This is a genomic window from Neoroseomonas terrae, assembly GCF_018129025.1.
GTDB lineage: Bacteria > Pseudomonadota > Alphaproteobacteria > Acetobacterales > Acetobacteraceae > Neoroseomonas > Neoroseomonas terrae.
The window spans coordinates 54731-110535 of the sequence record NZ_JAAEDI010000020.1 but is presented as its reverse complement, the minus strand read 5'-3'; the positions used below and the strand labels follow the sequence as shown (position 1 = coordinate 110535).

54 protein-coding genes (2 of these 54 running past the window's edge) are annotated in these 55805 nt (G+C 70.8%); 26 read left to right on the top strand and 28 right to left on the bottom strand.

Translation table 11 applies throughout. The annotated features are described in order from the left end of the window. Together GXW78_RS18860 and GXW78_RS18855 are read right to left on the bottom strand one after the other, a co-directional pair. Window positions 1-4127, bottom strand: the 5' portion of a protein-coding gene (locus GXW78_RS18860; RefSeq protein ID WP_211870427.1) for a DUF4011 domain-containing protein. Its footprint begins 412 nt before the window's first position; only the first 4127 of its 4539 coding nucleotides appear in the window; the start codon lies at window positions 4125-4127; the stop codon falls past the left edge of the window. An 84-nt stretch (window positions 4128-4211) separates the two neighbouring features. Next, window positions 4212-5780 (bottom strand): Na+/H+ antiporter, encoded by a 1569-nt coding sequence (locus GXW78_RS18855; protein WP_211870425.1) that lies wholly within the window; start codon window positions 5778-5780, stop codon window positions 4212-4214. 90 nt (window positions 5781-5870) lie between these two features. Here GXW78_RS18855 and GXW78_RS18850 point away from each other — a divergent pair, with 90 nt between their 5' ends. After that, entirely contained in the window at window positions 5871-6833 is a 963-nt protein-coding gene (locus tag GXW78_RS18850) for a S1C family serine protease (RefSeq protein ID WP_211870424.1), read from the top strand. A gap of 15 nt (window positions 6834-6848) precedes the next feature. Here GXW78_RS18850 and GXW78_RS18845 read toward each other — a convergent pair whose 3' ends face one another. From GXW78_RS18845 to GXW78_RS18825, 5 genes are all read right to left on the bottom strand, one after another. Then, complete coding sequence (locus GXW78_RS18845; protein WP_211870422.1) at window positions 6849-7019, bottom strand: hypothetical protein; 171 nt, start codon at window positions 7017-7019, stop codon at window positions 6849-6851. Continuing rightward, on the bottom strand, window positions 7016-7549 hold the full coding sequence (locus GXW78_RS18840; RefSeq protein WP_211870420.1) for a DUF1003 domain-containing protein: 534 nt from the start codon (window positions 7547-7549) through the stop codon (window positions 7016-7018). Before GXW78_RS18840 ends, GXW78_RS18845 begins: the two co-directional genes overlap by 4 nt. A 54-nt stretch (window positions 7550-7603) precedes the next feature. Continuing rightward, complete coding sequence (locus tag GXW78_RS18835) at window positions 7604-8356, bottom strand: SDR family NAD(P)-dependent oxidoreductase (RefSeq protein WP_211870418.1); 753 nt, start codon at window positions 8354-8356, stop codon at window positions 7604-7606. 266 nt (window positions 8357-8622) lie between these two features. Beyond that, window positions 8623-9054, bottom strand: a complete 432-nt coding sequence (locus GXW78_RS18830; protein ID WP_211870416.1) for a CBS domain-containing protein — start codon at window positions 9052-9054, stop codon at window positions 8623-8625. Between the two features lie 175 nt (window positions 9055-9229). Further along, window positions 9230-10999: a glucan ABC transporter ATP-binding protein/ permease gene (locus tag GXW78_RS18825; RefSeq protein ID WP_211870414.1), complete on the bottom strand. Its 1770-nt coding sequence runs from the start codon at window positions 10997-10999 to the stop codon at window positions 9230-9232. Window positions 11000-11169: 170 nt separating this feature from the next. On the opposite strand from GXW78_RS18825, the gene GXW78_RS18820 reads away from it, so the two are divergent. From GXW78_RS18820 to GXW78_RS18810, 3 genes are all read left to right on the top strand, one after another. Next, window positions 11170-12138 (top strand): Bug family tripartite tricarboxylate transporter substrate binding protein, encoded by a 969-nt coding sequence (locus GXW78_RS18820; protein WP_211870412.1) that lies wholly within the window; start codon window positions 11170-11172, stop codon window positions 12136-12138. A 96-nt stretch (window positions 12139-12234) separates the two neighbouring features. Beyond that, on the top strand, window positions 12235-13224 hold the full coding sequence (locus tag GXW78_RS18815; RefSeq protein ID WP_211870411.1) for a Bug family tripartite tricarboxylate transporter substrate binding protein: 990 nt from the start codon (window positions 12235-12237) through the stop codon (window positions 13222-13224). A gap of 335 nt (window positions 13225-13559) precedes the next feature. Next, complete coding sequence (locus GXW78_RS18810; protein ID WP_211870409.1) at window positions 13560-14543, top strand: Bug family tripartite tricarboxylate transporter substrate binding protein; 984 nt, start codon at window positions 13560-13562, stop codon at window positions 14541-14543. A gap of 6 nt (window positions 14544-14549) precedes the next feature. Here GXW78_RS18810 and GXW78_RS18805 read toward each other — a convergent pair whose 3' ends face one another. After that, window positions 14550-14897: a hypothetical protein gene (locus GXW78_RS18805; protein ID WP_211870407.1), complete on the bottom strand. Its 348-nt coding sequence runs from the start codon at window positions 14895-14897 to the stop codon at window positions 14550-14552. A gap of 93 nt (window positions 14898-14990) precedes the next feature. Here GXW78_RS18805 and GXW78_RS18800 point away from each other — a divergent pair, with 93 nt between their 5' ends. Next, a complete protein-coding gene (locus GXW78_RS18800) occupies window positions 14991-15980 on the top strand; it encodes a Bug family tripartite tricarboxylate transporter substrate binding protein (protein ID WP_211870405.1) in 990 nt (329 codons plus the stop codon). Between the two features lie 72 nt (window positions 15981-16052). Here the strand turns inward: GXW78_RS18800 and GXW78_RS18795 are convergent, their stop codons facing one another. Then, window positions 16053-16886 (bottom strand): sterol desaturase family protein, encoded by an 834-nt coding sequence (locus GXW78_RS18795; RefSeq protein WP_211870403.1) that lies wholly within the window; start codon window positions 16884-16886, stop codon window positions 16053-16055. Window positions 16887-17006: 120 nt separating this feature from the next. Here GXW78_RS18795 and GXW78_RS18790 point away from each other — a divergent pair, with 120 nt between their 5' ends. After that, window positions 17007-17669, top strand: coding sequence for a TetR/AcrR family transcriptional regulator (locus GXW78_RS18790; protein ID WP_211870401.1), 663 nt, complete (start codon window positions 17007-17009; stop codon window positions 17667-17669). Here GXW78_RS18790 and GXW78_RS18785 read toward each other — a convergent pair. The 6 genes from GXW78_RS18785 to GXW78_RS18760 form a co-directional block, all read right to left on the bottom strand. After that, window positions 17648-18241 carry an SRPBCC family protein gene (locus GXW78_RS18785; RefSeq protein WP_211870400.1) on the bottom strand — a complete coding sequence of 198 codons (594 nt, stop codon included), beginning with the start codon at window positions 18239-18241 and terminating at the stop codon, window positions 17648-17650. The genes GXW78_RS18790 and GXW78_RS18785 overlap by 22 nt on opposite strands. A gap of 53 nt (window positions 18242-18294) precedes the next feature. Further along, entirely contained in the window at window positions 18295-19269 is a 975-nt protein-coding gene (locus GXW78_RS18780) for a Bug family tripartite tricarboxylate transporter substrate binding protein (protein ID WP_211870399.1), read from the bottom strand. Between the two features lie 84 nt (window positions 19270-19353). Beyond that, window positions 19354-20808 (bottom strand): M81 family metallopeptidase, encoded by a 1455-nt coding sequence (locus GXW78_RS18775; RefSeq protein WP_211870397.1) that lies wholly within the window; start codon window positions 20806-20808, stop codon window positions 19354-19356. Window positions 20809-20827: 19 nt separating this feature from the next. Next, window positions 20828-21673: a KPN_02809 family neutral zinc metallopeptidase gene (gene ypfJ, locus GXW78_RS18770; protein ID WP_211870396.1), complete on the bottom strand. Its 846-nt coding sequence runs from the start codon at window positions 21671-21673 to the stop codon at window positions 20828-20830. Between the two features lie 15 nt (window positions 21674-21688). Then, window positions 21689-22420 (bottom strand): aspartate/glutamate racemase family protein, encoded by a 732-nt coding sequence (locus GXW78_RS18765; protein WP_211870394.1) that lies wholly within the window; start codon window positions 22418-22420, stop codon window positions 21689-21691. Further along, window positions 22420-23307 carry a TauD/TfdA family dioxygenase gene (locus GXW78_RS18760; protein WP_211870393.1) on the bottom strand — a complete coding sequence of 296 codons (888 nt, stop codon included), beginning with the start codon at window positions 23305-23307 and terminating at the stop codon, window positions 22420-22422. Before GXW78_RS18760 ends, GXW78_RS18765 begins: the two co-directional genes overlap by 1 nt. 139 nt (window positions 23308-23446) lie before the next feature. On the opposite strand from GXW78_RS18760, the gene GXW78_RS18755 reads away from it, so the two are divergent. Beyond that, window positions 23447-24589, top strand: coding sequence for a M20/M25/M40 family metallo-hydrolase (locus GXW78_RS18755; RefSeq protein WP_211870391.1), 1143 nt, complete (start codon window positions 23447-23449; stop codon window positions 24587-24589). A 176-nt stretch (window positions 24590-24765) separates the two neighbouring features. Beyond that, a complete protein-coding gene (locus tag GXW78_RS18750; protein ID WP_211870389.1) occupies window positions 24766-25047 on the top strand; it encodes a hypothetical protein in 282 nt (93 codons plus the stop codon). On the opposite strand, the gene GXW78_RS18745 is transcribed toward GXW78_RS18750, so the two are convergent. Beyond that, complete coding sequence (locus tag GXW78_RS18745) at window positions 25038-26288, bottom strand: MFS transporter (protein WP_211870387.1); 1251 nt, start codon at window positions 26286-26288, stop codon at window positions 25038-25040. The two genes, GXW78_RS18750 and GXW78_RS18745, sit on opposite strands and share 10 nt — an antisense overlap. A gap of 156 nt (window positions 26289-26444) precedes the next feature. Between GXW78_RS18745 and GXW78_RS18740 the strand changes: the two genes are divergently transcribed. The 11 genes from GXW78_RS18740 to GXW78_RS18690 all read left to right on the top strand — a co-directional run bounded on the left by GXW78_RS18740 (window position 26445) and on the right by GXW78_RS18690 (window position 37526). Next, entirely contained in the window at window positions 26445-27428 is a 984-nt protein-coding gene (locus GXW78_RS18740) for an MBL fold metallo-hydrolase (protein ID WP_211870386.1), read from the top strand. Further along, entirely contained in the window at window positions 27425-28828 is a 1404-nt protein-coding gene (locus GXW78_RS28510) for an L-lactate permease (RefSeq protein WP_211870384.1), read from the top strand. Before GXW78_RS18740 ends, GXW78_RS28510 begins: the two co-directional genes overlap by 4 nt. Before the next feature lie 72 nt (window positions 28829-28900). After that, the gene (locus GXW78_RS18730; protein WP_211870382.1) at window positions 28901-29881 is read left to right on the top strand and encodes a Bug family tripartite tricarboxylate transporter substrate binding protein; all 981 of its coding nucleotides are present in this window, start codon (window positions 28901-28903) and stop codon (window positions 29879-29881) included. Window positions 29882-29997: 116 nt separating this feature from the next. Continuing rightward, complete coding sequence (locus tag GXW78_RS18725; protein WP_211870379.1) at window positions 29998-30639, top strand: YjbE family putative metal transport protein; 642 nt, start codon at window positions 29998-30000, stop codon at window positions 30637-30639. Between the two features lie 78 nt (window positions 30640-30717). Then, window positions 30718-31692, top strand: a complete 975-nt coding sequence (gene dctP, locus GXW78_RS18720) for a TRAP transporter substrate-binding protein DctP (RefSeq protein ID WP_211870377.1) — start codon at window positions 30718-30720, stop codon at window positions 31690-31692. A 116-nt stretch (window positions 31693-31808) separates the two neighbouring features. Then, window positions 31809-32786, top strand: coding sequence for a DctP family TRAP transporter solute-binding subunit (locus tag GXW78_RS18715; RefSeq protein ID WP_211870375.1), 978 nt, complete (start codon window positions 31809-31811; stop codon window positions 32784-32786). A 33-nt stretch (window positions 32787-32819) separates the two neighbouring features. Continuing rightward, window positions 32820-33416: a TRAP transporter small permease gene (locus tag GXW78_RS18710; protein WP_246522378.1), complete on the top strand. Its 597-nt coding sequence runs from the start codon at window positions 32820-32822 to the stop codon at window positions 33414-33416. Between the two features lie 37 nt (window positions 33417-33453). Continuing rightward, a complete protein-coding gene (locus GXW78_RS18705) occupies window positions 33454-34731 on the top strand; it encodes a TRAP transporter large permease (RefSeq protein WP_211870374.1) in 1278 nt (425 codons plus the stop codon). Continuing rightward, on the top strand, window positions 34728-35375 hold the full coding sequence (locus GXW78_RS18700) for a DNA-3-methyladenine glycosylase family protein (protein WP_408904199.1): 648 nt from the start codon (window positions 34728-34730) through the stop codon (window positions 35373-35375). Before GXW78_RS18705 ends, GXW78_RS18700 begins: the two co-directional genes overlap by 4 nt. A gap of 64 nt (window positions 35376-35439) precedes the next feature. Further along, window positions 35440-36312: a metallophosphoesterase gene (locus GXW78_RS18695; protein WP_211870370.1), complete on the top strand. Its 873-nt coding sequence runs from the start codon at window positions 35440-35442 to the stop codon at window positions 36310-36312. Window positions 36313-36368: 56 nt separating this feature from the next. Continuing rightward, complete coding sequence (locus tag GXW78_RS18690; protein ID WP_246522376.1) at window positions 36369-37526, top strand: acyl-CoA dehydrogenase family protein; 1158 nt, start codon at window positions 36369-36371, stop codon at window positions 37524-37526. Here the strand turns inward: GXW78_RS18690 and GXW78_RS18685 are convergent. From GXW78_RS18685 to GXW78_RS18675, 3 genes are read right to left on the bottom strand one after another with little or no spacing between them, the layout of a single operon-like run. Next, window positions 37501-37965, bottom strand: a complete 465-nt coding sequence (locus GXW78_RS18685; RefSeq protein WP_211870369.1) for a MaoC family dehydratase — start codon at window positions 37963-37965, stop codon at window positions 37501-37503. The genes GXW78_RS18690 and GXW78_RS18685 overlap by 26 nt on opposite strands. Further along, the gene (locus tag GXW78_RS18680; protein WP_211870368.1) at window positions 37962-38762 is read right to left on the bottom strand and encodes a shikimate dehydrogenase family protein; all 801 of its coding nucleotides are present in this window, start codon (window positions 38760-38762) and stop codon (window positions 37962-37964) included. The genes GXW78_RS18685 and GXW78_RS18680 overlap by 4 nt, the downstream gene beginning before the upstream one ends. Next, the gene (locus GXW78_RS18675; RefSeq protein ID WP_211870367.1) at window positions 38759-39760 is read right to left on the bottom strand and encodes a Gfo/Idh/MocA family protein; all 1002 of its coding nucleotides are present in this window, start codon (window positions 39758-39760) and stop codon (window positions 38759-38761) included. Before GXW78_RS18675 ends, GXW78_RS18680 begins: the two co-directional genes overlap by 4 nt. Window positions 39761-39866: 106 nt before the next feature. Here GXW78_RS18675 and GXW78_RS18670 point away from each other — a divergent pair, with 106 nt between their 5' ends. Beyond that, the gene (locus tag GXW78_RS18670; protein WP_211870365.1) at window positions 39867-41477 is read left to right on the top strand and encodes an ABC transporter substrate-binding protein; all 1611 of its coding nucleotides are present in this window, start codon (window positions 39867-39869) and stop codon (window positions 41475-41477) included. On the opposite strand, the gene GXW78_RS18665 is transcribed toward GXW78_RS18670, so the two are convergent. Continuing rightward, window positions 41474-42229, bottom strand: a complete 756-nt coding sequence (locus GXW78_RS18665; RefSeq protein ID WP_338147785.1) for an enoyl-CoA hydratase/isomerase family protein — start codon at window positions 42227-42229, stop codon at window positions 41474-41476. The two genes, GXW78_RS18670 and GXW78_RS18665, sit on opposite strands and share 4 nt — an antisense overlap. Before the next feature lie 85 nt (window positions 42230-42314). On the opposite strand from GXW78_RS18665, the gene GXW78_RS18660 reads away from it, so the two are divergent. The 5 genes from GXW78_RS18660 to GXW78_RS18640 are packed head-to-tail and all read left to right on the top strand — an operon-like array spanning window position 42315 to window position 48133. After that, complete coding sequence (locus GXW78_RS18660) at window positions 42315-43325, top strand: ABC transporter permease (protein ID WP_211870363.1); 1011 nt, start codon at window positions 42315-42317, stop codon at window positions 43323-43325. Then, window positions 43322-44176: an ABC transporter permease gene (locus GXW78_RS18655; RefSeq protein ID WP_246522374.1), complete on the top strand. Its 855-nt coding sequence runs from the start codon at window positions 43322-43324 to the stop codon at window positions 44174-44176. The genes GXW78_RS18660 and GXW78_RS18655 overlap by 4 nt, the downstream gene beginning before the upstream one ends. Then, window positions 44173-46173, top strand: coding sequence for an ABC transporter ATP-binding protein (locus GXW78_RS28060; RefSeq protein ID WP_338147784.1), 2001 nt, complete (start codon window positions 44173-44175; stop codon window positions 46171-46173). Before GXW78_RS18655 ends, GXW78_RS28060 begins: the two co-directional genes overlap by 4 nt. Next, window positions 46170-47702 (top strand): acyl CoA:acetate/3-ketoacid CoA transferase, encoded by a 1533-nt coding sequence (locus GXW78_RS18645; protein ID WP_211870362.1) that lies wholly within the window; start codon window positions 46170-46172, stop codon window positions 47700-47702. The genes GXW78_RS28060 and GXW78_RS18645 overlap by 4 nt, the downstream gene beginning before the upstream one ends. Then, window positions 47699-48133 carry a MaoC family dehydratase gene (locus tag GXW78_RS18640; protein ID WP_211870360.1) on the top strand — a complete coding sequence of 145 codons (435 nt, stop codon included), beginning with the start codon at window positions 47699-47701 and terminating at the stop codon, window positions 48131-48133. Before GXW78_RS18645 ends, GXW78_RS18640 begins: the two co-directional genes overlap by 4 nt. Window positions 48134-48223: 90 nt before the next feature. Here the strand turns inward: GXW78_RS18640 and GXW78_RS18635 are convergent, their stop codons facing one another. From GXW78_RS18635 to GXW78_RS18615, 5 genes are all read right to left on the bottom strand, one after another. Next, on the bottom strand, window positions 48224-48988 hold the full coding sequence (locus tag GXW78_RS18635) for an alpha/beta fold hydrolase (protein WP_211870358.1): 765 nt from the start codon (window positions 48986-48988) through the stop codon (window positions 48224-48226). Further along, window positions 48985-49842: a DMT family transporter gene (locus GXW78_RS18630; protein WP_211870354.1), complete on the bottom strand. Its 858-nt coding sequence runs from the start codon at window positions 49840-49842 to the stop codon at window positions 48985-48987. Before GXW78_RS18630 ends, GXW78_RS18635 begins: the two co-directional genes overlap by 4 nt. Before the next feature lie 115 nt (window positions 49843-49957). Further along, window positions 49958-50143: a hypothetical protein gene (locus GXW78_RS18625; RefSeq protein WP_211870353.1), complete on the bottom strand. Its 186-nt coding sequence runs from the start codon at window positions 50141-50143 to the stop codon at window positions 49958-49960. 3 nt (window positions 50144-50146) lie between these two features. Beyond that, window positions 50147-50887 carry an SDR family NAD(P)-dependent oxidoreductase gene (locus GXW78_RS18620; RefSeq protein WP_211870352.1) on the bottom strand — a complete coding sequence of 247 codons (741 nt, stop codon included), beginning with the start codon at window positions 50885-50887 and terminating at the stop codon, window positions 50147-50149. Window positions 50888-50904: 17 nt separating this feature from the next. After that, a complete protein-coding gene (locus tag GXW78_RS18615) occupies window positions 50905-51912 on the bottom strand; it encodes an NAD(P)H-quinone oxidoreductase (RefSeq protein ID WP_211870351.1) in 1008 nt (335 codons plus the stop codon). A 133-nt stretch (window positions 51913-52045) separates the two neighbouring features. Between GXW78_RS18615 and GXW78_RS18610 the strand changes: the two genes are divergently transcribed. After that, window positions 52046-53281 (top strand): ABC transporter substrate-binding protein, encoded by a 1236-nt coding sequence (locus tag GXW78_RS18610; protein ID WP_211870350.1) that lies wholly within the window; start codon window positions 52046-52048, stop codon window positions 53279-53281. Window positions 53282-53300: 19 nt separating this feature from the next. Here the strand turns inward: GXW78_RS18610 and GXW78_RS18605 are convergent, their stop codons facing one another. From GXW78_RS18605 to GXW78_RS18595, 3 genes are all read right to left on the bottom strand, one after another. Beyond that, window positions 53301-54275, bottom strand: coding sequence for a Bug family tripartite tricarboxylate transporter substrate binding protein (locus GXW78_RS18605; protein ID WP_211870349.1), 975 nt, complete (start codon window positions 54273-54275; stop codon window positions 53301-53303). A 91-nt stretch (window positions 54276-54366) separates the two neighbouring features. Beyond that, window positions 54367-55338 carry a Bug family tripartite tricarboxylate transporter substrate binding protein gene (locus GXW78_RS18600; protein WP_211870348.1) on the bottom strand — a complete coding sequence of 324 codons (972 nt, stop codon included), beginning with the start codon at window positions 55336-55338 and terminating at the stop codon, window positions 54367-54369. Window positions 55339-55407: 69 nt separating this feature from the next. Then, window positions 55408-55805: the 3' end of an ABC transporter ATP-binding protein gene (locus GXW78_RS18595; protein ID WP_211870347.1), read on the bottom strand. It continues 667 nt past the right edge of the window; the window shows 398 of its 1065 coding nt (coding positions 668-1065); the start codon falls outside the window, past its right edge; it ends in the stop codon at window positions 55408-55410.

Here is a 55805-nt window from a genome sequence, read left to right as displayed (position 1 = left end):
ACGATTTCGCCGATGGTGGCGCCGAGGGCCGCAGCCGGCAGGGCATCGAGTGGGCCTTGCGCGATCTGCGGCGCGGCCTCGCGATAGGGTTCGGCGAGGCCGGGGTCGGGCGGCGCCAGCGGCGCGGCCGGTTCAACTGGCGCGACGGGCGCGGCGCCGAGGGCGCTGACCAGCTTCGCGGCCTCGGCCTCCGGTCGCGCGTACCAGGCGAGCGACCAGGCGCGGGCGAGGCGCCAGCCCATCATCTCCAGCGCGCCGGGGCGGCCCCGCTCGCGGTCGCGGGCGCAGCGCAGCGCGGACCAGTCGCCGGCGTCGGCCTCGATGCCGAGTTCGTAGCCCTGCTCGCCCTTTGCCGCGACATCGAGGAACAGGCCGGCGAGGCCGACATGCGGGACGGGGTCGCGGCCGGCCTCGCGCACGGCGTCCGAGATCGCGGCGGCGATGGCGCTACCGGTGGCGTCGCCACCGCCGCGCACGGCGGCGGCCGGGGCGCCGGCGAAGGTCAGGAAGGTCTTGAGCGCGGCGACGCCGCGGCCGGAGGCGCGCTCGGTGTCGATGTCGTCGCCGGTGATGCCGGAGAAGACGATGCAGCGCTTCTTGGCGCGGGTGATGAGCACGTTCAGCCGTCGCTCGCCCCCTTCGGCCGAGAGCGGGCCGAAGCGCATGGCGAGGCGGCCGTCCTTGTCGCGGCCATAGCCGACCGAGATCATGATGGCGTCGCGCTCGTCGCCCTGCACGTTCTCGAGGTTCTTCACGAAGAAGGGCTCGTCGGCGTGGTTCGTGAAGAAGGCGTCGGCGGAGGGATCGGCACGACGCGCGGCCTCGATGGCGTCGAGGATGGCATCGCGCTGCTTGATCGAAAAAGCGGCGACGCCGAGCGTGTCGCCGGGCGTTTCTTTCGCGTGTTTCATCACCGCCTCGGCGACGGCGGCGGCCTCGGCACGGTTGACGCCCTCCCCGGTTTCCCAGGCGCCATCGACGCGAGCGAGGGACAGGCCGAGTTCGGGCGAGCGCGGGCGCGGCGAAGGCAGCACCAGCAGCCGGTTGTCGTAGAATTCCTGGTTGCTGGTGGCGATCAGGCTTTCGTGGCGGCTCCGGTAGTGCCAGCGGAGCATCGCACTCGGCACGCCGCGCGCGTTGCACAGGCCCAGGACGGACTCCACGTCGCGCGCCGCGACGGCATCGGGCGCGTCTTCCGGCAGGGTCTCGTCATCCTCGCCGGTCATGCGCTGGAAGAAGCGCGTCGGCGGCATCTGTCGGTCATCGCCGACGACGACCACCTGGCGGCAACGCGCGATCGCGCCGAGCGCATCGACGGGTTCGACCTGCGAGGCCTCGTCGATCACCAGCAGGTCGAAGGTCAGGCCTGGACGCAGCCCGTGCGGCGGGGCGAGGAACTGCGCGACCGAGAGCGGGCTCATCATGAAGATCGGCTTGGCCTGCTGCACGGCCTGGGAGGCGCGCAGCAGCAATTCGCGGACCGGGAGGTGGCCGCGCTTCTTCTCCATCTCGCCGAGGATCACGGTCATGCCGGGCGCGTTGTCGCGCACCTGCCGGACACGGTCGGCATGGGCGCGCGCGGCGTCGGCGCGGGTCAGCGCGACGCGGGCGCGGTCGGCGTCGCGGAATTCGGCGACGAGGCGGTCGTAGCCGGCGGCATCGAAGGCGGCGAGGTCCGGGTGCTGCGCCGTCGCGGCACGCAACAGCCCTTCATGCAGCGCGTAGGAAAACGCGTCCTCGGCGGCGTCGGGGGCGAGGCGGCCGGTCTGGAGGCGCTCGACGATTGGTTCGATGCCGCGGGCTTCGGCGAGGGCGCGGCGCCAGCCCTGCCAGAGCGGCAGCGCTTCCGGTGCGCCGGCCCAGGCACCGAGGCGATCGGCAAGCGCGGCGAAGGGCGGGTCCGGGGTGCCGAAGGCGGTGATGGGGTTCAGCGCCGTTGCCTGTTGCAGCTCGGTCCAGGCCGCGGCCGCGGCATCCAGCACGGCGGCGTCGCCGGAAGGCGTGTCGGCGGCGAGGGCGGCGGCGGCTTCGGGGCCGTGCTTCTGGCGCCAGAGGATCAGCGCGGACATGGCCGAGGGATCGGTGTCCTCGCCGCGCCAGAGGCGGCCGAAAGCGGCCTGGCCGAGCGCGTTGCCGCTGCGGACGCGGTCTCGCGCCGCCTGCCCGGCCAGCGCCGCGTCAAGCGCGGCGAGCGGATCGACGCCATCGCGCGCGACGCGCGCCGCGACGGCCTGCGCGGCGGAACGCTTCGAGCTGAGGAAGCCGAAGAAGCCGCCGGAACTCGCCAGCGTCTCTCGGGCGTCGGCGAGGCCCTCGACATCGAGCGCGCCGGGCTTCAGCCGCGCATCGCGCTTCGCGATGGCTAGCTTGGCGACGGCCTCGGTCAGCGAAACCAGCGGCGCGGGGTCGGCGCGCCAGGCGGCGCTGCCCATGGCGGCCTTGTCGTGGTCGGGGGCCTCGCGCAGCGCGGCGGCGCTGCGCAGGCGGGCGGCCAGCGCCGCGGGACCAGCGCCAGTGCCCGACTGGGCGCCGGCCGCGGCGAAGGAGCGGATCCAGCCGGGCAGGCGCATCATCAGCCGCTCGGCGTCGGCCGGGCCGATATCCGCAGTCACGCCGCGCCAGGGGTTGTTGGCGCCGTCCGCCTCGGTGGCGCGCGCGGCGAGGTCGCGCACCGCGTCGCGCTTGGCGGCGATGGTCGCGCCATCCCAGAGCGTGGCATCGAGGGTGAAATCGGGCACGGCGAGGCCGCGTCGGCGCAGGCCGACCAGCGTACCGACCACCTGGTGCAGCGGAATGCCGGAGGCGCCAGCCGGCGCGCGCATGGCCGCGGCGTGACGGTTCAGCCGTCCGCGCAACGTGGCCAGACGTTCGATGACCGGGTCGCGCAGCGGCTTCGGCGGCGGCGGCAGGGCGAGGGTCGCACGGAGCTCGTCCAGCACGGCGCGCTTCGACTGCTTCTCGGAATGCAGTTCGAGGCAGGCGGAACCGAGGCCGATATTCTCGAGCCGGCGCTTCACCACCTCCAGCGCGGCGAGCTTCTCCGCGACGAACAGCACGGAACGGCCGTCAAGGATCGCTTGGGCCAGGATCGTCGCGATCGTCTGCGACTTGCCGGTGCCGGGCGGGCCCTGGATGACGACATGGCCGCCGCGGCGAACAGCTTCGGCGGCCAGCGCCTGGGAGCCATCCATGTCCACGACATGGTCGAGGCGTTCGACCGGGATCGCCTCATCGACATCGGCGTCGTCGGGGAAGGTCGGCGGGGCGTCGAGCCGTTCGCCGCCGACCAGCGACCGGACCAGCGGATGGTCGGCGAGGCCCGGATTCTCCTCCGGTCCCAGGTCGCGCCACATCAGGAACTTCGCGAAGGAGAACAGGCCGAGGGCGAGCGCGTCCGCATCGACGGACCATTCGGGGCGGTCCTTGACCGCGCCGGCGACCGCCTCCGCCCAGGCGGTGGGGTTGTAGGCGGCCTCGTCGAAGGCGGGCAGCGCGGTGTTGAAATTGACCTTCAGCATCTCGCGCAGGGAGAGGTTCTCGGCGACCTCCGTCGTCCCGGCACGCAGGCGGAATGTCTGGGACACGCCCTCCCGTTCCAGTGTCACGGGGAGCAGGGCGAGCGGGGCGCGGCGTTCCGTCTCCGGCGTGCCGGGGTCGCGCCAGGTCAGCGTGCCGAGGGCGAGGTACAGCGTCGGCACGCCGGTTTCCTCGCGCGCCGTGCGGGCATCCGTCATCAGGTCGCGCAGGCGGCGGGCGAGGTCGGCGGGCGGCAGGCGGACGCGCAGCAATTCGTCGCGCTGCCAGTCCTCGCGACTGATCGTGTCGTCGGCCCGGCTGACCCCTTCGGCCTTGGCGGCGGCCTTGCTCGTCCGCTTGCGGGTGCGGCGCGGCTTGCCTTCCGCCGATGCCTCGGCATCGGGCGCGGCGGGCGCTTCCTCGCCCGCGGCCTCGAAGCCGAAGGCGCGGCCGGCGGCAAGCGCGGCCTGCACGAAATCCGCATCCTCATCGTCCAGGATGACGACGCCGCGCGACCGCCCCGGCTTCGGCAGGGACAGCAGCCGGTTGCGGGTGGAGAGGTCGAGCAGGGCGCGGCGGGCGGCTTCGAGGGCCTGGCGTAGGTCGGTCATGGCGGGGGCGGGTCTCTCCGCTGGCGCGGTTCGGAACGGTCGGCGGGCAGGACGCGGCCGCCTCCATACCAGAGGACGGGGCGGCTACCCATCCGCGGCCCCCAGCAGCCGCCGCAGGCGCAGTTCCTCGAGGTCGAGCTCGTCGACCAGCCGGTTCATCAGGTGCTCGTCCAGCCCGTCCTCCCGCCGATGGCGCAGCAGCCGGTCGCGGCCGGCGCGCAGCGCGTGCAGGCGGTGCTCCAGGCGGGAAGCGCGCTCGGCCGCGATCGGCCCCTGGTTCACCCCGTCCAGCAGCCGGACGCGGTCGCGGTATTCCGTCAGCAGGTCCTGCGCGATGGCGCCGTCCAGCACGTCCTCCGCACGGCGTTCGATCGAGCGCAGGGCGGCGTGGGCAATCAGGGTGCGCGCCGCGGCTTCCTCGACCGACATGTTGGCGCGGCGCGGTTCCTCCACCCCCAACCGCCGGATCACCCATTCCAGCGAGGTGCCCTGGACGACGAGCGTCGCGAGGATGGCGCAGAAGGACAGGAAGATGAGCAGGTCGCGTTCCGGGAACGTCACCGGCAGGGCGAGCGCCGCCGCCAGCGAGACCACACCGCGCATCCCGGCCCAGGACAGCACGGTGATGTGCCCCCAGGGCGGCATCGGGTCGTGGCGCCGGACCGAGGGGATCTGTCGCGGCAGCCAGCTGGCGGGGAACAGCCACACGAAGCGGGACACGATGAGGACCAGCGACACCGCCACCGCGAGCAGCGCCAGGTGCCAGCTCGGGTAGTCGTCCAGCCGGTCCAGGATGACGTTGAGCTGCAGGCCGATCAGGATGAAGACGAGGCTGTTCAGCACGAATTCGATGAAGGTCCAGACCGCCCGGGACTGGCTTCGCGTGTTGGCGGACAGCCGATGCTGCGCGCGGCCCAGCACCAGGCCCGTGACGACCACCGCGATGACGCCGGAAAGGTGCAGCGCCTCGGCCGCGAAGAAGGCAGCGTAGCAGGCGATGAAGGAGGCCGCGGTCTCCAGCAGCGTGTCGTGCAGCCGCGCCGACGCCCAAATGGTGGCGCGGCCGATCACCCAGCCGATCGCCGCGCCGCCGATCGAGACGGCGAGGAAGGTCTCGCCCGCTTCGGACCAGGAAAAGGTGCCGGCCATCGTCGCGACCACCGCGAAGCGGTAGAGCACCAGGGAGGTGGCGTCATTGATGAGGCTTTCGCCTTCGAGCACGGCGACGATGCGGGGCGGCAGGCGCAGCTTCCGAAGCACGGCCGCCGCGGCGACTGCGTCCGGCGGGGCGACGATGGCGCCGAAGGCGATCGCCGCCGCCCAGGGAAAGTCCGGGATCAGGAGCTTCATCGCCGCGCCGACGCAAAGCGCGGTGAACAGCACGGCGCCGACCGCCAGCAGCAGGATCGGGCGGATATTGCCCTTGAAGGCCGTCCAGTCCGTGCGGATCGCGCTGACCTGCAGCAGCGGCGGCAGGAAGAAGGCCATGGCGAATTGCGGGTCGAGCTCGATCTCCGGCATGCCCGGGATCAGCGCGAGCGCCATGCCGCCGAGCACCAGCACGACCGGATAGGGAAGCTGGGTGCGGCGCGCGAGCAGCGCGAAGACCACGCAGGCCGCCATGAGCGCGAGCAGGGCATGAAGGATCGCCATCCCCGCGAACCTGCCAAGCCGGGGCATGGCTGGGAAGCGTTCGTCGCACAGGGCTGTGAAACGGGGGCCAGGCTTCCCATTTTGGGAAGCATGCTCGACGCCCCCTTCCCCGCCTCCGACGACCTGCTGCTCGATGCCTATTCCCGCGCGGTGACTGCCGCGGTGGCCCGTGTGGGGCCTTCGGTGGTGCATGTCGCCACCCGCCGCGGCCCGGGCGGCGGAAGCGGTTCCGGCGTGGTGATCTCACCTGACGGGCTTGTGCTGACCAACGCCCATGTCGTCGCCGGCGCGGAGGCGCTGGAGGCGACCGCGCCCGATGGCCGTCGCTTCCCTGCCCGGCTGCTGGGCCAGGACCGCGCCACGGACATCGCCGTACTGCGGGCCGAGGCCCAGGGGCCGCTGCCCGCGGCGGAGCTGGGCGAATCGGCACGGCTGCGGGTGGGGCAGGTCGCCATCGCCATCGGCAACCCGCTGGGCTTCGCGAACACCGTCACGGCCGGGATCGTGAGCGCGACGGGCCGGGCCCTGCCATCCCGCGGCGGCTGGCCGGTCGAGGACCTGATCCAGACCGACGCCGCGCTGAACCCGGGCAACTCGGGCGGCGCGCTGGCGGATTCGGCCGGCCGGGTGATCGGCATCGCCACCGCCGTGATCATGGGGGCGCAGGGGCTTTGCTTCGCCGTCGCGGCCGACACGGCACGGCTGGTGCTGAGCCAGGTGCTGCGCTTCGGGCGCGTGCGACGGGCGGTGCTGGGCATCGCGGTCGAGAAGGTCGCCGTCGCTGGGCGGCTGGCGCGTGCGGCGGGGGTCGACGGGCAGGGCTTCGGTGCGCGGATCATGCGCGTGGTGCCGGACGGACCGGCCGCCGCCGCGGGTCTCGCCGAGGGAGATGTGATCCTGTCGATCGACGGGGTTGCGACGACCGGCGCGGACGCGCTGCTGCGCGCACTGGGCGGGGAGCGGGTCGGCGTGCCGTCCGACATCGTCGCGCTGCGCGGCGGCGAGGTGAAGCAGGTGCAAGTGGTCCCGGCGGAGCGAGGCGGTGCGGGGTGACCGGGGGCCCGCCCCTCACTCCCCCTTCCGCCACCGCCACAGGACGATGATTCCCACCAGGCACACCAGCACCAACGTCGCCATCATGCCCTGAATCACCCCGAAATTCGGGCTGTCGCGGGCCACGAACAGCGCGGCGAGAGTGCCGCCGAGCGCCAGCACGACGCGCACCACGAAGTTGATCATGCCGGCGCTCCCCCCTGGTCGTGCCGCGCTTCCAGCCTCGCCAGCGTGGCCTTCAGCAGCATCAGCAGCTCATCCAGTTCGCGCTGGCGCAGCAGGTCCACCTTTTCGTGCAGCAGGGCGATCTCGGCCTCGGCGCGGACGTTCACCTGATAGTCGGCGCTGGCGCGGTCACGGTCGAGGTCGGCCGAGCGGTTCTGGCTCATCATGATGATCGGCGCCGTGTAGGCGGCCTGGAACGACAGCATCAGGTTCAGCAGGATGAAGGGATAGGGGTCCCACGCCGAATGTCCGGCCACGGCATTGCCGGCGATCCAGGCGCCGAGCAGGCCGCTCTGGACCAGGATGAAGCGCCAGGACCCGACCGTGGCGGCGACGACATCCGCGAGCCGCTCTCCGAGCGAGATAGGTGTGCGGCCCCCGCGGCCGCGGCGCCGGCGGCGCGCCCGGGCGATCGCCGCACGCAGATGAGTGCCGGCGACGCCACCGCCATGGTGATCACGACGGGGCGCGGGCTGATCGGTGGCGGTCATGGGCGCTGTCCTGCCGAAGCTGCGGCGGCAGCGTGGCGCGAGGCGCGGCCGCGCTCAATGGCTGGATCGCAGCGTGCCGCCATCGACGTGGATGACCTGGCCGGTGATGTAGCGGGCGCGCGGCGAACAGAGGAAGGCGACCAGCACCGCGAGGTCGTCTGGGTCGCCGATGTAGCCCACCGGCACCTCCTTCTCCGCCCAGGCGCGGCGTGCTTCCTCGGTGGGCATGACGCGGGCGTCGATCTGCTCCGACCGCAGGCGCCCGGGGGGCACGCAGTTCACGGTGATGCCGTCCTTCCCCAGCACGCGCGACAGCGCCTTCGACCAGATGTGCACGGCGCCGTTCGGTGCGTTCGCGGGGTTGATGGAAAATGGCTCATCCGTGCCGGTCAGGCTGACGATGCGACCCCATTTGTTCGCCTGCATGGCCGGGATCAGCGCATGGGTGATGCGGCGGCCGGCCTGGAAGTTCAGCTCCATCGCCTCCTCCCACACCGCGTCGCTGCCGAGGTCGGTCTGCGGGCGGGAGCCGCCGGCATTGTTCACCAGGATGTCGCAGCGGCCGAAGTGGCCGAGCACCGCGTCGCGGATGCGCGCTGCGGCGTCCGGTGTGCAGATGTCCTGCTCGATGACGAGCGGCGTCGCGGAGGCGGGGAATTCGCCCGCCAGCTCCTCCAGCAGAGTGCGGCGGCGGGCGAGGATGGCGAGGCGACAGCCCTCGGCGGCGAGCATGCGCGCGATGGCGCGGCCGAGACCGGCGGAAGCGCCGGTAACCAAGGCGACCTTGCCGGTGAGGTGGAGATCCATGAGCGCGCTCCTGCGATGACTGGCGGGCGGGAGCATCGCATGGGCGGGCGGAAGCGGAGAGGGGCGTCGCCCCTCCCCGGACCCCACCCCACCAAAGGCCGAAAGGCCTTTGGAAACCTCGACCTGGCGCTGGGCGAGGAAGGCGTCCGGCGACGGTGACAGGATCGCGCCGGGCGCGAAACGCGCTGGTCGAGGCTTCCAGTGTCTACGTCCACGCCTTTGAGGAACGGCAGGTACTTATCGAGCCCCAGCCACGCCAGCCGGCCTCAGGCGGCGGTCACGAAGGCGCGGAGGTTCTCCGCCTCGCTCTCCGCCTCGGCGATGCGCGCCTTCACGAGGTCGCCGATCGAAACCATGCCGGCGAGACGGCCGTCCTGCATCACGGGCAGGTGGCGGCAGCGGCGATCCGTCATGATCCCGAGGCCTTCGACGACGGTCATCGCCGGCGCCGCGGTGATGAGTTCGGCCGTCATCAGGTCGCGTGCCAGCCGCGCCAGCGCAGCCGCGCCCTCCCGCGCGACGGCCCGGACGATGTCGCGTTCGCTGACGATGCCGAGCACCTTGCCGTCCTGGTCGCGCACCAGCGCGGCCCCGATGCGGTGCTGGGCCAGGGCACGGGCAATCGCCGCTACGTCCTCGCCGGGGCCGACGGAGAACACGTCCTCACCCTTGTGGTGCAGGATGTCGCTGATGTGCATCGGTGCGTTCCCTCCTGAACCGCCGGCCCGGAGGCCTGCGATGGACGCGGTCACGGAGTGCGCCGGCGACAGCAGCGAGGTGAAGGGCTCCGGCGATCCCTGTCCGCGCAACCAGGAGGCGAGTGTGCCAGGGCGCCACGGCGCGGCGCAAGCGGGAAGCGCCCCGCGTCGCGCATCAGTGAGGAGCCGGCGTTGCCCCACCGGCGAGCTGCGTGCGCACCAGCTCCGCGAAGCGGCCGTTCAGCGCGACGAGGTCGGCGAAGGGGCCACGCTCGGCGATGCGACCGCCGTCGAAGACCAGGATCTCGTCCGCTTCGCGCACGGTGGAAAGGCGGTGGGCGATGATGAAGGTGGTCCGCCCCGCCATCAGCGCGCCGAGCGCCTTCTGCACGCGCGCTTCAGTCGCGGCGTCGAGGGCGGAGGTCGCTTCGTCGAGGATCAGCACCGGCGGGTCCTTGATCAGCGCGCGCGCGATGGCGAGGCGTTGGCGCTGGCCGCCCGAGAGGTTCGAGCCGCGCTCGCCGACGACCGTCTCGTAGCCCTGCGGCTGGCGGATGATGAAGTCATGCGCCTCGGCCTGGCGGCACGCGGCCTCGATCTCCTCATCCGTCGCGTCGCGCCGGCCGACCAGCAGGTTCTCCTTGATGGTGCGGCTGAACAGCATGGATTCCTGGAACACGACACCGATGTTGCGACGCAGCGATTCCAGGCTGACCTGGCGCAGATCGTGGCCGTCCAGCGTGATGCGGCCATCCACCGGGTCCCACAGGCGTTGCAGCAGCGCCATGGCGGTGGACTTGCCGGCACCGGTCTGGCCGACCAGCGCGATGGTCTTGCCGGGTACGGCGCTGAAGGACACGTCGCGCAGGATCCTCGGGCCGCCCGGATAGGCGAAGCCGACGCCTTCGAAGGCCACATGCCCGGCGGCGCGGCCGACGTCGATGGCGTCCGGGGCCTCCGGCACGCTCGACCGGGCGTCGAGCACATCGAACAGCTCGGCGATGCGGGGGGCCACGAAGACCATGTGGGAGACAAAGCTGACCGCGCTTTCCATCCGCCCGATCAGCAGCGTCGCGAAGCCCATGAAGGAGACGATCTCACCGACGGTCGCCTGGCCGCGAACGTGCAGTACGGTGCCATAGACGAAGATCGCGATGACGCAGATGGTCGATGCGGCGCGGGTGAGCACGGCGACGATCGCCCACCAGTTCAGCACCGGAAACTGGTGGTCGAGCACCTGGCGGACGATGTCGCCAAACATCCGCGCCTCGGACGACAGGCGCGTGAAGGACTGCACCACCACGACGTTGGACAGCGCGTCCTGCGCATTGCCGGCCAGGCGGGAGTGGAAGGATTCGACCTTCGACTGTGCATCCTGCGTGCGGCGGATCACCAACGCGGCAACGATGGCGAAGACCACCACCAGCACCACCAGCAGCAGCCCGAGCCGCCAGTTCATCACGAGCGTGAGCGGCAGCAGCACCAGCAGCGAGACGAAGGTGATGATGTGCTCGCGGAAAAAGCCGAGCCACAGGCCGAACAGGTTGTCCGTGCCGACCAGCATGATCTTCATCAGCCGGCCCGACTGCGTATCCCCATGGAAGGACAGCGGCAGGGCGAGGACGTGCTGGAAGTAGTCGTGCATCACCCGCAGCCGGTTGCGGTGCGCCATGCGGTCGGCGAACAGGCCCACCGCGACATTGGCGGCGATGCTGGCAAGGCCGACCACGCCCCAGACGACGAGGAGCTGCGCCGCTTCCTGCCACAGCGTCGCCGGCGGCATGCGTTCGGACCGCGAGAGCAGGTCCACTACACGGCCGAACAGCACGGGTTCCAGGAACTGCAGCCCCGCCAGCGCAAGGGCGGCGACGCCAAGACCCCAAGCCATCGGCCTGTCGGCCCCAAGCAGCCAAAGCACGCGGCCGTAGAGCCTGACAAACCCCATCCGCAGGCGCCCCCCGTTCCTCGCCGCCGCAAACCCGGGCGGCCCAGTCGCGCATCATCTTAGTGGCATTTCATGCCGGCCGAAACGCGCCGCGGACTTGCTGGTTGCCCCTTCCCTGCGGCACCAATCGCACAAGGCCGCGCGCAAGTGGCCATGGGAATGGAAACACCATGATGCTGAGCCGACGCACCATCATTGCCGGTACTGCCGCCGCCGCCCTGTCGCGGCCCGCCCTCGCACAGGGTTGGCCAACGCGGCAGCTTCGCCTGATCGTGCCCTTCCCACCGGCCGGGGGCACCGACATCCTGGCGCGCATCATGGCGGAGCGGCTTGGCGCGCGGGTCGGGCAGGCCATCGTGATCGACAACCGGCCTGGCGCGGCGGGCAACATCGGTGCCGAGTTGGCGGCGCGCGCCGAGCCGGATGGGCACACCCTGTTCTTCGCCTCGCTCGGCACGGCCGCCATCAATCCGTCGCTGTATCGCAACAGCGCGGTAAGGCCGGAGGACCTTGCACCCGTTGCGCTGTTCGGGGACCTCCCGAACGTCGTCACAGCCAATCCGCGCGCGCCGTGGAAGACGCTGCCGGAACTGATCGCGGCGGCGAAGGCGGCACCCGGGAAACTGACCTACGGTTCGTCGGGCAGCGGGTCCTCCCTGCACCTGACAGGGGAGTTGCTGAAGCTGCGCGCGGGGATGGACCTGCTGCATGTGCCTTTCCGCGGCGGCGCGGCGATGCTGACGGAACTCGTCGCCGGGCGGATCGACATGTGCGCGGGCAACCTGCCGACCGCGATCGCGCTGATCCGCGAAGGCGCGCTGCGGCCGCTCGCTGTCACGAGCCTCGAGCGCAGCCCGGCGGTGCCGGACGTGCCGACCGTCTCGGAAGCCGCCATCCCGGGGTTCGAGGCGGTGGCGTGGTTCGGCGTGCAGGTCCCTGCCCGAACGCCGCCGGACCTGATCCGGCGCATCAACGCCGAGGTCAACGCGACGGCGGCCGACCCGGTGACGCAGGCGCGCATGCTCGACCAGGGTGCGGTCGCGCGGACCGGCACGCCCGAGGACTTCGCCGACTACATCCGCCGCGAGACGGCGAGTTGGGCGGAGGTGATCCGCGCTGCCGGCGCGACGGTCGACTGATCGCGCGCGGTTGATCCTCAGGCGCCGAGGCGCCAGTCTGCCGGGGTCAACGACAAGGACCCGCCGCCGAGCGGGCCTCGGGAGGAACAACGAACGATGATCGACCGCCGTGCCCTGCTGGGCGCCATCGCCCTGACGCCCCTTGCGCGCCCCGCCTTCGCCCAGGCCTGGCCGACGCGACCCATCCGCCTGGTCGTCGGCTTCCCGCCAGGCGGGACCACCGACCTCGCGGCACGCGTGATGCTGGAACCGCTGACGCAGCGGCTGGGCCAGTCGGTCGTGGTGGAGAACCGGCCCGGCGGGTCGGGCGGCAATGTCGGCGCCGATGTCGTCGCGAAGGCCGAGCCCGATGGCTACACGCTGCTGATGCAGACCGTTTCATCGGGCGCGATCAATTTCGGCCTCTATGGCGCGCGGATGCCGCATCGTCCCGACGACCTCGCCGGCGTCGCGCTGGTGGTAAAGGTGCCCAACGCCATCTTCGTCAACAACGACCTGCCGGTGCGAACGCTGCGCGAGCTGGTTGACCTCGCGAAGCGCCAGCCAGGCAAGCTCAATATCGGATCGTCAGGTGTCGGCACGTCCCTGCACATGACGGGCGAACTGCTGAAGCAGGCGGCCGGGATCGACCTGACGCACGTGCCCTTCCGCGGCGCGGGGCCGATGATCCAGGAGATCATCGCGGGGCGCGTCGAGGTGGGCGTGGACAACCTGCCCTCCGTCATCGGCCATCTGCGCGACGGGCGGCTGCGGCCGCTGGCGGTGACGACGGCGACGCGCACGCCCGCCCTGCCCGACGTACCGACGACCGCCGAAGCCGGCTTTCCCGCGGTGGAAGCGACCGCGTGGTTCGGCATCTGCGCGCCCGCCCGCACGCCGCGGCCGGTGGTCGACCGCGTGGCGCAGGCGGTGAACCAGAGCCTCGCGGACCCCGCGGTATGGGCGAGAATGGCGGATCTGGGCGGCATGAAGCCGGACCTGACGCCGGACGGGCTGTCCACGCCGCAGGCCTTCGACACCTTCATCCGCTCGGAGATCGCGAAGTGGGGCGAGGTGGTGCGGCGGGGGAACATCACCGTCGACTGACAGGGACCGTTGGAGGGGCCCTGCCCCTCCAAACACCCCGCCAAAGGCCGAAAGGCCTTTGGAAACCTCGACCTGGTGCTATTCGGGGCGGCTGCGCGGCGCGTGCTTTGGGCACGGTGGCTGGATAAGGACTCCTGGCGCGGGACTTGGTGCGGCTTCCGTTGTCAGCTGGCCCGGGACGCGGCTGAGGTTTCCAGGGATCCTTCGATCTCTGGCGGAGCGAGACCACTCTCCAGCACCCGCGATTGCCGACGCCGCGGCATCGTCTAGGCTGGCGTCACAACAGGGATCAGGGAGCGCACGCATCCCCGACCCGACGGGGAAGGAAGACGCCCATGAAACTCGCGCGCCGCGCTCTGCTCGCCGCACCCTTGTTCGCCCCGCGCCTTGCCAGCGCGCAGGGCTTTCCCTCCCGGCCTATCCGCCTGGTCATTCCCTTCACGCCGGCGGGCACAACCGATCTCGTCGGCCGGCTGACGGGGGAGATGCTGGGGCGGCGGCTCAATCATCAGGTGGTGGTGGACAACCGGCCCGGTGCCTCGGGCAATGTGGGCGGGGAGTTCGTCGCGCGCAGCGAGGCCGATGGCCACACGCTGCTGCTGACGACGATCGGCACGGGCGCCATCAACTACGCGGTGTTCCGTGACCGGATGCCCTACAAGCCGGAAGATCTCGCGGCTGTCGGGCTGATGACGCGCGTGCCGAACGTACTGATGGCGGCGAACAACACGACGATCCGTACGGTCGCCGACCTGGTGCGCGAGGCGAAGGCGCGGCCGGGGCGGATCAATTACGGCACGGCGGGGATCGCGACCTCCCCGCATGTCGTCGTCGAGCAGTTGCGGCTCGCGACCGACATCGACATCACGCACGTGCCCTATCGCGGCTCCGCGCCGATGCTCACCGAACTGGTGGCAGAGCGGATCGAGATCGGGATGGACAACATTCCCTCGGCACTCGGCTTCATCCGCGACGGGAAGATCCGCGCCATCGCGACGACGGGTGCGCAGCGGAATGCGTCCCTTCCGGATGTGCCGACGGTGGCCGAGCAAGGGCTGCCGGGCTTCGAGGCGACGGCGTGGTTCGGCGTGCTGGCGCCGGCGGCGACGCCCTCCCCGGTGATCCAGAAGCTGGGGGCGGAGCTGAACGCCATCGCGCTCGACGCCGATTTCCGCCAGCGCATGTCGTCCTTCGGTGCCGACCCGCCGGCGCTGACGCCGGATGGCGGCACCAGCCCGCAAAGCTTCGCGGCCTTCATCCGCGCGGAGATCGCGAAATGGGCCGATGTGGTGAACCGTGCCAATGTGCGGGTGGAGTAACGCCCGCTACCGCAGCATGTCCGGGAGGAAGACGGCGAGGATGATCGCCGCGATGCCGCAGCCGATCGTGATGAAGCCGCCGCGCCGCATGGCGTCGAGCCTGTCCCGCACGACCGCGGCTGCGACGGCGCCGGCCATGGCGCCGGTACGGCGGTTGATGATCCAGCGCAGGGCGGGATTCTTGACTCGCTCGACCACCAGCACGCCGCGGGCGCGCAGGCCGTCGTCGGATTCATCCGCGAGGGCGGCTTCCAACGCGCGATGCGCGGCGCGCGCCACGAACACCGCGAGGCACCCCGACACCAGCACCAGCAGGCCGAGCAGCCCCGCCAGCACCGCCAACACCAACGCCATCGATTCATCCTTTCCCGGCCACGCGCAGCATGCAGCCCCGCCGCGCCACGGCTACGAACAGGATCACATCGCGGCACCCGAGGAGACACGCCCATGGCCATCGCCCGCCGCCCGCTGATCGGCGCCCTTGCCACCCTTCCCGTCGCGGCGCTGGCGCAGGACGGGCCGTTTCCGTCGCGCCCGATCCGCATGATCGTCAACTTCCCGCCGGGCGGGACCACCGACATCGCCGCGCGCATCTATGCCGAGCGGCTGCAGGCGAAGCTCGGCCAGCCGGTGCCGGTCGAGAACCGCGGCGGCGCCACCGGCAACATCGGTGCCGAGGCGGTCGCGCGGGCTCCGGCGGATGGCTACACGGTTCTGAGCACGGCCGTCTCGCCCGCGGCGATCAACTATGCCTTGTTCGGGGCGCGGATGCCGTACCGGCCGGAGGACCTCGCCGCGGTCGGGCTGTATCTGCGCGTGCCGAACGTGATCATGGTGCATCCGTCCCAGCCCATCCGCACGATCCAGGAGCTGGTCGAGGCGGCGAAGGCGCAGCCGGGCAAGCTTAACTACGGCAGCGCGGGCAGCGGCGGGTCGCCGCACATGGCGATGGAGATGTTCCTGCTGCGCACGGGCACGCGCATGACGCACGTCCCCTTCCGCGGCGCTGGACCCATGCTGATCGAGGCAGTGGCCGGGCGACTGGAAGCCTCGGTGGACAACATCCCGTCCTGCATCGGGCACATCCGAGACGGCCGCCTGCGCGCGCTGGCGGTGACGGGGCATGTTCGGTCCTCCGTGCTGCCCGATGTGCCGACGCTGGCCGAGACGGTCGTGCCGGGCTTCGAGGCGACAGCCTGGTTCGGCATGCAGGCGCCGGCGCGGACGCCGAAAGCGGCGATCGATCGGCTGGGGGCGGAGATCGACGCCATCAGCAAGGAACCGATGACGCGGTCGAAGCTGGCGGAGCTCGGCGCGGAACTGCCGAATTTGACGGCCGATGGCGGCACGACGCCCGCGACCTTCGAGGCCTTCATCAAGGCCGAGATCGAGAAGTGGGCGGAGGTCGTGCGCGCTTCGGGGGCGACGCTGGAATAGCGTTGCCCCGCCTCGGGCGCCGGGCGGGGTCGCGCCTTATCACTGTCCCCGCGCCCGGGCCGTTGGTCGCGGTCAGTGTGGTTCCAATGATGCGCCCGGCGGGCCGAACAGCATGCGCAGCCTGTTTCTCCAGCCCCGCGCACGGCGCACGTCGCGCAGCATGTGGCCCCATTCGTGGAAGGCGATCGTCACCGGGTTGATGCTGTGCACGGGCGTCGTCAGGCCATACCGGCACGGTTCTTCCGGCGCTTCGGGTTCATAGGTGCCGAACAGCCGGTCGAAGACCACCAGCATCCCGCCGAAGTTGCGGTCGAGGTAGCGATCGTTGCTCGCATGATGGACGCGGTGGTTGGACGGCGTGTTCAGCACGTACTCCAACCAGCCGAGGCGGGGCACCGTCTCCGTATGGATCCAGAACTGGTAGAGCAGGTTCAGCGCGAGTGCTGCGAAGACGCCGACGGGGTGGAAGCCCAGCAGCGGCAGCACCAGGAAGGGCAGGAAGCCGCCGCTGACCTCGGACGTCCAGCCGAGCCGCACCGCGGTCAGGAAGGTCAGGTGTTTCGGCGAATGATGCACCGCATGCGTCGCCCAGAACCAACGGACGCGATGATGCAACCGATGGTGCCAGTAATAGACGAACTCGACGGCCAGGATCAGCAGCGCGACGCCCCACACCGTGTCCAGCGGGACCGTCCAGGGCCGGACCTGCCACACCGCCATGAACAGCGCGAAGACCAGGCCGCCGGCCAGCAGGCGCTTCACCGCCTGGCCGACGGCGACGCCGATCGAGGCCGCGCCCTCTCCCCACGGATAGGCGGTACCGCGCAGGCGGCGCCAGAGCAGCGCCTCCAGCAGACCGATCGTGATCAGCACCGGCAGTGCCCAGAGCAGGATGTATTGCGGCATGGCGGTTCTCCCGACCCGGCGCGGCCGCTGCGCGAAGGCTTTGCGCAGCGTCGCCGGTGGCCCCAATATCTGAGCGTTGCTCGGCTTTCTCCACTCGCATCCGGGCTGGTCGGAGGTTACATGGCGAAACAGACCAAGCCCTTGGTGACGCTGCGGAAATCGCCGACGCAAGCCCGCGCTCAGGAGACGGTGGACACCATCCTCGAAGCGAGTGCTCAGATTCTCCAGAAGGATGGCGAAGGGGCGCTGACGACCAACCGCATCGCCGAGCACGCCGGGTTCTCGATCGGCACGCTGTATCAGTATTTCCCCAATCGCGACGCGATCCTCGCCGCCATGGCCTCGCGCGAGCAGGCACATATCCTCGGCAAGCTTGAGGCGGTGCTGGCGCGGCTCGACCCGGCCGATCCGGAACCCATGGTTCGGGAGGCTGTCAGAGCACTGCTCGGTGCCTTCCGTGGACGGCATGGGGTGCGCCGCGCCGTGATCCTCAGCGTGATGCGGCGGCTGCCGGATGGGCCGCTCGCCTCGGCGGGTGTCGCGGAGCCGTTGCTGGCCGCGCTGGAGGCCCGCAACGCCGGGCGCGTCGCGCCCCTGGGAGAGGCAGGGGGCTTCGTGCTGCTGCGCGCCATCACCGGCGCCGTGCGGGCGGCGGCAATCGAACGCAGCCCGCTGCTGGGAACGCCGGCATTCGAGGACGCGCTGGTGCGTTTGGTGATGGGCATGCTGCGCCCGACCACAGGACCGGCCGTCGCGGCAGCTCAGCCCGCAGGCGGCGCGTAGAAGGCCGTCGTGCGGCCTGCCGCCTCGGCGGCCTGCGCGGCATCCTCGCCGCCCGCGATCGCCGCTCGTCGCCAGGCGTCGCTTGCCGCAGCGACGAAGGCGCTGCTCTCGTCAGGCGGCGTGCCGCCGGCGAGGAGCGCCGCCAGCCCGGCGAGCGCCAGTTCCCAACCGAGCCCCGCCGCGCCGGCGCCATAGCTCCGCCAGTGGTCGTCGAGCGGACAGGTGTGCGTCAGGGTAACCCGCGCGCCGTTCGTCGCGGCGGCGATACGCAGCGCGACCCAGCTCACGCCGCCGCCGAATTCCCATGTCACGACGAGGTGCCGGGGCGCCTCGCAGGCGGTGATGGTCCCGCCGGCATTGCCGTCGAACTGGTATCGGCCGCCGAGCCGCAACTCGCCGCTCACCGGCAGGAACCAGCGCGCCAGTTGCTGCGGGTCGGTCACCGCGCTCCACAGCTCGCCGGGCGGCGCGCCGAAGCATCGTTCCACCGTGACATCGCGCATGGCGCGCCCATCGCGTTCGCAGGCCGAGACGCTGCGCGCCACGGCCGCCACCTGTGCGTTCACATCCATCGCTGCCCTTCCGCGATAGGAGACGCGCGAGGTGGCGGCGCAGTTGCAGCGCGTCAGTCGAGCCGCGCGCCCGAGCGCCGGACGACATCCCGCCACTTCTCGTTCTCGGCCGCGATGAAGCGGTCGAACTCAGCCGGGCCGAGCGCGCGGGGCTCGTTGCCGACCTCGCGCAGCTTCGCCTGCACCTCGGGCTTCGCGACCGCCGCGATCGTCGCCTGCGAAATGCGGTCGATGATCGCGCGCGGCGTCCGGGCCGGGGCCTGCAGGCCGAACCAGGCCACGGCCTCGAAGCCCGGGAAGCCGCTTGCCGCGACGGTCGGTGCCTGCGGCACCGAGAACCAGGGCTCCGCCGACGTCACCGCCAGCAGCCGCACCGTCCCCGCCGCAATGTGCGGCAGGTAGGCCGGCAGGTTGTCGATCGCGATCTGCACGCGGCCGGCGAGGAGTTCCGGAATGACGCCGCCGGTGCCGCGGAAGGGCACATGGGTGATGTCGATGCCGGCCAGGGTCTTCAGGTACTCGGCGCAGAGATGCCCCGAAGTGCCGTTGCCGGGCGTGCCGTAGTTCAGCACGCCGGGTTCGCGCTTCGCGAGCGCGATGAGTTCCTGCAGCGTGCGCGCCGGCACCTGCGCATTCACCATCACACCGTTGGCGACCAGGCTGACCATCGCGATGGCGGCCAGATCCTCCTGCCGGAACGGCATGCGGCTGTAGAGGAAGTGGTTGATCGTGACAGTGCCGATCGTCGCCATCAGCAGCGTGTAGCCATCGGGATCGGCCTTGGCGACGGCGTCGGCACCGATGTTGCCGCCGGCACCCGCGCGGTTCTCGACCACGACGGGCTGGCCGAGGGCGATGGAGAGCTGCTCGGCGATGACGCGGCCCGTGACGTCGGTTGCGCCGCCGGCCTGGAACGGAACGATCAGGCGGATGGGCCGGTTCGGCCAGGGAGCCTGGGCCTGCAGCGTGGCGGGGGCGGCGAGCAGCGGCAGCGCGCCGAGGGCGGCGCGGCGGGTGATGCGCGTCATGTGGGCGTCCTCGTTCGTTGGTGCGGGGGCGCTAGCCCGGTCGGGCCACAGGCGCAAGCGCGGCGTGGTATCGTTTCGGCAGCGTCAGCCGAGCGAGCCGCGCGGGACGTGGCGCCAGGGCAGTGCCGTCAGGTCGAGCGCGGCGGGGCCCGGCGCGTCGCATTCCACGATGGCGGCACAGCGGTCCCTGAAGGCGGCGCGGAAGTGGTTCTTGCCCTTGTTGGCGAGCAGGCGCGTGGCCCCGAGGTCGATGCCGTGCAGCGTGAAGAAGCCTGGATCGACGGCGGATTCCTTCAGCGTCGTGCAGATGATGCGAAGATTGCCTGCCCGCAGCACGCAGGTGGGGCCGAGATCGACGGGCGCGCCGCGTTCCATCGGGCCTTCGTTGGTGAAGCGGCCATCGGTCAGGCGCTCGACCTCGACATCGATGATGACGGGGCGGCCGAAGGCTTCGGTGACGGTGGCGCCGAGGTGCCGGGTGAGTGTGGCACCGATACCGGCTTCCCGCGCGGCGGCGACCGAGGCGGGGTCATGCAGGAAGGCGAAGACTGACGGCACGGCGAGATCGGCGTCCACCAGCGTGCGCAGCATCTGCGGCGTGTCGGCGATGCCGCCGGAAAGCGGGTTGTCGGCCGGGTCGAGCAGCGCGACCAAGCCTGGCGGAGCAGCCAGCGCCTGGGTGAGCGCGGCCGCCGGGCCGGGCAGCGTGACGGCGAAGCGCGCGCGGCGGGCGGCGATGGCGTCGGCCAGGCGTTCGGCGAGGTCGCGTGCGGCGCCGGCTTGCTCGGCGAACACCATGGCCGAGGGACCGGCATGCGGACTGTCGCCCCAGGCGAAGCCGCCGAAGATCGAGGCGTCCAGGATCGGCGCGCGCTCGGCCGCCGCGGCCTCGGCCCAGACCTCGGCCATGGGGCCGGCCTCGTGGCGCATGTGGAAGCTGTGCAGCACCATCGGGCGCTTCGCGATGTGCCCATGCGCGCGCGGCGCGCCGGTCAGGCGGCGTTCGAGCTGGATCAGCGCGCGCCTCGCTGCCGCATCCATGTCGATATGCGGATAGGTGCGGTAGGCAGAGGCGCCGTCGAGCCAGTCGGCGATCTCGGGCGCCATGTTCGCGTGGAAGTCGAAGCTTGCGGTGATCGGCACGTCGCGTCCGATGATGCCGCGGATGCGGGCGATGGTGGTGGCATCCGCCTCGGGGTCGGATTCCGTGACGCAGGCGCCGTGCAGCGAGAGATACACGCCGTCGAAGCGCTGCGCCTTCAGCGCGGCCTCGACCTCGCTACGCCAGGCGCGCATCGCGTCGTCCGTCATCGGGCCGCCGGGCTGGGCGCCGGTGCAGGTGAGCACGGTCGCGCGCCAATCCGGGCGGTCGGTCAGGAAGGCGTGCACGGCGCCGAGTTCCGTGGCCGTGCCGGCATAGCGCGCGAGGTGCTCCGCCCCGCTGCCCCATTCGCGGCTCTCGAAGGCGCTGCGCGGGGTCGGGACGGGGGTGAAGGAGTTTCCTTCGAACCACAGGCGGGCGACGGCGATGTGCGGCATGTCGCCAGCTTACCCGGGATCACCCGCCCGAGAAGGTGTCGCAGGCCTCAATCCGCCCGCTCTCCAGCCCACGGCGGAACCAGCCGGCGCGCTGGGCGGAGGTGCCGTGGGTGAAGCTCTCGGGCTGGACATAGCCGCGGCCGGCACTCTGCAAGCGGTCGTCGCCCACCGCGGCGGCGGCGTTCAGCCCTTCCTCGATGTCGCCGCGTTCGAGGATGTTGCGCGTTTCATGCGCGCGGCGCGCCCAGACGCCGGCTAGGCAATCGGCCTGGAGCTCGATGCGCACCTGCATGGCGTTGCCGGCTGCCTCTCCCATGCCGCGGCGCGCCTGTTCGGCGCGGCCGAGCACGCCCATCTGGTTCTGGACATGGTGGCCGACCTCATGCGCGACGATGTAGGCGGCGGCGAAGTCGCCATTCGCGCCGAGCCTCCGCTGGAGATCGGCCATGAAGTCGAGGTCGATGTAAACGCGCCGGTCGCGCGGGCAGTAGAAGGGGCCCATCTGCGCCTGGGCGAAGCCGCAGCCGGATTCCGTGGCACCGCTGAACAGCACCACCCGGGGGTCTTCGTAGCGCGCGCCGCGGCGGGCGAATTCGGCGCGCCAGACGTCCTCGGTTTCGCCGAGCACCTGGGCGATGAAGCGGCGGCCGGGGTCGTCCCGCGGCACCTCCCGCTGCTGCGTCATCTGGGGCTGGGGGCCGCCGGGCTGACCTTGCAGGAGTTCGCCGGGGTCCACGCCGAGCAGCAGGGCGATGACCACGAGCACGATGGTGCCGAGGCCGCCACCCACCGCGACGCCGCGGCCGGAGACACGCCGGCCTCGCCGGTCCTCGACATTGCCGCTTTCCCGACCGCCCAGGCGCATGATGGCGTTCCTCCGCTATCGATCGCCCCGCAGCAACGCGCCAAGAGGCTCCGAGATGCCTGAGGCTTGCCGGCCTGCGAGCGCGGCATAGGAGCCGGCCCGTGGCTTGGGCAGCTTCAGCGCGACGAGCAGTTCGGCCATCCGCACGCCGCAGGCCATGCCATCGAGCAGCGGGACGGGCGATGCTTCCTGCAGCCGGTTGTCCAGGCTGGCCAGGGCGGCGCCGGCGAGGACGACCGAGGTCGCGCCCTCGGCCGCCAGCGCCCGGGCCGCAGCCAGCACCTTGCTGCCGATGGAATCGGCATCGGCCTCGGCCGTTGCGGCATTCACGCCGATGATGTCGGCCAGCCGGGACTCAAGCCCGTAGCGGGTCATCAGCTCACGATACAACTCGACGCCGCCAAATGTAACGAGGCCGAACCGGCCGCCCAGCATGCAGGCGGTCAGGCAGGCGGCCTCGGTCATGCCGACCACCGGGCACGGCATGATCTGCCGAGCGGCGTCGAGCGCGGTGTCGTGGCTGACCGCGAGCAGCGCCGCATCCACCGTGCCGGCATGTTCGGCCAGCAGGTCGAGCACCGCATGGCCGGCGATGACGTTCTCGGCGCGGGAGGCGATGACAGCCGGGCCGAAGCGTGCCGTGACCGCGATGATCTCGGTACCCGGCGCGGCGGCGGCGCGGGCCGCCGCCGCGCAGGCGTCGGTGATCGCGTCCGTGGTGTTCGGGTTGGCGACCAGCAGGCGCATCAGCCGGGCTCCGCCACCGTGCGGCGCGAATGCTGCATGGTGATGCGCAGGCGGCGGAATTCCTGCGCCGCCTCGGGTGCCTCGGCATCGGTCTCGACCAGGGTGCGCAGCTTCCAAACCAAATGTGGATTGAACAGCAGCAGGTCGCCCGAGCGCAGTTCGAGCTTCAGCATCAGCGAGGGCTCGGCGCAGACCTTGTCCAGCAGGTCGAAGGCGGGACGAAGGCCGGCGGCGAGCGGTGGAGCGCCGGGTTGCGGCGTGCTGGATGCCTGTTCGACCGCGTGCCGGGTGTAGCGCGCGGCGAAGGCGCCTTCGGTCAGGGTGAAGACGGCGCGCGGCACGGTCTCCCCATTCTCGATCAGCGGCGCGGGCTCGTAGAGTTCGGCGAGGGCGGCGCGGTCGCGGCGCATCACCTCATTGTGGACGGCGCCGGCCGAGACGAGGACGTGCGGCGGCGCCTCCGGCCCGTTGGCGAGGCAGAGCAGCGCGATGGCGTCGCAGGCCTCGATGTGGAACAGCGGCAGGCCGGAACGGACGGTGCTGCCGGCCGGCGCCGGCCCGGTCAGGCGATGGACCACCGGCTGCGTGCCGTTCAGCGGGCTGCCGAGATGCGTGCCGAGCGCGAGCAACGCCGCCTCCGCGGCGGCCGCGCCGTGGCGGTCGAAGGGCAGGCCGCGCAGCAGGCAGAATCCGCGGCCGGTATCGAGCCGCGTCGTAACGTCGGCGAGGATGGGCGCAAGGCGCGTCAGGGCCGGAACGGGGGCGGCGGCCTGGGCGGCGGTCAGCGCGGCTTCGAGCTCGGCGGCTTCCTCGGTGCCGACGGGCACCATCCAGTCCGCGGTGGTGAGGTCGGCGGCAGCCCAGACGGCGGCGCCGGTCTGGGGCACGGGCCTCGGGCGGGGTCGCGAGGGGGCGTTCATGCACGGATTGGTAGCATGCGCGGTGCGGCAGGTCACAATCCGGCCACCCTTGTCGTATCCCCGCATGCGGGGGAGGCTGCGCGCCGGCCACGCCAGGAGACGCGCCATGACCGACTTCCCCGCCACCGCCCTGCCCTTCGACGCCGACGAGATCCTGGCGCGGCTGATGCGCTGGTCGGCCTGCGAGAGCCCGACCTTCGACGCGGCGGCGGTGAACCGGATGATGGACATGGCGGCGCGCGACCTTGCGCTGCTTGGCGCGCGGATCGACCGCATTCCGGGACGCATGGGCCTTGGCGACTGCGTGCGGGCGCGCTTCCCGCATCCGGCGGGGGATGCCGCGCCGGGCATCCTGGTCCTCGCGCATCTCGATACCGTGCATCCGGTCGGCACGCTCGCGAAGCTGCCGATCCGGCGGGAGGGCAACAAGTGCTACGGCCCGGGCATCCAGGACATGAAGGGTGGCACGGTGCTGGCGGTGGAGGCGATGCGCCACATCATCGCGGCCGGCATGGCGACGCATCTGCCCGTCACCTTCCTGCTGACCCCGGATGAGGAAATCGGCAGCCCCTCGACGCGCGACGTCATCGAGGCCGAGGCCGCGCGCAACCGCTTCGTACTGGTGCCGGAACCCGCGCGGCCAGATGGCGGCGTGGTGACCGGCCGCTATGCCATCGCGCGCTTCAACCTGAAGACGACGGGGCGGCCCTCCCACGCCGGGGCGCGGCTCGGCGAGGGGCGCAGCGCGATCCGCGAGATGGCAAAGCAGATCGTCGCGATCGAGGAGATGACGACGGAGGACTGCACCTTCTCGGTCGGCGTCATCCATGGCGGGCAGTGGGTGAATTGCGTGTCGACCACCTGCGAGGCCGAGTCCCTGTCGATGGCTAAGCGGCAGGAGGACCTGGATGCGGGCGTGCAGCGGATGCTGGCGCTGCGCTCCGGCGCGAACGACGTGACGCTGGAAGTGACGCGCGGCGTGACGCGGCCGGTGTGGGAGCCGGATGCGAAGGGCATGGCGCTGTACGCGCAGGCGCGGACGATCGCGAACAGCATCGGCTTCGACATCGCGCACCAGTCGAGCGGCGGCGGGTCGGACGGCAACTTCACGGGTGCCATGGGCGTGACGACGCTGGATGGGCTCGGCGTACAGGGCGCGCTGGCGCACACGCTGGAGGAACACGTGCTGATCGACAGCCTGGTGCCGCGGGCGAAGCTGCTGGCGGGTCTGATGACGACGCTCGCCTGACGCGGTCGTACGGCTTCGCCGTCCGTGTGCCGCGCAGCGGTGACGCGCGGCGGAGGGGGCCTTCGGGTGTGATTCGCTTCAGACCCCGTGGCCTCGGGGTCTTGCCCCTGCCCCGCCTTTTTCCGAGGTTCGCAGGGTTCGCGGCTCCGCCGCGACCTGACAAAGGGGAGAAGGCCATGACGCCTCGAAGCCGGGATCTGATGTTGGTGGCGGGGCTGATCGTCGGCGCCGCCGCGGCCCTGACGCCGGCTGCCGCCACGGCGCAGGGCGTCACGCCGGTGCAGTACTACCAGCCGGAGATGGCGCCGAACTATCGCCCGCCGCCGCCACGCTACTACCAGCCGCCACCGCCGCGCCGCGTATGCTGGACGCAGAACCAGCGCGTGTTCGTCGGCCGTGACGACTGGGGGCGGCCGGTGTACCGCAACGTGCCGCGCCGGGTCTGCGGCTATCGCTGACGGCCCGACAGCAGCACCAGCGCTGCGGCAACCTGGAGCGCCGCGGCCGCCAGGAACAGCCAGGCGGAGTCGACCGTCCGCAACAGCCCGAAGGCCGCCGGTGCGAAAGCATAGGACGCTTGGCCGACGGCGGTGATCAGCGCGACGGCGCGGGCCGTGTCGGCCGGCGCGAAGTCCGACTGCGCGATCAGCGGCGGCAGCGACGTGGCATTGCCGAGGCCGAGACCGAACAGCGCGATGCCGAGCAGCAGCAGCGCCACATCGGTCCCGCCTGCCGCCAGCAGCACGATCGAACCGACGACCTGCAGCCCGTAGTTGCCGGCCGCGGCCGCGCGCCGGTCCATCCCCGGCCTTAGCACCCAGCCCATGCCCGTGCGGCCGATGATGGCGCAAACCGTCATCAGGCCCGCGACCAGGCCGGCCCGTTCCGCGCCCAGCGGCGCGACGAGCATCGAGAGCAGATGCGCGATCAGCCCGACCTGGGCGAAGAGCCCGAGCGTGCTGCCGGCCACCAGCGTGGCGAAGCGCCGTTCCCGCCACAGGCCCGCGGCCGGCATCGGCGCGGCTGGACGGGACGCGGCGCGGGCGGGCTCGCCCCCCGGGGCGTCGCCGTCCGGTACCTGACCGAGTGCGGCCGGGCCATGGGCGAGATAGCGCGTCGACAGCCACCACAGCACCCCCGCCATGATGAGGCCCACCAGCGCCGCCGCGGCCGGAAAGCCGACCGCGGCGATCAGCACGACCCAGAGCGGTGAAAGCACCACGCCACCGACGCTCGCGCCATTGTAGGCGGTGCTGAGCGCAGCGGGGCGCCGCCGGATGAACCAGGGGGAGACGATGGCGTTGATCGCCGCCGCTCCGGTCATCGCCCAGCCCGCGCCGCTGATCGCGGTGGCGAGGAAGAGTTGCCATGGTGCGACGGCGAGCGCCCAGCCGAGCACGCCGAGCGCCGAGAGCGCACCGCCCAGCCGCGTGACGCCCGGCACGCCGAACCGGCGGTGGATTGCCGGCAGCCGCGCGACAACCAACGCGCCGAGCAGGAAATGGCAGGTGACGGCGGCGGAGACGAGTGGGATCGACCAGCCCCGCGCCTCATGCACCGCGAACAGGAAGACCGGCGGACCGTAGAAGCCGACGCCCCAGCCGAAGACCGCGACGGTGAAGGCGGCCCAGGCGACGCGCCAACCGGCGAAGGGCACGGCGCCGGCGGTCGTCGGGGTCGCGGCGCGGCTGGTCGGCATTCGGCAGGCTCCGTCGGTGAGCGCGCACCATCGCCGACGCCGCGCGGCCCATGCTGCGGCGGCCACCGAAGCATGGCGGCCGCAGGCACGCCACCATCTGGCCGCGCCGCCGCCGGCGCCATAGGCTGCCGGGGAAGACGCGGAAGGACGCAGGTCATGCAGGCACCCCGGCCGGTCGATCGGATCGAGGTCACCGTGCTGGTGGACAACGTCACGGATGCGCTGTCCTCCACGCCGTCCTTCGTCACGCGCGAATGGACCCGGCTGCAGCGCGTGGGGATGAAGCGCAGCTCGGGCGGGGCGATCTGCTGCGCCAATCACGGGCTGTCGCTGGTCATTGCTGTCGAGGCCGATGGCGAGCGCCGCACGATCCTGTTCGACGGCGGGCCCGTGGACTACGCGGTGGAGCGCAACGGGCCGCGGCTCGGCGTGGATTTCGGCGCAATCGAGGCGATGGTGCTCTCCCATGGCCATTGGGACCATGCGGGCGGGCTGCCGAAGGCGATCGAGATGGTGCGCGCGGCCAATGGCGGGCATGCCGTGCCGCTGCACCTGCATCCGGGCATGTTCCGCGAGCGCGGCGGCCGTCAGCCGGATGGCGGCGTGCTGCCGATGGACCGCGTGCCCGCGCCGGCGGAATGGGCGGCGATGGGCGCGGAGCCGCAGGTCTCCCGCGAGCCGGCCGTGATTGCGGGCCATGTGCTGGTCAGCGGTGAGATCCCGCGCGTCACGGACTACGAGACCGGGCTGCCGGGCCAGGTGTCGCGTGCCTCGGACAACGCGCCGTGGCAGGCGGATGAATGGCTCGCGGATGAACGCTTCATCGCGGTGCATCTGCGCGGCAAGGGGCTGGTCGTCTTCTCCGCCTGCTCTCACTGCGGCATCGTCAACGTGCTGCATGAGGCTCGGCGGCTGATGCCGGAGATCCCGCTGCTCGCGGTGATGGGCGGATTCCATCTGTCGGGGACGAATGAAGGGATCATCCCGCGGACCGTCATCGATCTCGGCGGCTTCGGACTGCGCTGGATGTTCCCCTCCCACTGCACCGGCTGGCGCGCGGTGAACGCGCTGGAACGCGCCTATGGCGAGGATGTCGTCGTGCCCGGCGCGGTGGGGAAGACCTTCGTGCTGGAGGCGTGATCCTCCTCCTGCAATCCGCGCCCCTGCTGCTGCTGCTGGGGCTGCTGGTATCGGGGCGGGCGGGGCCGCTGCCGGCGGTGCTGGCGGCGCTGGCGGCGGCACTGCCGGCGGCCTTCGTCTCGCTGCCGGCGGGCAGCGGGTTCCTCGCCTTCCTGGCCGATGAAGCCGCGCGCGGCGCCTTCCTGGCGTTGCAGCCGATCGGCGTGGTGGTCGGCGGTCTGCTGTTCCAGGCCGCAGTGGAGGATCGCGGCGATGCCGGCGGCGCCCAGCCGGCGACGCCGCGCGCGGTCTTCACCGCGACCCTGCTGATGGGCGTGTTCATGGAGTCCGTCACCGGCTTCGCGGTGGGGGCGGTCTTTGCGCTCGCTGCGCTGCGCGGCATGGGGCTGCGTGGGCCGCCGGCGGCGGCGCTCGCCCTGCTGGCGCTGTGCCTGATCCCCTGGGGCGGGCTGGGGCCGGGCACGGCGCTGGGTGCGGCGCTGCTCGGCGTGCCGGCGCAGGAGATCGCGGCGCTGACGGCGCTGCCGAGCGCTGCCTGGATCATGCTGCTGGGGCCGGTCTGTTGGCGGCTCTGTGCCGTGGCCGGCGTGCCGGTGCCGGCGGCGGAGCGGGTGGCACAGCTGGGGTTGCTGGCGGTGATGGCGGCGATCCTGGTGGCCGGACATTTGGTGCTGCCCTTCGAGGTGCTGGGCGTGATCGGCGCCGGCGTACCGCTGCTGGCCGCGCTGTGGCTCGCGGACCCGCCTCGCGATGCGGCCGCCTGGCGGCGCGCGGCGCGGGCGTTGTGGCCCTATGCGCTGCTGACCGCAGCACTGCTTGGCGCGCGGGCGGTGCCGCATCCGCCGGCGGTCCAACCCTATGCCGCCCTGCCCGCCTTTCCGGTCACGCATGTCGCCATCGTGCTGCTGCTGGTGGCGGGCGGCCTGCTGGTGATGCGATCCGATGGAGGGCGGCGGGCGCGGGCGGCAGTGAAGCGGGCGGCGCGGCCGGCGCTGGTGCTGCTGCTGTACGTGCTGCTGGCGCGCTGGATGGCCGGCAGCGGCGCGACCGCCTCGCTGGCCGATGCGGCGGCCGGTGCGCTCGGCGGGCTGGCGCCGTATGCGGTGCCGGTGCTCGGACTGGTGGCGGGCATGGTGACGGGCAGCAATGTCGGGTCGAACGCCGCCATGATGCCGGTGCAGCAGGCGCTCGGGCTGGCGGCGGGGCTGCCGCCGCTGCTCGCGCCCGCCGTGCACAACTTCGCCGGGGCAGCGGGGGCCGGCATGTCCTTCGCCGTCACGGCGCTGGTCTGCGGGCTGCTCGCGGACGGCACCCGGCCCGCGCAGGTGTGGCGGCTGCTGCTGCCCTCCTTCGCCGCCATCGTGGTCATCGGCTGGGTGACTGTCGCGCTGCTGCGCTGACCGCCGGGGCTTGCGCCGTGTCGCGGGGGCCGACAGGCTGACGGCCAAGCAAGAATGTCCATGGAGGAAACAATGTCCCGCATCACCCGCCGCGCGGCGCTCGCGGTCGGCGTCGCCGTCCTGGCCGCGCCCGGCCTTGCGCGCGCGCAGGGCGCCTTCCCGAACAAGCCGCTGCGCATGATCGTGCCGTACCCGCCGGGTGGCGTGACGGACCTCATGGGCCGCCTCGCGGCCGAAGCGATGGGCCGGCACATCGGCCAGACCGTGGTGGTGGAGAACCGCCCCGGCGCCGGCGGCAACATCGGGGCGAAGGCCGCCGCGCAGTCCGAGCCTGACGGCTACACCATGCTGCTCGGCACCATGGCGACGCAGGGCGTCAATCCGGTGCTCTATCCCGATCCGACCTTCGATCCGCGGCGGGACCTGGTCGGCGTCGGCATGATGGCCGACATGCCGAATGTGATGATCTGCAATCCGCGCCGGTGGAACCCCGCCAATGCGCAGGAGGCGATCGCGCGCATGAAGGCCGAGCCGGGGAAGATCCTGTTCGGCTCGGTCGGCAATGGTTCCTCCTCCCATCTCAGCCAGGTGATGCTCACGCGGATGGCGGGGCTCGAGGTGGTGCACGTGCCCTATCGCGGGTCCTCCCCCGCCGTCGCCGCGATGATCGCGGGGGATCTCGACCTGCTGTTCGATGCGTCGGCGACATCGGGGCCGCACATCAAGGGCGGCACGGTGCGCGGACTGGCGATCACCATGAACCGGCGGATCGAATCGCTGCCGGACATCCCGACGCTCGAGGAAGCCGGCGTGCAGGGCTATCACCTCAGCGTCTGGAACGGTGTGCTCGCGCCCGCGCGGGTGCCGCGGCCGGTGCTGACGCGGCTGCAGGAAGCGTTCATGGCCTCGATGGACGCGACGATGCTGGAACGGCTGCGTGCGAATTTCACTGAACCGCTCGTCATCCCCTCCGATCAGTTGCAGCCCTGGCTGAACGAGGATGCGGAACGCTGGGTGCGCATCGCGCGGGAGGCCGCGATCCGCCCGGACTGAAGCTGACCCTGACATGGCCACCGGATTGCCGCGTTGAAACTTGCCGTTCGGCGCGCCGTGACTAGCGTCGCGCGGCAAATCAGCCTGCCCATCCGGGGCGGCGCCGGGAGTTTGTCATGGACGGCCTTGTCGCGGCGGCGCCGCGTTTCTTCGAGATTCTGTGGCTGAACATCGTGTTGTCCGGTGACAACGCGGTCGTGATCGGCATGGCGGCGGCAGGGTTGCCGCCGGCGCTGCGCAACAGGGCGGTGATGTTCGGCATCGTCGCGGCGGCTGTACTGCGCGTCATCTTTTCCATCTTCGCGACGTATCTGCTGGGCCTGTGGTGGATCGCGCTGCTCGGTGGCCTCGCGCTGCTCTACATCGCCTGGTCCTTCCTGAAGGAGCTGCTTCACCACGGCGACAAGGAGGAGACCGAGGAAGGCGAGGTGAAGGAGAAGTCCCTCGCCGCGGCGCTGTGGCAGATCGTGCTCGCCGACGTGTCGATGAGCCTCGACAACGTGCTGGCCGTCGCAGCGGTCGCACGCAACGACATCACGATGCTGATCATCGGCCTGACCATCTCGATCGTGCTGATGGGGCTGCTGGGTGGGTTCCTGGCGCGGCTGCTCGATCGCTTCAAGGTCATCGCCTATATCGGCGTGGCGCTGATCGCCTGGATCGGGCTGGAACTGGTGTGGGACGGTACGCTGAACGCCAATGCGGCGCTGCATATGGGCCTGCCGCTGCCGGCGCCACACGACGCGCCTGCGCATTGATCTCATCCCCGGCCTTCGCGTAGGAGGGCTGTATAAGCGGGTGGCGGCAACCGCCGCCCGCAAGGGAGAGATCCAGGAATGTCCATCGCCCGTCGCGCGGCCTTCGCCTTGCTGGCCGCCGCCGGCCTCGCCGGTACGCCGGCCCTGGCCCAGACCACCATCACCATCCAGCACCCGCTGCCGACCAACAGCCATTACGGCGCCGGGGCCGCCGCGCTGAAGGAGAGCTTCGAGCGCGCGACCGGCGGCCGGTACCGCGTGAACATCCAGCGCAACGACAATGAGCGCGAGATCGTCGAGAGCGTCCAGATCGGCACGGTCGAGTGCTACATCGGCTCGACGGGCCCGGTCGGTAACTTCGTCCCGGCGGTGCGTGTGGTGGACGTGCCCTTCCTGTTCCGCGACTACGCCCATGCGCGCGGGGCGCTCGATTCCGAGGTCGGGCAGCAGATCCTGGCCCAGTTCCAGCCGCGCGGACTGGTGGGCGTGATCTGGCTGGAGAACGGCTTCCGCCACCTGACCAATTCGCGCCGCGAGGTGAACGCACCGGCCGATGTGCGCGGCCTGAAGGTCCGCACCATGGAGAACCAGGTACATATGCGGGCCTTCTCGACGCTCGGCGCCCTGCCGACGCCGATGGCCTTCTCCGAGCTGGTCCCCGCCCTGCAGCAGGGCACGGTGGACGGGCAGGAGAACCCGATCCCGGTCATCGTCGCGAATAATCTGAACCAGGTGCAGCGGTATCTGACGCTGACCGGCCATGTCTATTCGCCGGGATTACTGATCTGCAATCCGGCAATGCTGCAGGCGATGACGCCTGCCGACCGCGCCGCCTTCATGGAAGCCGCGCGGGCCGCCCAGCGGGCCAACCGCGAGCGCGTCAGCGCCGATGAAGCATCTGGCGTCGATGAGCTTCGGCGGCGCGGCATGCAGGTGGTGACGCAGGTCGACACCGCGGCCTTCCAGGCGGCCCTCGCCGCTGCCTTCGCGCAGTATGAGCGGGAGCTGGATGCCGCCACGCTGCGCCGGCTGCGGGACTGGCAGCCGGGCTGACCGTGCCGGCCCATTGAGGGCCAGATCCTCCCGAAGCGGGACGCGGGCATCATTGCCAGCGCCCCGCACGCTTGGTTATGTGCGAATCAACAACAAACCAATGTGGAGGATTCACGATGACGACGCTTGCCCGACGCCTCGCCTTCGCCTTCGCCCTCGCCGCGCCGCTCGCCACCGCGCCGGCGCAGGCCCAGACCGAGATCACGGTCCAGCACGCCCTGCCCGCCAACAGCCATACCGGCGTCGGCGCCTACACCTTCAAGGAGGCCTTCGAGCGGCTGACCAACGGGCGATACCGCGTCATCGCGCAGCGCCAGGACAATGAGCGGGAGATGGTCGAGAGCGCGCAGATCGGCACCATCGACTGCACCTTCACCTCGACCGGACCGGTCGGCAATTTCGTGCCGGAAGTCCGCCTGTTCGACGTGCCCTTCCTGTTCCGCGATGCCGCCCATGCGCGCGGCGTGCTCGATTCCGAGGTCGGGCAGCAGGTTCTGGCCCGCTTTCCGGCGCGCGGTCTGGTTGGCGTCGTGTGGCTGGAGAACGGTTTCCGCAACATGACCAATTCGCGCCGGGAGATTAACACCCCGGCCGATCTGCGCGGCCTCAAGATCCGCACCATGGAGAACCAGGTGCATATGCGGGCGTTTCAGACGCTCGGCGCGCTGCCGACGCCGATGGCCTTCTCCGAGCTGATCCCGGCGTTGCAGCAGGGCACGGTGGATGGGCAGGAGAACCCGATCTCGGTGATCGTGGCGAACAACATCTTCCAGGTGCAGCGCTACTTCACCATGACGCGCCACGTCTATTCGCCGCAGGTGATGATCTGCAACCCGCAGACCGTCGCGCGGCTGAGCCAGGCCGATCGGGCGCTGTTCTACCAGGCGGCGCAGGAAGCGCAGCGTGCGAACCGCGCCCGCGTCACCGCGGATGACGAGGCGGGCGTCGCGGAGCTCCGCCGGCGCGGGATGACGGTGATCACCGAGGTGGACACCGCCGCCTTCCAGGCCGCGCTCGCGCCCGCCTTCGCGGAATGGGAACGCACCCTGGATGCCGCGACGCTCCGGCGCATCCGGGACTGGCAGCCGAACTGACATGCAGCGCGCCCAGACTTCCGAGGAGATACCATGAATGCCATGAACCTCCTGCCGCTGCAGGTGACGGTCGCCGCCACCGCCGCGACCGTCATTCTCGCACTCTGGGCTGGCTCCGGCGGGGGCGCACGCGGTGCCGTGCGGTCGGCGATCCTGTGGATCGACCGCATCACGACCGGCGTCGCCGCCGTGGCGGCATGCCTTGCGCTGACGATCGCGGTCGGTGCTGGGCTGTGGCAGGTGGTGGCGCGCTTCGCGACGGAGACGCCATCCGTGTGGTCCGAAGCGCTGGTGCGCACCGCGCTGATCTGGATGGCCTTCCTCGGCGTAGCGCTGGCGCTGCGCGCGGGGGCGCTGGTGTCGATCGACGTGGCGCATCGCTATTCCACCGGCGCGGTGCGGCGGGCGCTGGAAGCGGCGGCACTGGCGGCGGCGCTCACGCTTCTTGGCATCATGTTCTGGTTCGGCTGGATGATGGCGCAGCGCGTGCAGTTCCAGGAGATGGCAGGGCTCGAGGTGTCGATGTCGTGGGGCTATGCCGCCATTCCGATCGGCGCGATGTTCGCGATGGTCGGCGCGGTCGCGCAGTTCCTGGACCATCGCTCGGAAGAACTGGAAACGGCGGTATGAGGCAGGCCAGGAACCGGACGGCGGGAGCGATCGCGCCATGAGCCCGGCCATGCTCACCACGATGCTGGTGCTGTTCGCCATCAGCATCCCGGTCGCCATCGCGATCGGCATCGCCGCCATCGTCGGCATCGCCGGCTTCACCAGCTTCCCGCTGATCGTCGCGGCGCAGCAGTTGTTCGTGGCGCTGGACAAGTTTCCGCTCGCGGCCATCCCGTTCTTCATCCTGGCGGGGAACGTGATGGATGTCGGCGGCATCTCCCGCCGGCTCGTCGAGTTCGCGCGGTCGATCGTGGGCGGGGTGCAGGGCGGGCTGCCGGCCACCTGCGTCGTCACCTGCATGATCTTCGCGGCGATCAGCGGGTCCTCGGTCGCGACCACCTTCGCGATCGGCGCGATTATGATCCCGGCGCTGGTGCGGGCGGGCTATCCCGTGGCCTTCGCCGCCGCGCTGCAGGCGACGGCGGCGGAACTCGGCGTGGTCATCCCGCCCTCGATCCCGATGATCCTCTATGGCGTGACGACGCAGACCTCGATCCCGGAACTGTTTATCGCCGGCTTCGGCCCGGGGATCCTGATCGGCGGGGCGCTGATCGTCACCGTGCTGATCTGGTGCCGCATCAGGGGCTGGGGGAAGCAGGACGGCGTCGGCCGCCTGCCCTTCCTGACCGCGACGCGCCAGGCCGGCTTCGCGCTCATCATGCCGGTGGTGGTGCTGGGCGGCATCTATGGCGGCATCACCACGCCGACCGAGGCCTCGGTCATCGCCGTCGTCTACGCCCTGATCGTGGGCATGTTCCTGCACCGGGAAATCGGGCTGCGGGACCTGTATCCGATATTCCGCAAATCGGTGATCAGCAGCGCGGTGATCATGTTCATCATCGCCTGCGCGGCGCTGTTCTCCTGGCTGCTGAACCGGCAGAACGTGCCGGACGCGGCGGCGGCCTGGCTTTCGACATCCTTCGACAGCCCGGCGGCCTACCTGCTGGTGGTGAACCTGTTCCTGTTCGTGGTGGGCATGTTCGTCGAGACCTCGGCCTCGATCATCGTGCTGGCGCCCATCCTGCATGAGGCCGCGGTGCGGGTGGGCGTGGACGGGGTACATTTCGGTACCATCATGGTGGTGAACCTCGCGCTCGGCATGATCACGCCGCCCTTCGGCGTGAACCTGTTCGCGGCGGCGCAGGTGGCGGGGTGCAGCATCGACAAGATGATGAAGCCGCTTGCGGTCTTCATCGCCGTGATCTTCGCTTGCCTGATGGTTATCACCTACGTCCCCGCCATCACCCTGGTGCTGCCGCACCTCGTCTTCCGGTGAGCATCGGCACGCCGGAGGCGCTGAAGCACCTACGACGGGACCCGATGATGAAGGCGGTGATCCGCCAGGTCGGGCCCTGCACGCTGACGCCGGCGCGGCGCCAGCCTTATGAAGCGCTGGTGCGGGCCATCGCACACCAACAAGTGCATGGGCGGGCGGCGGAGGCGATCCTCGGCCGCTTCATCGCCTGTTGCTGCCCGAAGGGCTTCCCGGCGCCGGAGGAGGTACTGGCGCTGACGCCGGAACAGATGCGGGCCTGCGGCCTGTCTGGCAACAAGGTGCTCGCCATCCGCGACATCGCGGAGAAGGCGGCCACCGGGATGGTGCCGACGCGGGCCGCCGCGCGGCGGCTGACCGATGAGGAGCTGGTCGAACGGCTGCTGCCGCTGCGTGGCGTCGGGCGCTGGACCGTGGAGATGCTGCTGATCTTCACGCTCGGCCGGGCGGATATCCTGCCGGTCGACGATTTCGGCGTGCGGGAGGGGTATCGCGTCGCGGCGCGGCTCGATGAGCAGCCCAAGCCGCGCGCCTTTGCGGCGATAGGGGAAGCCTGGGCGCCGTATCGCACCACGGCGGCCTGGTACTTCTGGCGCGCGGCGGATCTGTCGAAGGAAGGGCGCTTCCGCGCGCCCACCGCCATCTGATCGGGGCCGGAATGCAGCCGGCGATGCCGTGGGCTTGCCATCTTCGCCGGTGCAATATGCGGCAATGATCGGCCGACGGGGCATCATTGCGACGCTGGGCGGGTTGGCGGTCGCCGGTGTGGCAACCAGCGCCTACGGCCTCGGTGTCGAGCCGTTCCTGCGGCTGCGGGTACAGGAGCACCACCTGCGGCCTGCGGGCTGGCCGGCGGGGCTGACACTGCGCGTAGCCCAGGTGAGCGACCTGCACGCCGGCGCACCGTTCATGGACGAGGCGCGGATCGAGCAGATCGTCGAGCGGGCGAATGCGCTGAAGCCGGACCTCGTGCTGCTCACGGGCGATTTCGGGCCTGCCTGCCGAGGCGTCGACCGGGTGTTGCCGCACAATTCGGTCGCGCGCCGGCTGGCCGGGCTGCGCGCGCCGCTCGGCGTCTTTGCCGTGAACGGCAACCATGATTGGTGGGAAGATGCCGAGGCGATGCGCCGCGGCACCGGCGCCGTGCCGGCAATGGCCCGGGCGCTCGCGCGGCATGGCATCCGGACGCTGTCCAATGAGGTCGTCCAGGCGGGGCCTGTGCTGCTCGGCGGGCTTGATTCGCAATGGGCGTTCAGGGTCGGGCGCGGCGCGGCCGACGTGCCGCGCATGCTGGGGCAGGTAACGGGCGATGCACCGTTGCTGCTGATGGCGCATGAGCCCGATATCTTCGCCGTCCTGCCCGCCCGCGCCGCCGTGACCTTCAGCGGGCACACCCATGGCGGGCAGGTGCGGCTGCTTGGCTGGTCGCCGGTGACGTCCTCGCGCCTCGGCAACCGCTATGCCTATGGGCATGTGCGGGAGGAAGGGCGCGACCTGGTCGTGTCGGGCGGGCTGGGCGTCAGCACGTTGCCGATCCGCTTCGGCGTGCCGCCCGAGATCACGCTGACCGAGATCACCGCCTGACGTGACGCGCGCCGGCCGCGCGGTGCAGACTTCCCGGGGGATCCGGGAGAAGCGGCATGACCATCGACCTGCTGGATGCGCAGGGCCTGTCCGGGATGCACGCGGCGACGCGCGATGCCGCTCGGCGCTTCTCGCAGGCGGAAGTCGCGCCGCGCGCTGCCGATCTGGACGAGAGCGAGACCTACCCCGCCGATCTCTATCGCAAGCTGGCCGAGGCCGGGTTGTTTGGCATCACCGTACCGGAGGCGCTGGGCGGCGCCGGGGCGGATGCACTGGCCTATGCGCTGGTGATGGAGGAATTGTCGCGCGGCTATGCCTCGGTTGCCGACCAGGTGGGGCTGGTGGAGCTGCTGGGCACGCTGCTGACGCAGCATGGCACGGCCGCGCAGCAGGCGCGCTATCTCGGACCGCTGTTGAAGGCGGAGCGGCGCTGCGCCTACGCGCTGACGGAGGCTGGCGCCGGGTCGGACCTAGGCGGGTCGCTGAAGACGACGGCGCGGCGCGACGGCGATGGCTGGGTGCTCAATGGGGCAAAGCTGTGGATCCACAACGCGCCGGTGGCGGACTTCGCCGCAGTGCTGGCGCGAACCGATCTGGCCGCCGCGCATCGCGGCATGTCGGTGTTCCTGGTCGATCTAGATGCGGCGGGCGTGTCGCGCGGCCGCAAGGAGCACAAGATGGGGCAGCGCGCCTCCCCCGTCGGCGGCCTGACCTTCGAGGATGTTCGCCTGCCGGCGGGGGCGCTGCTCGGCGTGGAGGGACGCGGCTTCCACATGATGATGTCGGTGCTCGACAAGGGGCGGGTCGGGATCGCGGCGCTCGCGCTCGGCATCCTGATGGCGGCGCTGGAGGACAGCATCGCCCAGGCGAAGCAGCGCGAGCAGTTCGGCAAGCCGATCGCCGAGTTCCAGGCGGTGCAGTGGATGGTTGCCGACATGGCGAAGGATATCCAGGCGGCACGGCTGATGATCGTGGAAGCCGCGCGCCTGCTCGATGCCGGCGGGCGGGCGACGCTCGCGGCCAGCATGGCGAAGTGCTTTGCGGCGGATGCGGCGGTCGCGCGCACGGCCGATGCAGTGCAGATTCATGGCGGGTCCGGCTACATCCGCGGCGTGCGGGTCGAGCGGCTGTATCGCGACGCGAAGATTACGCAGATCTATGAAGGGACGAACCAGATCCAACGGATGATCATGGCGCGAACGCTGCTTGGGTAGCGCGATGCACCATCAGGTCGTTCTCGCCGGCCTGGACGGTCTCGCTTTTCTGGTTGAACAGCGTGAGATCCAGCGTGACGATGCCGCGGTCGGCATGGCGCGTGGTGCGCTTGCCCACCACCTTGATGCGAGCATGCACGCGGTCGTTCACCAGGATCGCGCCCGTGAAGCGCCACCGCCAGCCGAGTGAGACAATCGCCGCCAGCCGCACCGGCGACCGGTTCTTCAGCCCATCCGCCAAGGCAAGACCGAGAATCCCATGTGCGACGCGGCCGGGATAGCCTAGGGCGCGCGCATAGTCGTCATCGACATGGATCTCATAGAAATCGCCGGACAGCCCGGCGAAGGCGAAGATGTGGCTTTCCGTGACGGTGATGCCCGGCGTCTCCCAGGCGAGGTCCTCGGCAATGTCGTCGTAGAGCAGGCGCCCGTCGTTCATGACCAACCCTCGATGCCGAGATAGGCGGCCGCCAGCCGCGCCTGGCCTTCGTGCATGTCGCGGCCGGTAGTTGTGGCGCAGCCGATCGCGCGGGCGGCGGCGATCAGCGGCGTGACCTCGGGGTTCGGGATCACGTCCGCGACGACCTGTGATGCGGTCAGCAGCGACGGGTCGATCGAGGTCGGGTCGCCAGGGCGCAGGCCGAGCGGCGTGGCGTTCACCACAATGTCGAAGCCGCGCGGATCGGGCGGTCCGGCAGCGATGCGTGTAGCCGGGAAGTGGGTGCGCAGCAGGGCGGCCAGGGTCTCGGTCCGCGCCGCGGACGTGTCGTGCAGGGTGAGTTCCGACATGCCGGCGCGCGCCAGGGCGCAGGCGATGGCCGTGCCCGCGGCGCCGCAGCCGACCTGCAGGATGCGCCGGCCGCGCGGCGGGTGGCCCGCTCGGTCGAGGCCGTCGCGAAAGCCCTCGCCGTCGAACATGTCGCCTTCGAAGCTGCCATCGGGACGGCGCCGGATGGTGTTCACCGACTGCGTCAGCCGCGCGGTCGGGCCTAGGTCTGACAGGAGGGGCATCACCGCTTCCTTGTGCGGCATGGTGATCACGATGCCGTCCAGATTCGTCATCGCCTCGAAGGCCGGCCAGGACCGTTCCAGCGCGCCGGCAGGGATCTGAAAAGCGACGAAGGCGATGTCGCGCCCCATCCGCGCGAAGGCCGCGTTGAAGAAGGCCGGGGAGCGCAGCGGCGCCACCGGATCGCCGATGATCGCCAGCAGCCGCGTGGCACCGGTGATGGTCATGGGCGGCTCCCCAGCCAGCTCTCGATGAGACGCTGGACGTGCAGCGCGCTGCGCGCGTCGTTGGACGGAGCGCGGTTCTGCTCGATGGCATCGAGCATCTCGGCGATCAGGGCGCGATGCGGTCCGTGGTCGAAGGCCATGGGGTCGGCACCGCCGCCGGTGCCCGCGCCGGGGTCGATGACCTCCGGCGGGTTGTCGCCGGCATACCATTCCAGACGATTGCCGATCAGCAATGCGCTGGCCTTGGTGCCGGCGATCTCGATGCGTTCCGGGAAGCCGGGGCGCGCGACGGTGGTGGCGTCGATCACGCCGAGCGCGCCGTTCGCGAAGCGGATGGCGGCGGCGGCAACATCCTCCGTGTCGTTGGCGCGGATGCCGGCGTTCTGCGCGAAGCCCGTCACCGCCTGCACCGGACCCATCAGGTGCAGCAGCAGGTCGATGGTGTGGATCGCCTGGGTCAGCAGCACGCCGCCGCCGTCGCGCGCCACGGTGCCCCGGCCCGGCTGCGCGAAGTAGGCGGCATCGCGCCACCAGCGGATGGAGGCGGAGGCGCTGAGCGGCGCGCCGAGCTTACCGTCGCGCAGGCGCCGTGCGAGTTCCAGGGCGCCGGGGCGGAAGCGGTGCTGGAAGCAGACGGAAGCCCGCACGCCGGCGCGTTCCGCGGTGGCGGCCAGCGCCTCCGCACGGGCAACGGTCAGTTCCAGCGGCTTCTCGACGATCATGTGCTTGCCTGCGGCGGCGGCGCGTTCGGCGAGCGATAGGTGTTCGCCCGGGGGGGCGAGGATCAGCACGAGGTCGAGGCCCGGCGCGCCGAGGATGCCGTCGAGGCTGTCGAAGACCGGGGTGGCCCAGCGCGCCGCGAAGCCGTCCCGTCGCGATGCCGACGGAGCGTGGCCGCCCACGATGCGCGTGCGTCCCGCGGCTTCGAGTTCGCGCAATGCGAGCAAATGCGGCGTCACGGCCATGCCGAGGCCGATGATGCCGACGCCGATCGCCATGGCGTCTCTCTCCCCTGTCGATTCCGGCTTCCACGCCGTTGTTGGCGGGCGCTAGGCTGCGCCCCGGCAAGACCCGAGACAAGGGTCCGCAGGAGAGGATTCATCCATGACGACGACGGTCATCGACCGGCGCACGCTCGCGCGCATGCTGGGCCTGTCGGCCGCGGCGCTGCCGATGCTGCCCGAGAAGGTCCTGGCGCAATCGCGTAACACGACGCTGGTGCTCGGCATCGACATCAGCGACACCATCACGCTCGATCCGGTGCGCCAGGCGCAGTACACGCCGCCGATGACGCTGGCCGCGACCTATGACGCGCTGGTCACGCTGACGCCGGATGATCTGGTTAATGTTAAGCCGTCCCTCGCGACCGCCTGGCAGCGTACACCCGATGGGCGCGGCTGGCGCTTCACGCTGCGGGACGGGGTGAAGTTCGCCTCCGGCAATCCGCTGACGGCCGAGGACGTCCGCTGGACCTTCATGCGCCTGCTCCACATGAAGGAGCAGACGCAGCAGTATCTGAAGTCGGTCGATCGCGTGGAAGTCGTCGATCCCAGGACCGTCGACTTCATCATGAACGCCCCGAATGCACCGGTGCTGTCGATCCTCGCCGCGCCGGGCAACGGCATCCTGGAGAAGGCCGCGGTGATGGCGCAGGGCGGCACGGATGCCGCGGATGCGCAGCAGACCGACAAGGCGACCGACTGGCTGAACAACAACTCGGCCGGTACCGGCGCCTTCCGGCTGGTGCGGTGGGAACGCAACGCGCAGATCCAACTTGTGCGCAACCCGCACTACTGGGGGCCGGCATCGCCGTTCGAGCGCGTCATCATCCGGCATCTGTCGGACAGCGCGGCGCAGTTGCTCGCCGTGCGGCGCGGGGATGTGCAGGCGGCGTTCAACCTGATCCCTGAGCAGATCGCGACGCTGCGCACGGAAAGCGCGGTGCGCATGGACCGCATGCCGAGCCTCGATTTCGTCTACATGGCCGTGACCGAGAATCCGCAGGCGAACCCGGTGCTGGCGAAGAAGGAAGCGCGGCACGCGATCGGCCACGCCATCGATTATGACGGCATCCTCGGCAATCTGCTCGGCGGCGCCGCGGTGCGGCCGGCGCATTTCCTGCCGATCGGGGTGAATGGCAGCACGGAGCGCATCGCGCGGGAGGTCGGGTTCAACACCAATCTCGACCGCGCGCGGCAGCTGCTGCAGCAGGCCGGCGCGCCGGACGGGTTCGAGATGGAGATCGCCTACGGCAACGCGGCCGTCGCCGGGATCTCGTACCAGGTGCTGGGGCAGAAGCTGCAGGCGGACCTTGCCCGCGTCGGCATCCGCGTGCGGCTGAACCCGATGGACCAGGTGAACCTGCGGACGGTCTACACGCAGGGGCGCATGGCGGGCGGTGTGCTCACCTTCTGGAATCCGCCGGCGGTGTCGAACGATCTCTGGGCCTCGGCGGTGGTGGAGCGCGTTGCGCGGCGCGTGCACTGGACCGTGCCGCAGGCGATGACGGACCTCGTGAAGCGGGCGTCGGAGGAACAGGATCTCGAGAAGGCCGCGGGGCTCTGGGTGGAATGGCAGCGCGGGGTGGTGGACGTCGCCCACCATTTCATCCTGTTCCAGCCGACCTACCAGATCGCCGTGCGCAACACGATCGGCGCCTTTCCGCTGACGGCGGCGGGGTGGCAGCTCGAAACCGGCCAGGTGCGGCCAGCCTAGCGGGAGAAGGCTGCGCCCCGCTTCTCGGCGAAGGCGCGGATCCCTTCCAGGTGGTCGCCGGCCGAGAAGCAGAGGACGTTCATCTCGTTCTCGTAGAGCAGGCCGGCGGTCAGCGGCGCTTCCATCGCCATCCGGACGGACGCTTTCACCGACTGGACGGCGACGGGGCTGAAGCCGGCAATCTTCCCCGCCATGGCCATCGCTGTCGCCAGAAGGTCGGCCTGCGGCACGACGCTGTCGAACAGGCCGAGTACCTGCGCTTCCGCCGCTTCGATCGGGTCGCCGGTCATCAGCATGCGCATGGCGCGCGCGGCACCGATCATGCGCGGCAGCATCTGCGAGGCACCGCCGCCGCCGACCCAGCCGCGCGTGACTTCAGGGAAGCCGAAGCGCGTGCCTTCCGCCGCGATGCGGATATCCGCGCCCAGCGCCATCTCGGCGCCGCCGCCGAGCGTCCAGCCCTGAAGGGCCGCGATCACCGGCTTGCGAATGGTGCGGATGGCCGTCGCGTACTCCACGCGGTTACGGAAATGCCATGTGCTGGGATAAGCGGCGAGCGAATTCAGGTCGCTGCCGGCGCAGAACGCCCGCTCCCCTGCCCCGCGCAGCAGCACGACCCGCACGGCGTCGTCGGAATCGAGCGACCGGGCGGCTTCCGCGATCGCTGCCGCCATCGCTGGCGTGACGGCGTTGTGCTTCGCGGGGCGGTCCAGCAGCAGTTCCGCCACCGCGCCGTGCAGGGTCGTCGTCACCGCGCCATCCATCGCCTTCCTCCAACATCTTGATTGTCGCATCAGGACAAGTGCAGCATGCCTGCCAAGGGAAGGATATGTCTGCGTGCTGCGATACGTCGCGATCAGACTCGTCTCGGCTGTCGTGATGGCGCTGCTCGCGAGCGGCGTCATCTTCCTCATCTCCAATTTCGTGCCGGGCGATCCGGTGCTGGCGCAGCTGGGCGACATCCTCGCCTCGGACCCCGCCGTCGTGGCGCAGTGGCGGGCGAAGTGGGGCCTCGATCTGCCGTTGTGGGACCGGTACTGGATCTTCTTGAACGGGCTGCTGCACGGGGATCTGGGTATCTCCATCGCAACGCGACGCCCGGTGCTCGAGGACATCGTGCAGTACGCGCCGGCGACGATCGAGTTGGCGACCGTCTCGTTCCTGCTGGCGCTGGTCATCGGCATCCCGCTCGGCGTCGCGGCGGCGGTGTGGCGGGACAGCGCTGTGGATGCGGTGGCGCGGGCGGTGTCGCTGCTCGGCGTCTCGGCGCCGACCTTCTGGCTCGCCTTCATCGTGCTGGCGATCTTCTATGGCTGGCTCGGCTGGGCGCCGGGGCCGGGACGGCTCGACCCCATCGCCTTCCCGCCTGAGGGCGGCACGGGATTCTTCCTGTGGGATACGGCGATGGCGGGGGATTGGGAGACCTTCCAGGACGCCGCCGCGCATCTCGTGCTGCCGGCCATCGTGCTGGCGGCGGCGACGCTCGGGCTGATCACGCGCACGACACGGGCCGCGATGCTCGAATGCCTGCATCAGGACTATGTGCGGGTGGCCCGGGCCAAGGGCATGAAGGAGCGCGTCGTGGTGCTGCACCATGCGCTGCGCAATGCGCTGGTGCCGGTGGTGACGCTGGGTGGCCTCGCCTATGCGAACCTGCTGACGGGCGCCGTGATGACGGAGACGATCTTCGCCTGGCCGGGCCTCGGGCGGTACACGTTCCGGTCGGCCGCGGCGCTCGATTTCCCGGCGATCATGGGGATCACGCTGGTGGTGTCGGCGACCTACCTGCTGGTGAACCTGCTCGTCGACCTGTCCTATGCGATGCTCGATCCGCGGGTGCGGCGTTGAGCGCGACGGCGGCGATGCCGGCATCGCGGCTGCGGCGGCGCCTCCGGCGCTACGGCCTCGCCTGGGCGGGCGGCGCGATCGTTGCCGGGTGGATCCTGGTGGCGATCTTCGCGCCATGGATCGCTCCGTTCCCGCCGGAGGCACAGGACATCGCGAACCGCCTCGCGGCGCCATCCGCGCAGCATTGGCTCGGCACCGACATCCTCGGGCGGGATGTCCTGTCGCGACTGATCTACGGGTCGCGCGTGTCGCTGCTTGCCGGCTTCTCGGTCGTGCTGATCGGGGCGGCGTTCGGCACAGCCGTCGGCATCATCGCCGCCTGGCTGCGCGGCTGGGGGGAGGAGGCGCTGATGCGCTTCACCGACCTCGTCCTGTGCTTCCCGCCGATCATCCTCGCGCTTGCCTTGGCCGCCGCGCTCGGCATCGGGACGACGAACACCATCATCGCCATGCTGGTGGTGTGGTGGCCGAAATTCGCGCGCCTCGCGCGCAGCCTCGCGATCGTGCAGCGCAGCCAGGAATATGTGGAGGCAGCGACGGTGGTCGGCCTGCCGCAGCGGCGCATCCTGACCCGTCACGTCCTGCCGAACACCTTTGGGCCGATCGCGGTGCTGTGCACGCTCGACCTCGGCATCGCGATCCTGACCTTCGCGGGGCTGTCATTCCTCGGCCTTGGGGTGGTGCCGCCGACGCCGGAATGGGGGTCGATGATCGCGGAGGGGCGCGAGCTGGTCGAGCAATGGTGGGTCGCGACGTTCCCGGGCATCGCGATCCTGTCCGTCGTCGTGGGCTTCAACTTCCTGGGCGACGGGTTGCGCGACTGGCTCGACCCGAAGGCGGCCAGCCGGTGAGCGCCCCCGTCCTCGATGTCCGGGGCCTCGTCACGGTGTTCCATACCGATGCCGGGCCCGTGCGCGCGGTGGATGGCGTGTCCTTCGCCGTCGGCAAGGGGGAGACGCTCGGCATCGTCGGTGAAAGCGGCTCGGGCAAGTCGGTCACCGCGCAATCGCTGATGCGGCTGCTGGACCCGCCGGCGCGGATCGAAGGCGGCGAGGTCCTGTTCGAGGGGCGCGACGTGCTGACCATGTCGCGGCGCCAGCTCACGGCCTGGCGCGGCGCCGGCGCGGCGATGGTGTTCCAGGATTCGCTGACGGGGCTGAACCCGGTGATCCGCATCCTGCGGCAAGTGACGGAACACGTCGTCGCGCATGGCCGCATGGACCGGCGCGCGGCGCGGCGGCACGGCATCGACCTGCTTCGGCGGATGGGCGTCGCCTCACCCGAGCGCGCCGCCGCGTCCTATCCACACCAGTTCTCGGGCGGCATGCGCCAGCGCGTGATGATCGGGATCGGGATGGCGAACGACCCGAAGCTGCTGATCGCGGACGAGCCGACCACTGCGCTGGACGTGACGATCCAGGCGCAGATCCTCGACCTGCTGGGCAACCTCAACGAGAAGTTCGGCACGGCGATCGTGCTGATCAGCCACGACCTGGGCGTGATCGGCACCATCTGCCAGCGGATCGTCGTGATGTATGCCGGTGAGGTGGTGGAGGAAGGCCCCACCGCTGCCGTGCTGGAGGACCCGCGCCACCCTTACGCCTGGGCGCTGGCGAATGCGGTGCCGCGGCTGGATTCGCCGGTCGCGGAGCGGCTGCCGGGCATTGAGGGGGCACCGCCCGATCCGCTGGCGATGCCGGCCGGCTGCCGCTTCATGCCGCGCTGCCCGTGGCGCCTCTCGCGCTGCGGCGCGGAACGCCCGCCGCTGGTCGAGGTGGCGCCAGGGCGCTTGGCGCGCTGCTGGGTGACGGCGGACGGGCGCCGCCTGCCGCCGCGCACCGAACCCCTCCATGCCAAGCCGCCGCAGCCATCGACGCGGGAGCCGTTGCTCGTCGCGCGGGACTTGGTGAAGCACTTCCCCTTGCCGAAGAAGACGTTCTTCGGCACGCGGGAGGTGGTGCATGCGGTGAACGGCGTGTCGTTGCACGTCATGCCGGGCGAGCGGCTCGGCATCGTGGGCGAGAGCGGCTGCGGCAAGTCGACGCTCGCGCGTCTGGTTACGCGGTTGCACCGGCCCGATGCCGGCGACATCCGCTTCGACGGGCAGGACATCGCGACGCTGAACGGAGAGGCGCTGCGCCGGTTGCGGCCGCGGCTGCAGATGGTGTTCCAGGACCCCTATGCGTCGCTGAACCCGCGCATGCGGGTGGGGGATATCCTGGCGGAGCCGCTGCTGGTGCACGGCCGCGCTGCATCGCCCGCGGAAGCGGCCGGACGCATAGCTTCGCTGCTCGAGCTGGTCGGGCTGAACCCCGCTTGGGCGGCGCGCTTCCCGCATGAGTTCTCGGGGGGGCAGCGACAGCGCATTTCCATCGCGCGCGCGCTGGCCCTGGAACCATCGCTGATCGTGGCGGATGAGCCCGTCTCGGCGCTCGACGTGAATGTGCAGGCGCAGGTGCTGAACCTGATGCTCGACCTGCGGGAACGGATGGGTCTCGCCTATCTGTTCATCGCGCATGACCTCGCGGTGGTGCGCGCCTTCTGCGACCGGGTCGCGGTGATGTATCTCGGACGCATCGTCGAGGAAGCGCCGGCGCGCGAGCTGTTCGCGCATCCGGCGCATCCGTACACGGTGTCGCTGCTCTCGGCGGTGCCGGAACCGGGGCGGCAGCGCATCGTGCTGGGCGGTGAGCCACCCTCGACGCTGCGCCTGCCTCAGGGCTGCGCCTTCCGGGCGCGCTGCCCGGTGGCGCAGCGCGTCTGCGCCGAGCCGCCGCCGCTGACGGAGATCGCACCCGGCCATCGCGTGCTGTGCCACGCGCCGGGATCGCTGAAGGGAGCCGCATGAGACAGATCACCGCGGAACAGGCGGCGGCCACCTTGCGTGACGGGGACACGCCGCTGATCGGCGGTTCGGGCGGCGGGCATGCCGTGCCGGATGCGTTGCTGGAGGCGGTCGGCAATCGCTTCCGCGATACGGGAGCGCCGCGCGGCATCACGGCGCTGCATCCGGTGGGCCTGGGCGATGGCAAGACGCGCGGCGCGGGGCACCTGGCGCAGGATGGGCTGCTGAAGCGTGTCGTCTCCGGGACCTTCGTCAACAGCCCGGGCATCGCGCGCCTCGCGCTGGACGAGAAGATCGAGGCCTACACGCTGCCGCAGGGCGCGCTGTCGCAGCTGATGCGGGAAATGGCGGCGGGGCGCGCGGGGTTGCTGACCAAGGTGGGGCTGCGCACCTTCATCGATCCGCGCATCGGCGGCGGGCGGCAGAGCCGGCGAGCGACCGAGGATCTGATCGAGGTCCTGACGCTGCACGGCGAGGAGTACCTGTTCTACAGGCCCTACAGGATCGACGTCGCCTTCATCCGCGGCTCGGCGATCGACGAGGCCGGCAACCTCTCGATGGAGCATGAGGCGGTGACGCTCGAGATGCTGTCCATCGCGCAGGCGGCGCGGCGGCAGGGCGCGCCGGTGATCGCGCAGGCGAAGCGGCGGGTAGCCCGCGGCACGCTGCATCCGAAGATGGTCAAGGTGCCGGGTATCCTGATCGATGCCTTCGTCATCGTGCCGGAGCAATGGCAGACCTACGAGACGCAGGACAGCCTCGCCTATTCCGGTCATCACCGCGTGGCGCTGGACGAGGTGCCACGCCTGCCGCCCGGGCCGCGGCGCATCGTCGCGCGGCGTGGCGCGATGGAACTGTTCGAAGGCGCGATCTGCAACCTCGGTTCGGGGATCTCCACGGGCATCGCCAATGTCGCGGCGGAGGAAGCGATGCTGGACCGCATCTGCCTGACCAACGAGCAGGGCAACATCGGCGGCGCGCCGGCGAGCGGGAACGAGGCAGGCGCGGCAAGCAGCCCGGATGCGCAGATCGACCAGCCCTATCAGTTCGATTTCTACGATGGCGGCGGGCTCGACCTCGCCTTCCTGTCCTTCGCGGAATTCGATGCGGCAGGGAACGTGAACGTCTCGCGCTTCGGCGGGCGGATCGTCGGGCCGGGCGGATTCGTGAACATCAGCCAGGGGGCGGGGCGCGTCGTGTTCGGCGGCACGCTGACGGCCGGGGATTCGAAGAAGGCTGTGCGGCAGGTGGAACAGATCTCCTTCTCCGGCCCCTATGCGCGGGAGCGGGGGCAACAGGTGTTGTATGTGACGGAACGCGCCGTGTTCCGGCTTGGCGAAGATGGGCCGGAACTCATGGAGATCGCGCCGGGCCTCGCGGTCGAGGAGGTGATCGGCGCGATGGACTTCCGGCCCGCCGTGTCGCCCTCCCTGAGGACGATGGACGCGGCGCTGTTCGCGGATGGGCCGATGGGGCTGGCGGCGCGGTTGAAGCCGCGGCCGGGCCGCGCGGCGGCGGCGCGGCTGGCGTGAAGACTTGGCTCGAAGCCGGCGAGGCGGCCGAGTACATGCGGACCATCGGGGCGGAGGACATCGCCGCCTTCGCCCGCATCAGCGGCGACGACGATCCGGTGCATACCGACCCGGATTTCGCGGCGCGCACGGCGTTCGGGCGCTGCATCGCGCATGGGGCGCTTGTGATGGGGCTGCTGTCCACGACAGCGAGCATGATGTCGCGCCGTTCCGTCGCGCGCGGGGCCGCCGGGACGCCGGTCTCGGCCGGGTATGACCGCATCCGCTTCACCCGGCCCGTCTTCGCCGGGGAGACTCTGACCGCCCGCTACGTCATCGAGGAGGTGGACGACGCGCGGGGCCGGACGCGCGCGCGGCTGGAGGTGGTGAACCAGGACGGCGAGACCTGCCTGGTCGGCACCCATATCCTCGCCTGGGTGGCGCCGGCCTAGAGGTCGCTCGCGCTCAGGCCGCCTGCGCCGGCCTTCCGTCGCGCGAGCATCGTCGCGTGCGCTGATGCCTCAAGCCGAATGCGATCGGCTCTAACCGGCGAGGAACGGCTCCAGCGCCTCCAGGAAGCCCTGCGGGTTCTCGGCATGGATCCAGTGGCCTGCCTTGGGGACCGTCGCGAAGGTCGCGTGCGGGAACAGCGCGCGAAAGGCGTCGTGATGCTCCGGCCTGATGTAGGGCGACAGGGCGCCGCCCATGACCAGCACCGGGCCGTCATATCGCGCGCCCGCGGGCGGATCGAAATCCTCGATGACCGGCATGGCGGCGGCAAGTTCCGGCAGGCCGAGGCGCCAGGATGGCGGGTCTTCCTCGAAGCGCAGGCTTTGCAGCAGGAAGGCCCGGATGCCCGCTTCCGGGACGGCCGCGGCCAGCGCCGCATCGGCATCCTTGCGCGTCAGGCCGGGGCGCAGCGGGACCGCCTGCATGGCGTCGATGTAGCCGCGCAGCGTGGGTTTGTAGCGTATCGGCGCGATGTCGGCGACAACCAGCCGCTCCACGCGATCGGGGTGCGCCAGCGCCAGCGCCATCGCCACCTTGCCGCCCATCGAATGGCCGAGCACCGCAGCCCGCGACAGGCCGGCGGCGTGCATCGTCTCGACGATGTCCTCGGCCATGGTGGCGTAGTCCATCGCCGCAGCGCGCGGAGAGGTACCATGGTTGCGCAGGTCCGGCGTCAGCACACGGAACCGCGGCGCCAGCGCCCGGCGGATGCCGCCCCAGTTCTGTCCGGCGCCGAACAACCCGTGCAGGAGGATCAGCGGCGGGCCCTCCCCTGCTTCGGATAGCGCGAGCTTCATCGGCGCGACGCCAGCACGACCGAGGCGACGATCAGCCCGCCGCCCAGCAGCATGTCCCAGCCCAGCGGCTCGCCCAGCCAGAGATTGCTGACGAGTACGCCGAAGGCCGGCACCAGCAGGAAGGCCACCGAGGCGACGGCGCCGGGCAGCCGGCGCCCGACCTCGATGACGCACCAGGTCCCGATCGGTGCGACGATCAGCCCGATGTAGAGCATGTATGGCCAGGACGGTCCGAAGATGCCGCCCGCCGGTTCCAGCACCAGCGCGAAGGGCAGGATCAGCACCGTCGCCAGCGCGAAGCACCAGGGCAGCAGTTCGAAGATCGGGCTGTGCGGCGGGAAGCGCCGCGTGGTGATGATGGCGAGCGTCCAGAACAGCGCCGCCAGCACGAGCATGAGATGGCCGAGAAGCTGATTGGGATCGGCCCAGTCAACCGCCCAGGGGCCTGCCAGCACCGCGACGCCCGCCAGGCCGAGTCCTGCCGCGGCCCAGCGATGCGCGGGTACCTTTTCCCCCAGCACGAAGACCGATAGTGGAATGAGCCAATAGGTCACCACTGCCGAGATGATTGCCGTCCGGCCCGCCTGCACGAGGGACACGGCGGCATGGGCGAGCACGAAGAAGGCGCCGAGTTGCAGCAGTCCGAGCGCGAGCACCGAGGCCATGTCGCGACGATGCGGCAGATGCAGCCGTCCGAGTGCCGCAAGGACCCCCGCCGACACGAGCGCCGCAAGCCCGGCGCGGCCGACCGCGAACCACATCGGCGTCGCGTGCGCCAATGCAGCCTTCGTGACGGGCCAGGCGCCGCCGAACAGCAGGATCGCCACAATCAGGAGATGCAGGGCCGAGCGCATCGTTCTCGCAATCCGTCCCGGTCCGTTCGACGTATCGCCGCGCCTCCGCAGCTTCCGTGCCAATCTGAGCGCATGCGCGGCTTTTTGGAAAGCGGCCCGCCGATGAATTCGTCAATCAGGATGCGCTGCGCCAACGCCGCGGCCGATGGCCGGGAAGATTGCCCGCGCGCAGCCTGACCATCGCGGCGCTGCACAGCGCCAGAACTGCGATGCCGGCGGCAAGCGCCCGCATCGGGCCGCGCGGCTGCCGACCGATGGCCAGCGCGAGCACGGCGACCACGGCGATCAGTGCAAAAAACATGATTCAGTCCATGTAGAGGCCGCCATTGATGTGAATCGTCTCGCCGGTGACGAAGGCGGCAGCGTCGGAGGCGAGGAAGGCGATGGCCGAGGCGACTTCCTCGGGCGAGCCGAAGCGGCGCATCGGTGTCGCGGCGAGAAGCGCGGCGCCGTTGCGCGCCATGATCTCCTCCGTCATCGGCGTCGCGATGATGCCGGGCGAGACGCAGTTGGCGCGGATGCCACGCGGGCTGAGCTCATGCACCAGCGACCGCGTGAAGCCAAGGACCGCAGCCTTGCAGGCTGCGTAGTGCGCATGCCGCACCGAGCCGCGATGCCCGGCCATGGACGCCATGTTGACGATCGACCCGCCGCTCCGCAGCAGCGGCATCGCGGCGCGGCAGGCATGGAACACGCCGTCCAGATTGACCGCGACGGTGCGCCGCCAGTCGGCATCCGTCATGGCCGTGACCTCCTGCTCGACATAGAGGCCGGCGCCGGTCACGAGGATGTCGATGCCGCCAAATTCGCGGGCGGCTAATTCCATCGCCGCATCCACCTCGGCCGCCTGAGCGACGTCGGCGCGCGCGGTCACGATGCGCGCCTCGCCGGGCGGCAACGTGGCGGCGAAGGCGTCGATCGCGACGGGGTCGAGATCGGTCAGCACCAGATGCGCACCGAGGCGGCGGAACAGTGCCGCCGTCGCGCGCGGAATACCGCCATTGGCGCCGGTGATCAGGGCGACCTTGCCGGTCAGGTCGAACATGGTGCCCTCTCCGTTGGTCAGTCGGCGACCTTCAGCATGATCTTGCCGATATGCGTGCTGCTTTCCATCAGCCGATGCGCCTCGGCGGCCTCGGCGAGCGGGAAGACGCGGAAAATCTCCGGCCCGCAGGCGCCCTTGGCGAGGATCGGCCAGACCTTGGCTTCCAGCGCGGCGGCGAGCTTGCCCTTCTGCATCGTGGTGCGCGGCCGCATCGTGCTGCCCGTGACGGTCAGGCGCTTCACCATGATCGGGCGGAGATCGGCCTTCTCCGCCTCCGGCCCGCCGAGGAAGGCGATCAGCACCAGGCGCCCATCCATGGCAAGGCTGCGAAGGTTGCGCTGGAAATACGACCCGCCGACCATGTCGAGGATGACGTCGACGCCCTTCTTCCCGGTCAGGCTGCGGACTTCCTCGGCGAAGTCCTGCGTGCGGTAGTTGATCGCGGCATCGGCGCCCAGGCGCAGGCAGGCCGCGCACTTGTCGTCGCTCCCCGCCGTGGCGAAGACCCGCGCGCCGAACGCCTTGGCCAGCTGGATGGCGGTGACGCCGATGCCGGAGGTGCCGCCATGGATCAGCACGGTCTCGCCATCCTGCAGCCGGCCGTGGCCGAACAGATTGGCCCAGACCGTGAAGAAGGTCTCGGGCAACGCGGCGGCGCGCGTCGCGTCGTAGCCGGCCGGCCAGGGCAGCGTCTGCGCCTCGGGCGCCGTGCAGTACTCGGCATAGGCGCCGCCATTGGTCAGGGCGCAGACGCGGTCGCCGGGCTTGTAGCGGGTGGCCGCCGCGCCAACCGCCACCACCTCACCCGCGCATTCCAGGCCCATGACGGGGCTGGCGCCGGGCGGCGGGGGATAGCTGCCGCCGCGCTGCGCCACGTCGGGGCGGTTCACACCCGTGACCATGACGCGGATCAGCACCTCGTCCGGTTGCGGTGTCGGAACGGGGGCGCGCGCGACCTGCATCACCTCCGGCCCACCGCCGGCGCCGTGATCGATGATCGTCATCTCCTGCGGCAGGCTGGCCATGCGCATCATCCCTTTCCTAGCGTCTCGCGACCAATCTCTCCGGGGCGCAGGTCCGTCAAGCGGATGGTGGGCTTGCCACGGAGCGCCGTGGCGCGGAAACATCGCGCCCGAGGTCGCGCACCGGGAGGACAGCATGCCGCAGTTCCGTCGCCGCCCGCTGCTGGCGGGCCTTGCCGCCGCGCTCGCGGCGCCGGGCCTCGCCGCGGCGCAGCAGGCGCAGGAGCTCAAGCTCGGCGCGCTGTTCCCATTCACCGGCCCACTGGCCCTGCTGGGCGACGAGAGCTTCCGCGGCCTCGAGATCGCGGCGGAGGAACGTAACGCGGCCGGCGGCGTGCTCGGACGACAGCTTCGCCTGGCGCAAGGCGATGCGGTCGACCAGGGGCAGGCCATCGCTGAGGTGCGCCGGCTGATGGGTGCCGAACGCGTCCCGGCGGTGTTCGGCACCTTCGCCTCGGGCCTGAGCTTCGCCGCGACGCAAGTGACCGAGCCGCAGGGCATCCCCTATTTCGAATTGGGTGCCATCGCGGATCCGATCACGGAGCGCGGGCTTCGCTACGTCTTTCGCAGCTGTCCGCGCGCATCGGACTTCGCCGCGACGGCGGGCGCCGCCATCGTCGATGCGCTCGCGCCGCTCTATGGCGCCGACCCCACGACGCTGCGCATCGCCGTGCTGCATGAGGACGGGCTGTACGGCCAGACCGTTGCCGGCTTCCAGGAACAGCAGCTTCGTGCGCGTGGGCTGAACCTCGTCGAGAAGCTCGCCTACTCGGTGCGGGCGACCGAGCTGACCTCGGCGATCCAGCGCCTGCGAGGCGCGAATGCCGAGATCGTGCTGCACACCGGTTATCAGAACGACATCCTGCTGTTCTTCCGCGGCATGCAGGAAGCGAACTGGAAACCGCGCATGGTGATTGGCGCCGGTGCGGGCTACTCGTTGAGCGAGACGCCCCGCGCCATCGGCCCCGCCTCCAACGGCGTGATGAATGTGGACTTCACGCAGTTCGCGGTGAACGAGCGCTACGCGCCGGGCGTCACCGCCTTCGTGGAGCTGTACAAGCGGCGCTACGGGTCGGAGCCGCGATCCGGCCATTCGCTGACGAATTATGTCGGGGCGAGAGTGTTCCTGGATGCCATCCAGCGCGCGGGCGGCATGGACAAGGACCGCGTCCGTGCCGCCGTGCTGGCGACCGAGATGGCGGAGGGAACGATCGCCAACGGCTGGGGCATGCGCTTCGACGAGCGCGGACAGAACACGCGCGCGAAGCCGATGCTGCTGCAATGGCAGGACGGGACCCAGGTCGCCATCGCCCCGCAGGAGGCGGCGGTGGCGCAGGCGCGCGGGCGGATGGGCGGGCCGCCGCCGGGCTGACGGCGGCGGCCGGCGCCAGTCAGTCCACGCGGATCCCGGCTTCCTGGATGATCGCCTCCCACTTGGTCCGCTCGGAATCGAGCCAGGACTTCGCATAGGCAGGCGACTGGTCGTCCACGACGCGCATGGCGAGGTCGGACAGGCGCGTGCGCACGCTCTGTTCCTTGGCCACGCGACCGAAGGCGTCCGCCGCGGCGTTGATGATCGGATCGGGCGTTCCCGCCGGGCCGAGCACCATGTGCCAGGTATAGGCCTCGAGGCCAGGAAACCCGGCCTCGGCCGTGGTCGGGACGTCCGGCAGCTGCGGCAGGCGCTGGCTGTCCATCACGGCGAGCGCGCGCGTTTCCCCGCGCTGAACGAACGGCAGCGTCGTCGTCGCGACGTCGACGATGATGGGGATGGTGCCGTTCAGCACATCCGGCATCGCCGCCGCGGTGCCGCGATAGGGCACGTGGTTGGCACGGACATTCGCGCGGCGCAGCAGGAGCTCGCTCGCGAGGTGCAGTGCGCCGCCATTGCCGCTGCTGGCGTAGTCATGCTTGCCGGGCTCGGCACGCAGCTTCTCGATCAGTTCCTGCAGCGTCCGGGCCGGGAAGTCCTTGTTGACCGTGATCACCATCGGGATCACGCCGATCAGCGAGACGGGCGCGAAATCCGCCACCGGATCGAAAGGCAGGCGCGGGAAAAGCGGCCGCAGCACGGAATGCGCGACAGTCGTGTAGAGCAGTGCGCTGCCGTCCTTTGGCGCCTTGGCCACCGCGTCGGTGCCGACGACCACCCCGGCGCCGGTGCGGTTCTCGACGATCATGCGCTGCGGCAGGATCTTCGAGATCTCGTCGGCGAAGAGGCGCGCCGGAATATCGGTCGGCCCGCCCGCGGCGAAGGGTACGACCAACCGCACGGGCTGCGTCGGCCAAGCGGGGCCCTGGGCCCGGGCGGCAACAGGGGCAAGGGCCGCGGCAGCGCCGAGGCCCAGTAGGTTACGACGGTTCATGTTTGGGTTCTCCCAGATGCGGGGACACTTGGCGGGCGACGTCGAACCCGTCAACCAGGAGAAACCCGTCGTTACACCGGAATCGAAATCATCAATTGGCGGTGATGTTGGCGCTGCGGATGATCGGTTCCCACTTCGCGATCTCGGCATCGAGGAACGCCTTCGCGCTCGCCGGCGTGCTGTCGGAGACCACGGTCATGGTCAGTTCCTGCAGCCGTTCCTTCACGCCGGGCAAGTTCAGCGCACGGTTGATGGCCGCGTTCATCGCCGTGACGATCGGCTCCGGCGTGCCGGCCGGTACCAGCACCATGTGCCAGGTGTAGGCGACGAAGCCCGTGACGCCCTGTTCGTTGAAGGTCGGCACGCTCGGCGCCGCCGGATTGCGCTGCATGTCGCTGATGCCGATGGCGCGCAGTTCGCCGCGCTGAAGGTACGGCACCGCGCCCGCGGCGACATCCATGATGATGGGAATGCGGCCCGACAGCACATCGGCCATCGCCTGGCTGGAACCGCGATAGGGCACGTGGTTCACGCGCAGCCCGCCCGCCTGATGCCAGAGCAGTTCGGTCGCGAGGTGCACCGCGCCGCCATTGCCGCTGCTGGCATAGTCGTACTTGCCCGGATTCGCGCGCAGCAGGGCGATCAGTTCCTGCGCATTCGAAACGCCGAGCGACGGATGCACGAGCATGATCATCGGGATCTGGCCGCACAGCGCGACCGGCGTGAAATCCCCGACCGGATCGAAGGACAGGCGCGGGAACAGCGCGCGCAGCACCGCGTGGGCGATCGTGTTGTAGAGGATGACCGACCCGTCCTTGGGGGATTTCGCAACGACTTCCGTGCCGATGACGACGCCGGAGCCGGTGCGGTTCTCCACCACGACGCGCTGGGGCAGGAACTCGCTCATCCTGTCGGCCAGCAGCCGGCCGACCACGTCGGTGGGGCCACCCGCCGCGAAGGGAATGACCATGCGCACGGGCTGGGTCGGCCAGGCGGCCGTCTGCGCCTGCGCGGCGGCGGCAGGCGTGAGGGCGGCGAGCTGCAGGACGTGGCGGCGCTTCATGGCGGTATCCTCCCGTGGCGGGTCAGATGCCCGCATCGCGCACAGTGTCGGGAGGACGCGCCGGTGGCGTCAAGGAACGACGCGCTTGCCCGTCTCGGCGTCGAAGACGTGCAGCGTGCCGGGCTCGGGGGAGACGCGGATCGCCTCCGCCGTCGCGACGCCGGCGATGCGCGCGGTGAGCGTGGTGCCGTCCGCGAGGCGGCCGTGCAGGACGGTCTCCGAGCCGAGCGGCTCGGCGAGTTCGACCGCGATGAGCAGGCCGGCCGCGGGGTCCGGCATCAGGTGTTCGGGGCGGATGCCGATGGTGACCGGGCGGCCCTCCCCGCCCGCGCGCGCCCCGTCCGTCAGGGGCCAGACGGTGCCATTGGCGAGGCGCGCGGCAGCACCGCCTTCCACGAGGGTCGCCGCGAGGAAATTCATCGCCGGACTGCCGATGAAGCTCGCGACATAGGTGTCGGCGGGCTTCG

Coding starts and splice junctions, on each gene's coding strand:
- GXW78_RS18855 (WP_211870425.1), bottom strand. CDS start 5,780: ATGGCGATCCTTCATGCCCTGCTCGCGCTCATGGCGGCCTGCGTGGTC.
- GXW78_RS18850 (WP_211870424.1), top strand. CDS start 5,871: ATGCTCGACGCCCCCTTCCCCGCCTCCGACGACCTGCTGCTCGATGCC.
- GXW78_RS18845 (WP_211870422.1), bottom strand. CDS start 7,019: ATGATCAACTTCGTGGTGCGCGTCGTGCTGGCGCTCGGCGGCACTCTC.
- GXW78_RS18840 (WP_211870420.1), bottom strand. CDS start 7,549: ATGACCGCCACCGATCAGCCCGCGCCCCGTCGTGATCACCATGGCGGT.
- GXW78_RS18835 (WP_211870418.1), bottom strand. CDS start 8,356: ATGGATCTCCACCTCACCGGCAAGGTCGCCTTGGTTACCGGCGCTTCC.
- GXW78_RS18830 (WP_211870416.1), bottom strand. CDS start 9,054: ATGCACATCAGCGACATCCTGCACCACAAGGGTGAGGACGTGTTCTCC.
- GXW78_RS18825 (WP_211870414.1), bottom strand. CDS start 10,999: ATGGGGTTTGTCAGGCTCTACGGCCGCGTGCTTTGGCTGCTTGGGGCC.
- GXW78_RS18820 (WP_211870412.1), top strand. CDS start 11,170: ATGATGCTGAGCCGACGCACCATCATTGCCGGTACTGCCGCCGCCGCC.
- GXW78_RS18815 (WP_211870411.1), top strand. CDS start 12,235: ATGATCGACCGCCGTGCCCTGCTGGGCGCCATCGCCCTGACGCCCCTT.
- GXW78_RS18810 (WP_211870409.1), top strand. CDS start 13,560: ATGAAACTCGCGCGCCGCGCTCTGCTCGCCGCACCCTTGTTCGCCCCG.
- GXW78_RS18805 (WP_211870407.1), bottom strand. CDS start 14,897: ATGGCGTTGGTGTTGGCGGTGCTGGCGGGGCTGCTCGGCCTGCTGGTG.
- GXW78_RS18800 (WP_211870405.1), top strand. CDS start 14,991: ATGGCCATCGCCCGCCGCCCGCTGATCGGCGCCCTTGCCACCCTTCCC.
- GXW78_RS18795 (WP_211870403.1), bottom strand. CDS start 16,886: ATGCCGCAATACATCCTGCTCTGGGCACTGCCGGTGCTGATCACGATC.
- GXW78_RS18790 (WP_211870401.1), top strand. CDS start 17,007: ATGGCGAAACAGACCAAGCCCTTGGTGACGCTGCGGAAATCGCCGACG.
- GXW78_RS18785 (WP_211870400.1), bottom strand. CDS start 18,241: ATGGATGTGAACGCACAGGTGGCGGCCGTGGCGCGCAGCGTCTCGGCC.
- GXW78_RS18780 (WP_211870399.1), bottom strand. CDS start 19,269: ATGACGCGCATCACCCGCCGCGCCGCCCTCGGCGCGCTGCCGCTGCTC.
- GXW78_RS18775 (WP_211870397.1), bottom strand. CDS start 20,808: ATGCCGCACATCGCCGTCGCCCGCCTGTGGTTCGAAGGAAACTCCTTC.
- ypfJ (WP_211870396.1), bottom strand. CDS start 21,673: ATGCGCCTGGGCGGTCGGGAAAGCGGCAATGTCGAGGACCGGCGAGGC.
- GXW78_RS18765 (WP_211870394.1), bottom strand. CDS start 22,420: ATGCGCCTGCTGGTCGCCAACCCGAACACCACGGACGCGATCACCGAC.
- GXW78_RS18755 (WP_211870391.1), top strand. CDS start 23,447: ATGACCGACTTCCCCGCCACCGCCCTGCCCTTCGACGCCGACGAGATC.
- GXW78_RS18750 (WP_211870389.1), top strand. CDS start 24,766: ATGACGCCTCGAAGCCGGGATCTGATGTTGGTGGCGGGGCTGATCGTC.
- GXW78_RS18745 (WP_211870387.1), bottom strand. CDS start 26,288: ATGCCGACCAGCCGCGCCGCGACCCCGACGACCGCCGGCGCCGTGCCC.
- GXW78_RS18740 (WP_211870386.1), top strand. CDS start 26,445: ATGCAGGCACCCCGGCCGGTCGATCGGATCGAGGTCACCGTGCTGGTG.
- GXW78_RS18730 (WP_211870382.1), top strand. CDS start 28,901: ATGTCCCGCATCACCCGCCGCGCGGCGCTCGCGGTCGGCGTCGCCGTC.
- GXW78_RS18725 (WP_211870379.1), top strand. CDS start 29,998: ATGGACGGCCTTGTCGCGGCGGCGCCGCGTTTCTTCGAGATTCTGTGG.
- dctP (WP_211870377.1), top strand. CDS start 30,718: ATGTCCATCGCCCGTCGCGCGGCCTTCGCCTTGCTGGCCGCCGCCGGC.
- GXW78_RS18715 (WP_211870375.1), top strand. CDS start 31,809: ATGACGACGCTTGCCCGACGCCTCGCCTTCGCCTTCGCCCTCGCCGCG.
- GXW78_RS18710 (WP_246522378.1), top strand. CDS start 32,820: ATGAATGCCATGAACCTCCTGCCGCTGCAGGTGACGGTCGCCGCCACC.
- GXW78_RS18705 (WP_211870374.1), top strand. CDS start 33,454: ATGAGCCCGGCCATGCTCACCACGATGCTGGTGCTGTTCGCCATCAGC.
- GXW78_RS18695 (WP_211870370.1), top strand. CDS start 35,440: ATGATCGGCCGACGGGGCATCATTGCGACGCTGGGCGGGTTGGCGGTC.
- GXW78_RS18690 (WP_246522376.1), top strand. CDS start 36,369: ATGACCATCGACCTGCTGGATGCGCAGGGCCTGTCCGGGATGCACGCG.
- GXW78_RS18685 (WP_211870369.1), bottom strand. CDS start 37,965: ATGAACGACGGGCGCCTGCTCTACGACGACATTGCCGAGGACCTCGCC.
- GXW78_RS18680 (WP_211870368.1), bottom strand. CDS start 38,762: ATGACCATCACCGGTGCCACGCGGCTGCTGGCGATCATCGGCGATCCG.
- GXW78_RS18675 (WP_211870367.1), bottom strand. CDS start 39,760: ATGGCGATCGGCGTCGGCATCATCGGCCTCGGCATGGCCGTGACGCCG.
- GXW78_RS18670 (WP_211870365.1), top strand. CDS start 39,867: ATGACGACGACGGTCATCGACCGGCGCACGCTCGCGCGCATGCTGGGC.
- GXW78_RS18645 (WP_211870362.1), top strand. CDS start 46,170: ATGAGACAGATCACCGCGGAACAGGCGGCGGCCACCTTGCGTGACGGG.
- GXW78_RS18635 (WP_211870358.1), bottom strand. CDS start 48,988: ATGAAGCTCGCGCTATCCGAAGCAGGGGAGGGCCCGCCGCTGATCCTC.
- GXW78_RS18630 (WP_211870354.1), bottom strand. CDS start 49,842: ATGCGCTCGGCCCTGCATCTCCTGATTGTGGCGATCCTGCTGTTCGGC.
- GXW78_RS18625 (WP_211870353.1), bottom strand. CDS start 50,143: ATGTTTTTTGCACTGATCGCCGTGGTCGCCGTGCTCGCGCTGGCCATC.
- GXW78_RS18620 (WP_211870352.1), bottom strand. CDS start 50,887: ATGTTCGACCTGACCGGCAAGGTCGCCCTGATCACCGGCGCCAATGGC.
- GXW78_RS18615 (WP_211870351.1), bottom strand. CDS start 51,912: ATGGCCAGCCTGCCGCAGGAGATGACGATCATCGATCACGGCGCCGGC.
- GXW78_RS18610 (WP_211870350.1), top strand. CDS start 52,046: ATGCCGCAGTTCCGTCGCCGCCCGCTGCTGGCGGGCCTTGCCGCCGCG.
- GXW78_RS18605 (WP_211870349.1), bottom strand. CDS start 54,275: ATGAACCGTCGTAACCTACTGGGCCTCGGCGCTGCCGCGGCCCTTGCC.
- GXW78_RS18600 (WP_211870348.1), bottom strand. CDS start 55,338: ATGAAGCGCCGCCACGTCCTGCAGCTCGCCGCCCTCACGCCTGCCGCC.